At 55.0% G+C, this 56,389-nt stretch carries 52 protein-coding genes, 4 tRNA genes and 2 other RNA genes (2 of these 58 only partly in view); 30 read left to right on the top strand and 28 right to left on the bottom strand.

Annotation, left to right across the window (positions count from 1 at the left end; translation table 11 throughout):
* The 3 genes from CWM66_RS23590 to gltX all read right to left on the bottom strand — a co-directional run.
* A protein-coding gene (locus tag CWM66_RS23590) for a CS1 type fimbrial major subunit (RefSeq protein WP_007370921.1) crosses the window boundary here: on the bottom strand, positions 1-495 show its 5' portion. Its footprint begins 3 nt before the window's first position; 495 of the gene's 498 nt are visible here — the first part of the coding sequence; the start codon lies at positions 493-495; its stop codon lies off the left edge, out of view.
* Positions 496-531: 36 nt separating this feature from the next.
* Complete coding sequence (locus CWM66_RS23585) at positions 532-1,302, bottom strand: hypothetical protein (RefSeq protein ID WP_107147370.1); 771 nt, start codon at positions 1,300-1,302, stop codon at positions 532-534.
* Between the two features lie 567 nt (positions 1,303-1,869).
* Entirely contained in the window at positions 1,870-3,285 is a 1,416-nt protein-coding gene (gene gltX / locus CWM66_RS23580; protein WP_071921155.1) for a glutamate--tRNA ligase, read from the bottom strand.
* 257 nt (positions 3,286-3,542) lie between these two features.
* Between gltX and CWM66_RS23575 the strand changes: the two genes are divergently transcribed.
* The 7 genes from CWM66_RS23575 (at position 3,543) to CWM66_RS23545 (ending at position 4,991) form a co-directional block, all read left to right on the top strand.
* Positions 3,543-3,618 (top strand) — tRNA-Val (locus CWM66_RS23575).
* 41 nt (positions 3,619-3,659) lie between these two features.
* Positions 3,660-3,735 (top strand) — tRNA-Val (locus tag CWM66_RS23570).
* Positions 3,736-3,775: 40 nt separating this feature from the next.
* A tRNA-Val gene (locus tag CWM66_RS23565) sits at positions 3,776-3,851 on the top strand.
* A gap of 4 nt (positions 3,852-3,855) precedes the next feature.
* Positions 3,856-3,931 (top strand) — tRNA-Lys (locus CWM66_RS23560).
* Positions 3,932-3,962: 31 nt separating this feature from the next.
* Positions 3,963-4,087, top strand: a non-coding RNA gene (locus tag CWM66_RS23555) — RtT sRNA.
* Between the two features lie 93 nt (positions 4,088-4,180).
* Positions 4,181-4,316: non-coding RNA, RtT sRNA (locus tag CWM66_RS23550), on the top strand.
* Between the two features lie 324 nt (positions 4,317-4,640).
* Entirely contained in the window at positions 4,641-4,991 is a 351-nt protein-coding gene (locus tag CWM66_RS23545; protein WP_007370916.1) for a FlxA-like family protein, read from the top strand.
* On the opposite strand, the gene CWM66_RS23540 is transcribed toward CWM66_RS23545, so the two are convergent.
* Positions 4,982-5,911: a LysR family transcriptional regulator gene (locus tag CWM66_RS23540; RefSeq protein ID WP_007370915.1), complete on the bottom strand. Its 930-nt coding sequence runs from the start codon at positions 5,909-5,911 to the stop codon at positions 4,982-4,984. The two genes, CWM66_RS23545 and CWM66_RS23540, sit on opposite strands and share 10 nt — an antisense overlap.
* 89 nt (positions 5,912-6,000) lie before the next feature.
* Here CWM66_RS23540 and CWM66_RS23535 point away from each other — a divergent pair, with 89 nt between their 5' ends.
* On the top strand, positions 6,001-6,990 hold the full coding sequence (locus CWM66_RS23535; RefSeq protein ID WP_035888060.1) for a bile acid:sodium symporter family protein: 990 nt from the start codon (positions 6,001-6,003) through the stop codon (positions 6,988-6,990).
* Here the strand turns inward: CWM66_RS23535 and CWM66_RS23530 are convergent.
* From CWM66_RS23530 to zipA, 3 genes are all read right to left on the bottom strand, one after another.
* Positions 6,987-7,202, bottom strand: coding sequence for a DUF3820 family protein (locus CWM66_RS23530; protein WP_007370913.1), 216 nt, complete (start codon positions 7,200-7,202; stop codon positions 6,987-6,989). The two genes, CWM66_RS23535 and CWM66_RS23530, sit on opposite strands and share 4 nt — an antisense overlap.
* On the bottom strand, positions 7,203-9,221 hold the full coding sequence (gene ligA, locus CWM66_RS23525) for an NAD-dependent DNA ligase LigA (RefSeq protein WP_079517577.1): 2,019 nt from the start codon (positions 9,219-9,221) through the stop codon (positions 7,203-7,205).
* A gap of 70 nt (positions 9,222-9,291) precedes the next feature.
* Complete coding sequence (gene zipA / locus CWM66_RS23520) at positions 9,292-10,293, bottom strand: cell division protein ZipA (RefSeq protein WP_107147369.1); 1,002 nt, start codon at positions 10,291-10,293, stop codon at positions 9,292-9,294.
* Between the two features lie 227 nt (positions 10,294-10,520).
* Here zipA and cysZ point away from each other — a divergent pair, with 227 nt between their 5' ends.
* From cysZ to crr, 5 genes are all read left to right on the top strand, one after another.
* Positions 10,521-11,282 (top strand): sulfate transporter CysZ, encoded by a 762-nt coding sequence (gene cysZ, locus CWM66_RS23515; RefSeq protein WP_007370910.1) that lies wholly within the window; start codon positions 10,521-10,523, stop codon positions 11,280-11,282.
* 145 nt (positions 11,283-11,427) lie between these two features.
* On the top strand, positions 11,428-12,399 hold the full coding sequence (gene cysK / locus CWM66_RS23510; RefSeq protein ID WP_007370909.1) for a cysteine synthase A: 972 nt from the start codon (positions 11,428-11,430) through the stop codon (positions 12,397-12,399).
* A gap of 381 nt (positions 12,400-12,780) precedes the next feature.
* Positions 12,781-13,038 carry a phosphocarrier protein Hpr gene (ptsH, locus tag CWM66_RS23505; protein ID WP_007370907.1) on the top strand — a complete coding sequence of 86 codons (258 nt, stop codon included), beginning with the start codon at positions 12,781-12,783 and terminating at the stop codon, positions 13,036-13,038.
* A 50-nt stretch (positions 13,039-13,088) separates the two neighbouring features.
* Positions 13,089-14,816, top strand: coding sequence for a phosphoenolpyruvate-protein phosphotransferase PtsI (gene ptsI / locus CWM66_RS23500; protein WP_007370906.1), 1,728 nt, complete (start codon positions 13,089-13,091; stop codon positions 14,814-14,816).
* Between the two features lie 40 nt (positions 14,817-14,856).
* Positions 14,857-15,366 carry a PTS glucose transporter subunit IIA gene (gene crr, locus CWM66_RS23495; RefSeq protein ID WP_000522253.1) on the top strand — a complete coding sequence of 170 codons (510 nt, stop codon included), beginning with the start codon at positions 14,857-14,859 and terminating at the stop codon, positions 15,364-15,366.
* Between the two features lie 46 nt (positions 15,367-15,412).
* Here crr and pdxK read toward each other — a convergent pair whose 3' ends face one another.
* From pdxK to CWM66_RS23445, 10 genes are all read right to left on the bottom strand, one after another.
* The gene (gene pdxK / locus CWM66_RS23490) at positions 15,413-16,252 is read right to left on the bottom strand and encodes a pyridoxine/pyridoxal/pyridoxamine kinase (protein WP_007370905.1); all 840 of its coding nucleotides are present in this window, start codon (positions 16,250-16,252) and stop codon (positions 15,413-15,415) included.
* 18 nt (positions 16,253-16,270) lie between these two features.
* Positions 16,271-17,182, bottom strand: a complete 912-nt coding sequence (cysM, locus tag CWM66_RS23485) for a cysteine synthase CysM (protein ID WP_107147367.1) — start codon at positions 17,180-17,182, stop codon at positions 16,271-16,273.
* A 125-nt stretch (positions 17,183-17,307) separates the two neighbouring features.
* Positions 17,308-18,402 carry a sulfate/thiosulfate ABC transporter ATP-binding protein CysA gene (gene cysA / locus CWM66_RS23480; RefSeq protein WP_007370903.1) on the bottom strand — a complete coding sequence of 365 codons (1,095 nt, stop codon included), beginning with the start codon at positions 18,400-18,402 and terminating at the stop codon, positions 17,308-17,310.
* A complete protein-coding gene (cysW, locus tag CWM66_RS23475) occupies positions 18,392-19,267 on the bottom strand; it encodes a sulfate/thiosulfate ABC transporter permease CysW (RefSeq protein ID WP_007370902.1) in 876 nt (291 codons plus the stop codon). The genes cysA and cysW overlap by 11 nt, the downstream gene beginning before the upstream one ends.
* The gene (gene cysT / locus CWM66_RS23470; protein WP_007370901.1) at positions 19,267-20,100 is read right to left on the bottom strand and encodes a sulfate/thiosulfate ABC transporter permease CysT; all 834 of its coding nucleotides are present in this window, start codon (positions 20,098-20,100) and stop codon (positions 19,267-19,269) included. Before cysT ends, cysW begins: the two co-directional genes overlap by 1 nt.
* The gene (locus CWM66_RS23465; protein WP_007370900.1) at positions 20,100-21,116 is read right to left on the bottom strand and encodes a sulfate ABC transporter substrate-binding protein; all 1,017 of its coding nucleotides are present in this window, start codon (positions 21,114-21,116) and stop codon (positions 20,100-20,102) included. The genes cysT and CWM66_RS23465 overlap by 1 nt, the downstream gene beginning before the upstream one ends.
* Before the next feature lie 162 nt (positions 21,117-21,278).
* Positions 21,279-22,178 carry a Dyp-type peroxidase gene (locus CWM66_RS23460; RefSeq protein ID WP_007370899.1) on the bottom strand — a complete coding sequence of 300 codons (900 nt, stop codon included), beginning with the start codon at positions 22,176-22,178 and terminating at the stop codon, positions 21,279-21,281.
* A 92-nt stretch (positions 22,179-22,270) separates the two neighbouring features.
* Positions 22,271-22,846, bottom strand: a complete 576-nt coding sequence (locus CWM66_RS23455; RefSeq protein WP_007370898.1) for an RpoE-regulated lipoprotein — start codon at positions 22,844-22,846, stop codon at positions 22,271-22,273.
* A 60-nt stretch (positions 22,847-22,906) separates the two neighbouring features.
* The gene (locus CWM66_RS23450) at positions 22,907-23,356 is read right to left on the bottom strand and encodes a DUF2919 domain-containing protein (RefSeq protein WP_072439974.1); all 450 of its coding nucleotides are present in this window, start codon (positions 23,354-23,356) and stop codon (positions 22,907-22,909) included.
* On the bottom strand, positions 23,343-23,768 hold the full coding sequence (locus tag CWM66_RS23445) for a GNAT family acetyltransferase (protein WP_007370896.1): 426 nt from the start codon (positions 23,766-23,768) through the stop codon (positions 23,343-23,345). Before CWM66_RS23445 ends, CWM66_RS23450 begins: the two co-directional genes overlap by 14 nt.
* A 212-nt stretch (positions 23,769-23,980) precedes the next feature.
* On the opposite strand from CWM66_RS23445, the gene amiA reads away from it, so the two are divergent.
* Positions 23,981-24,856 (top strand): N-acetylmuramoyl-L-alanine amidase AmiA, encoded by an 876-nt coding sequence (gene amiA / locus CWM66_RS23440; protein WP_007370895.1) that lies wholly within the window; start codon positions 23,981-23,983, stop codon positions 24,854-24,856.
* Positions 24,856-25,755 (top strand): oxygen-dependent coproporphyrinogen oxidase, encoded by a 900-nt coding sequence (gene hemF / locus CWM66_RS23435; protein ID WP_107147373.1) that lies wholly within the window; start codon positions 24,856-24,858, stop codon positions 25,753-25,755. Before amiA ends, hemF begins: the two co-directional genes overlap by 1 nt.
* Positions 25,756-25,829: 74 nt before the next feature.
* Here hemF and maeB read toward each other — a convergent pair whose 3' ends face one another.
* A complete protein-coding gene (maeB, locus tag CWM66_RS23430) occupies positions 25,830-28,109 on the bottom strand; it encodes an NADP-dependent oxaloacetate-decarboxylating malate dehydrogenase (protein WP_007370893.1) in 2,280 nt (759 codons plus the stop codon).
* A gap of 281 nt (positions 28,110-28,390) precedes the next feature.
* Here maeB and tal point away from each other — a divergent pair, with 281 nt between their 5' ends.
* Positions 28,391-29,341, top strand: a complete 951-nt coding sequence (tal, locus tag CWM66_RS23425) for a transaldolase (RefSeq protein ID WP_007370892.1) — start codon at positions 28,391-28,393, stop codon at positions 29,339-29,341.
* A 20-nt stretch (positions 29,342-29,361) separates the two neighbouring features.
* Positions 29,362-31,356 (top strand): transketolase, encoded by a 1,995-nt coding sequence (gene tkt, locus CWM66_RS23420; RefSeq protein ID WP_007370891.1) that lies wholly within the window; start codon positions 29,362-29,364, stop codon positions 31,354-31,356.
* Positions 31,357-31,420: 64 nt separating this feature from the next.
* Here the strand turns inward: tkt and CWM66_RS23415 are convergent, their stop codons facing one another.
* The 3 genes from CWM66_RS23415 to aegA all read right to left on the bottom strand — a co-directional run bounded on the left by CWM66_RS23415 (position 31,421) and on the right by aegA (position 35,210).
* Positions 31,421-32,464: a DUF1176 domain-containing protein gene (locus CWM66_RS23415; protein WP_007370890.1), complete on the bottom strand. Its 1,044-nt coding sequence runs from the start codon at positions 32,462-32,464 to the stop codon at positions 31,421-31,423.
* A 123-nt stretch (positions 32,465-32,587) separates the two neighbouring features.
* On the bottom strand, positions 32,588-33,163 hold the full coding sequence (gene nudK / locus CWM66_RS23410) for a GDP-mannose pyrophosphatase NudK (RefSeq protein WP_007370888.1): 576 nt from the start codon (positions 33,161-33,163) through the stop codon (positions 32,588-32,590).
* Between the two features lie 67 nt (positions 33,164-33,230).
* Positions 33,231-35,210 carry a formate-dependent uric acid utilization protein AegA gene (gene aegA / locus CWM66_RS23405; RefSeq protein WP_107147366.1) on the bottom strand — a complete coding sequence of 660 codons (1,980 nt, stop codon included), beginning with the start codon at positions 35,208-35,210 and terminating at the stop codon, positions 33,231-33,233.
* A 448-nt stretch (positions 35,211-35,658) separates the two neighbouring features.
* Here aegA and acrD point away from each other — a divergent pair, with 448 nt between their 5' ends.
* The gene (gene acrD, locus CWM66_RS23400) at positions 35,659-38,772 is read left to right on the top strand and encodes a multidrug efflux RND transporter permease AcrD (protein ID WP_035888083.1); all 3,114 of its coding nucleotides are present in this window, start codon (positions 35,659-35,661) and stop codon (positions 38,770-38,772) included.
* Between the two features lie 96 nt (positions 38,773-38,868).
* On the opposite strand, the gene ypfM is transcribed toward acrD, so the two are convergent.
* Positions 38,869-38,928 carry a protein YpfM gene (gene ypfM / locus CWM66_RS23395; RefSeq protein WP_100181659.1) on the bottom strand — a complete coding sequence of 20 codons (60 nt, stop codon included), beginning with the start codon at positions 38,926-38,928 and terminating at the stop codon, positions 38,869-38,871.
* A gap of 186 nt (positions 38,929-39,114) precedes the next feature.
* Here ypfM and CWM66_RS23390 point away from each other — a divergent pair, with 186 nt between their 5' ends.
* From CWM66_RS23390 to CWM66_RS23375, 4 genes are all read left to right on the top strand, one after another.
* The gene (locus CWM66_RS23390; protein ID WP_007370885.1) at positions 39,115-39,552 is read left to right on the top strand and encodes a GNAT family N-acetyltransferase; all 438 of its coding nucleotides are present in this window, start codon (positions 39,115-39,117) and stop codon (positions 39,550-39,552) included.
* 91 nt (positions 39,553-39,643) lie between these two features.
* The gene (locus CWM66_RS23385) at positions 39,644-40,000 is read left to right on the top strand and encodes an ArsC family reductase (protein WP_007370884.1); all 357 of its coding nucleotides are present in this window, start codon (positions 39,644-39,646) and stop codon (positions 39,998-40,000) included.
* A 3-nt stretch (positions 40,001-40,003) separates the two neighbouring features.
* A complete protein-coding gene (gene dapE, locus CWM66_RS23380; RefSeq protein WP_107147364.1) occupies positions 40,004-41,131 on the top strand; it encodes a succinyl-diaminopimelate desuccinylase in 1,128 nt (375 codons plus the stop codon).
* A gap of 17 nt (positions 41,132-41,148) precedes the next feature.
* Complete coding sequence (locus CWM66_RS23375) at positions 41,149-41,349, top strand: YpfN family protein (RefSeq protein WP_007370882.1); 201 nt, start codon at positions 41,149-41,151, stop codon at positions 41,347-41,349.
* 42 nt (positions 41,350-41,391) lie between these two features.
* On the opposite strand, the gene ypfH is transcribed toward CWM66_RS23375, so the two are convergent.
* The 6 genes from ypfH to dapA all read right to left on the bottom strand — a co-directional run bounded on the left by ypfH (position 41,392) and on the right by dapA (position 47,934).
* Positions 41,392-42,084 carry an esterase gene (gene ypfH, locus CWM66_RS23370; protein WP_072439964.1) on the bottom strand — a complete coding sequence of 231 codons (693 nt, stop codon included), beginning with the start codon at positions 42,082-42,084 and terminating at the stop codon, positions 41,392-41,394.
* Positions 42,085-42,160: 76 nt separating this feature from the next.
* A complete protein-coding gene (locus tag CWM66_RS23365; protein ID WP_107147363.1) occupies positions 42,161-44,176 on the bottom strand; it encodes a tRNA(Met) cytidine acetyltransferase TmcA in 2,016 nt (671 codons plus the stop codon).
* 9 nt (positions 44,177-44,185) lie between these two features.
* Complete coding sequence (locus CWM66_RS23360) at positions 44,186-45,052, bottom strand: neutral zinc metallopeptidase (RefSeq protein WP_071921164.1); 867 nt, start codon at positions 45,050-45,052, stop codon at positions 44,186-44,188.
* A 129-nt stretch (positions 45,053-45,181) separates the two neighbouring features.
* Positions 45,182-45,895 carry a phosphoribosylaminoimidazolesuccinocarboxamide synthase gene (gene purC / locus CWM66_RS23355; protein ID WP_007370878.1) on the bottom strand — a complete coding sequence of 238 codons (714 nt, stop codon included), beginning with the start codon at positions 45,893-45,895 and terminating at the stop codon, positions 45,182-45,184.
* Between the two features lie 109 nt (positions 45,896-46,004).
* Positions 46,005-47,039: an outer membrane protein assembly factor BamC gene (gene bamC / locus CWM66_RS23350; protein ID WP_071921165.1), complete on the bottom strand. Its 1,035-nt coding sequence runs from the start codon at positions 47,037-47,039 to the stop codon at positions 46,005-46,007.
* Positions 47,040-47,055: 16 nt separating this feature from the next.
* A complete protein-coding gene (gene dapA / locus CWM66_RS23345) occupies positions 47,056-47,934 on the bottom strand; it encodes a 4-hydroxy-tetrahydrodipicolinate synthase (RefSeq protein WP_007370876.1) in 879 nt (292 codons plus the stop codon).
* 145 nt (positions 47,935-48,079) lie between these two features.
* Here dapA and CWM66_RS23340 point away from each other — a divergent pair, with 145 nt between their 5' ends.
* The 8 genes from CWM66_RS23340 to hyfF form a co-directional block, all read left to right on the top strand.
* Entirely contained in the window at positions 48,080-48,652 is a 573-nt protein-coding gene (locus tag CWM66_RS23340; RefSeq protein ID WP_007370875.1) for a glycine cleavage system transcriptional repressor, read from the top strand.
* Positions 48,652-49,122: a thioredoxin-dependent thiol peroxidase gene (bcp, locus tag CWM66_RS23335; RefSeq protein ID WP_007370874.1), complete on the top strand. Its 471-nt coding sequence runs from the start codon at positions 48,652-48,654 to the stop codon at positions 49,120-49,122. Before CWM66_RS23340 ends, bcp begins: the two co-directional genes overlap by 1 nt.
* Before the next feature lie 267 nt (positions 49,123-49,389).
* Positions 49,390-50,010 carry a 4Fe-4S dicluster domain-containing protein gene (locus CWM66_RS23330; RefSeq protein WP_074778808.1) on the top strand — a complete coding sequence of 207 codons (621 nt, stop codon included), beginning with the start codon at positions 49,390-49,392 and terminating at the stop codon, positions 50,008-50,010.
* The gene (gene hyfB / locus CWM66_RS23325; RefSeq protein WP_107147362.1) at positions 50,010-52,031 is read left to right on the top strand and encodes a hydrogenase 4 subunit B; all 2,022 of its coding nucleotides are present in this window, start codon (positions 50,010-50,012) and stop codon (positions 52,029-52,031) included. Before CWM66_RS23330 ends, hyfB begins: the two co-directional genes overlap by 1 nt.
* 13 nt (positions 52,032-52,044) lie before the next feature.
* Positions 52,045-52,992, top strand: a complete 948-nt coding sequence (locus CWM66_RS23320; RefSeq protein WP_090396346.1) for a respiratory chain complex I subunit 1 family protein — start codon at positions 52,045-52,047, stop codon at positions 52,990-52,992.
* 16 nt (positions 52,993-53,008) lie between these two features.
* Positions 53,009-54,448: a hydrogenase 4 subunit D gene (locus tag CWM66_RS23315; RefSeq protein ID WP_007370870.1), complete on the top strand. Its 1,440-nt coding sequence runs from the start codon at positions 53,009-53,011 to the stop codon at positions 54,446-54,448.
* An 11-nt stretch (positions 54,449-54,459) separates the two neighbouring features.
* Entirely contained in the window at positions 54,460-55,110 is a 651-nt protein-coding gene (gene hyfE, locus CWM66_RS23310; protein WP_043952721.1) for a hydrogenase 4 membrane subunit, read from the top strand.
* Positions 55,111-55,114: 4 nt separating this feature from the next.
* Positions 55,115-56,389: the 5' portion of a hydrogenase 4 subunit F gene (hyfF, locus tag CWM66_RS23305; protein ID WP_107147361.1), read on the top strand. It continues 309 nt past the right edge of the window; 1,275 of the gene's 1,584 nt are visible here — the first part of the coding sequence; the start codon lies at positions 55,115-55,117; its stop codon lies beyond the right edge, outside the window.

Raw genomic sequence — 56,389 nt, 5'->3', positions numbered from 1 at the left:
AGGGGTCGTACCGTCGGTATCGAAGATCATCGTGACGGCCCCAATATAATTACCACCGGCCGGACGTGACGAAAGCGTGCCCTGCTGGCTCACTTCGACGGTTGCCGTTTTTTCCGTTGCCGCTTCAGAATCGTTGTAAAGCTCGACGGCAGTGGTGGAATTCGTCGTCAGTGTTTTACCGGCAATTCTGACGTCCAGGTTAATAACATCAGTGCCATTCGCTGTAGTCAGTGCCGGCTGGCTGCTTAAATAAGCTTTAATATTGCCGCCGGTATTTTTCATTTGCAGCTGCTGAGAGAAAGGATTAAGCGACTGGCCGCCTTCATTCCAGCTCATTTTCTGCGTTTGCGCATCCCAGCCATTTACTGGCGTGATATAGAAATCATTGTCCGGAATCGTGGCTTCAACATTAAAGTCAATTGTCGGTGAAGCTGCGCTGGCACCAAATGTTGCCGCCAGCAGAGCTGCGAGTACTAATTTATTTGTCGATTTCATCTTTATCTCCATTAAATAATGTCATTAGCGACGTAGTTACGAGGAGCTCCCCGTTGAAAGATTTTTTTTCTGACTCCCTTCAGTCAGACTGTAGAGCCAGACTTTATTTTCCTCAGCCGTCCGTTCAAGTTTACTTCCCGGACGTAGCTGGACATTAACAGGTGAACCGCAGTTTTTTAGACTTCTGTCACAGCTCTTAATACCGCTGATAACAACCGAGGTATTGCCATTATTAGAAACAGAAAGTTTGTTATTACTGCTCGCCACCAGAGTATTAAATTTTGTCGCCTCTGGTTGAACAGTAACTATCGTACCAAAGCCCGTTAAAACGGTAACACCGGCATTGATTTGGTCCTGATATGCCTGCATATCCTTATTATCTAGACCAAATCCCTCAGTCTGGTCTGGCACTACCGGAATATAACGTACCCGGTAATATCTTTCTTTATCGCGCGAACCGGTAAACACCAGCCGATTTGTTTGCATACCGTTGGCCGGAATAATTAAACGCGGCGGTGATGAAATGATACCGGTGCCTTTCCCGCTGATTAGCGCATTTTCATCAAGAGGATGTTCAGTGGGTTTGCCGCTGTTTTTATCATAAATAATTTCGCTGACGCTGACCCGGACAAATGCTGTTGCATCGCCAGTATTATATATCCGCTTTGCCAGCGTATTTTTCTGCGCAGAAATATACTCATTTAACGCACCAACATTAATAGCTGGCCCCGCCAGACTGGTATTCACTAGCCCAACGTAAAGCATGGCAAATAAAGCCACACTACCGCTCATGGAAGAAATTTGCATTAGTGTCATCCAGGAAATAATCAATTACACAAAACAGAGGGTGCTTATTACTTATTAAAGTTTAATTTACCGACATACGATAGTCACATAAAAAAGGCTTAAAAAAACTTAATTAAGAGCTTAACGTTTTATTTTCAGAAAGATAAAAAACCATGAGCATAAATATTCCACTCATGGAAAATAAGACTAAAACAAAATCAACCAACCCCTAAAGTAAATAATCTTAAATCGCTTTCAGCGACACCTGCCAAAGATTAATTGAAATATGATAATTCTTAGCTCAACAGGCTTTTAAATATAATTAAAGGAGCACAATAATTTTCTATGTTATTAACGAAAACTGTTACTTGAGAATTGCAAAAATGGACCAGGATAATTCACGTTTTTATTCTGTCGGTGTGGTTACAGATTAAGAGTGCGCTATTTCAGCGTGCGCGATAGCCACAACTGATTGCCGCGTACAAGCGGATGCCTGTCGTTGCTGGCGCTATAAACGAAAAAACCCCGACGGCTGGAGAGCAGCGTCGGGGTACATTTCACGGCGGCTGGCATTAAGCCAGAACGGAATTACTGCTGGCTTTCGCGTTCAGCAATAAAGCCCAGTGCTTTATTGATTCGCGCAATGCTGCGGGCCTGGCCAATAGCGTGAACAGTAACGTCCAGCGCCGGAGACTGACCCGCGCCGGTAACGGCAACACGCAGCGGCATACCCACTTTGCCCATCCCGACTTCCAGTTCGTCGGCGGTAGCCTGAATGGCGTGGTGCACATTTTCGGCGCTCCAGTCGGTAATCGCTGCGAGTTTATCGCGCACCACTTCCAGCGGCTGGCGAGCCACCGGACGCAGGTGTTTTTTCGCGGCATCGGCATCGAATTCGTCAAACTCTTCATAGAAGTAGCGGCAGCTTGCGGCCATCTCTTTCAGCGTCTTGCAACGTTCGCCCAGCAGTTTCACCAGCTCGAACAACTGCGGGCCGGTACGCGTGTCGATTTTTTCCTGCTCAATATGCCATTGCAGGTGTGTCGCCACATACTGCGGATCCAGCGCATTAATGTAGTGGTGGTTCAGCCACAGCAGTTTATCGGTGTTGAAAGCACTTGCTGATTTGCTCACCGCGCCAAGTGAGAAAAGTTTGATCATCTCTTCGCGGGTGAAGATCTCCTGATCGCCACTCGACCAGCCCAGACGCACCAGATAGTTCAGCAGCGCTTCCGGCAGATAGCCATCATCGCGGTATTGCATCACGCTAACCGCGCCGTGGCGTTTAGAGAGTTTTTTACCGTCGTCGCCGTTGATCATGGAAACGTGCGCGTAGACCGGAACCGGCGCATTCAGCGCTTTCAGGATGTTGATCTGACGCGGCGTGTTGTTGATATGGTCTTCGCCACGAATGACATGCGTGATTTCCATATCCCAGTCATCAACGACAACGCAGAAGTTGTAGGTCGGAGAACCATCAGTACGGCGAATGATCAGATCGTCAAGTTCGAGGTTGCTGAACTCGATCGGACCACGGATCTGATCGTCAAACACCACGGAGCCATCCTGCGGGTTGGCGAAGCGCACAACGCAAGGTTCGTCAGCGGCATGATGCGAATGATCGTGGCGGCAGCGCCCGTCATAGCGTGGTTTTTCACCGTTCGCCATCTGCGTTTCGCGCAGTTGCTCCAGACGCTCTTTCGAGCAATAGCATTTATATGCAGTGCCCGCTTTGAGCATTTCATCAATCACCGCGTTGTAGCGATCAAAGCGTTTAGTCTGGAAATACGGGCCTTCATCCCATTCAAGGTTCAGCCAGTTCATGCCATCCATAATGGCTTCGATTGCTTCCGGCGTGGAGCGCTCAAGATCGGTGTCTTCAATACGCAGCACAAACTCACCGCCGTGGTTACGGGCAAACAGCCAGGAGTAGAGAGCAGTACGCGCGCCGCCAACGTGCAGATAGCCAGTGGGGCTTGGCGCGAAGCGAGTTTTGATTTTCATGAATTGGCCTTACGTTTATTAAAGATGCCGACCGTCGGCAATAGCTTAAAAAAGAGTGGGCGATATTCTATCACTGTGGGCTGATTCCTCAATGTTGTTGCCTCATTGAGCGGTGTATCGCGCTATTTTGTTTAGAAATCATGCTCTCGCGACGTATTACTCAGCGGTTTGTTTAATTTTACGACGAACGAACAATTTATTTAGAAAATGCGTTGACTCATTTTCAACTCTCCCTATAATGCGACTCCACACAGCGGGGGTGATTAGCTCAGCTGGGAGAGCACCTCCCTTACAAGGAGGGGGTCGGCGGTTCGATCCCGTCATCACCCACCACGATTTTCGTGGTTCCCGCAGTGTAGATAAGAATGAGAAGTGGGTGATTAGCTCAGCTGGGAGAGCACCTCCCTTACAAGGAGGGGGTCGGCGGTTCGATCCCGTCATCACCCACCACTTTCTCGCCAGCGAATTCTTATCAGTGAAGTACCGAAGTGGGTGATTAGCTCAGCTGGGAGAGCACCTCCCTTACAAGGAGGGGGTCGGCGGTTCGATCCCGTCATCACCCACCACTTCGGGTCGTTAGCTCAGTTGGTAGAGCAGTTGACTTTTAATCAATTGGTCGCAGGTTCGAATCCTGCACGACCCACCAATGTAAAAAAGCGCCCTAAAGGCGCTTTTTTGCTTTCTGCCGATCCTGAAGATTCGAACCTGCGGCAGGTTCGAGTCGAACGCAGTGAGACAACGGAGCCGTTTGCGGCGACGGCCCGAAGGGCGAGCGAAGCGAGTCATCCTGCACGACCCACCAATGTAAAAATGGCGCTGGCGGCGCTTTTTTGCTTTCTGCCGATCCTGAAGATTCGACAAAATTGTCGGGAACAATTTTGAACAACGCGCAGCGTTGGCCCGAAGGGCGAGTCTCAGGATGAGACGAGTATACCTGCGGCAGGTTCGGGTCGAACGTAGTGAGACAACGGAGCCGCTTGCGGCGACGGCCCGAAGGGCGAGCGAAGCGAGTCATCCTGCACGACCCACCAATGTAAAAATGGCGCTGGCGGCGCTTTTTTGCTTTCTGCAGTTCCCAAAGATTCACACTTTTACCCAATGGCGGCGAATGCCTTTTCCAGCCTGCAAAACTGCAAACCCTAAAATTTCCTTTAAAGCAGCAGTAAAAACTCACCTGACAGCAATCAAAAAACATCAAAACTGTTTTCTTTTCAATAAGTAAACCTGAGAACTTTTATTCATAATTTATCCTTAATGTCCGGATACGATGCTTACTTTGCGAACAACAGTGAACGCCGTTCAAGTCCTAACTGATTACGCCGATAACCCTATTTTAAGGCGAAAAGGAGAGCTCAATGTCCACCATTACAACATCAACTCCATCGATACAAAGTAGTAGCAAGGGTAGTAGCGCAGGCAGTTCGTCGACCAGTAATGATATATCTTCGCAAATCAGCCGTATTACTCAGCAGATTGCTAAGCTGACGGACGAATTGAAAAATATTTCCAGCGGTAGCGGCACGACAGAACAGAAAAAAAAGCAACAAGAGTTGATTCAGCAGCAAATCCAACAGTTGCAGGCACAGCTAGCTCAGCTTCAGCGCAAACAAGCGCAGGAAGCTGAACAGAAGCAAGCTCAGCAGCAGAGCAAAGCGGAAGGCGTGAATAACCCTTCTGACGAGCATTCGATTGATATTTACGTCTGAGTAAATAACGGATCGTTCTCACGGGCCCGGTTTAAACACCGGGCCTGTTCTTTTACCACTTCCCACAGCGCCTGCGCCGCCCCCGACAACGAACGGTTCTTCCGTCGCACCAGCATAATTTTCCGTTGCATCCCCGGCACCAGCCGTTTCACCGCAAGCTGGCTTCCCTGCGGCAATGGCAATGCCAGCGCCGGTAAGATGCTGATACCAATCCCCGCTTCCACCATTGGAAACAGCGTCGCCGGATGACCAATCTCCTGGACAATCGCAGTTTGCAGGGAAAAATGCTGTAACGCCGCGTCAATTAACGGTCGACTTCCTGAAGCATAATCCTGTACCACCAGACGTGCGCCATCAAGCGCGGACCAGGGAACTGCCGCAAGCTGCGCCCACGGATGGTCGTTGCGGCAGAGCAGAAAAAAGGGCTCTTCCAGGATCTCTTCACTTTGAAAATCGCTCACCGGACCGGGATCGATCACAATGCCAAAATCCACTTCCCCCTGACGAATGCTCTCCAGTACCCACTGTTGCGGCCTGTCATGCAGCACAAAATCGATCTCCGGATAGCGCTGGTTACTGCTGGCGATGCACTGCGGGATCAGGTGCGCGGAAATGGTCTGGCTGGCGGCCACACGTACGGTACCGGTTAATTGCTGGCCGACGCGCCCGGCTTCGCGTAGCGTGCTGCTAAGCTCATCTAACAAGCGCTCCAGCCGCAAAGCCAGTTGCTGGCCCGCTTCGGTCAGCACTACTTCACGGGTAGTGCGATCGAGAAGACGCACGCCGGTTTGCAACTCCAGCTCTTTCACACTGTGGCTGACGGCAGACTGGCTCAGGCCAATGATGTCCCCTGCCCGGCTAAAACTTTTGGCCTGCGCGACGGTGACAAAAACGCGTAACTGACGTAATGAGTAATTCATCTGATTAATTCATGAATGGATGCAATAAATCAATTTTATTTCTCAAAGGAGAAAAAGCACAATAGCGGCATCGACTTTCAGGAGTGCACATGAAACTTTTTCGAATTCTTGACCCTTTTACCCTCACGCTGGTGTGTACCGTTCTGCTGGCCTCTTTCTTCCCTGCGCGCGGCGGGTTTGTTCCTTTCTTTGAAGGGCTAACAACCGCCGCTATTGCGCTGCTGTTTTTTATGCATGGCGCGAAACTGTCACGCGAAGCGATCATTGCGGGCGGTAGCCACTGGCGTTTGCATCTGTGGGTGATGTGCAGCACCTTTGTGCTTTTCCCGGCACTCGGCGTGCTGTTTGTCTGGTGGTCGCCAGTAAATGTCAGCCAGGAGTTGTATACCGGCTTCCTCTATCTGTGCATTTTGCCCGCCACAGTGCAGTCGGCGATTGCCTTTACCTCACTGGCGGGCGGTAACGTTGCTGCCGCCGTGTGTTCTGCATCGGCCTCCAGCTTGTTGGGGATCTTCCTCTCGCCGTTGCTGGTCGGCTTGCTGATGAATCTGCACGGCGCCGGGGGCAGCCTCGAACAAGTGGGCAAGATCATGCTGCAATTGCTGCTGCCGTTTGTGCTTGGTCACCTGTCACGTCCGTGGACCGGCGCATTTGTGGCAAAACATAAAAAATGGATTTCAAAAACCGACCAGACTTCGATCCTGCTGGTGGTTTACTCCGCGTTCAGCGAAGCGGTGGTGAACGGTATCTGGCATAAGGTGGGCGTCGGTTCACTGCTGTTTATCGTGGCTGCAAGCCTCGTACTGCTGGCGATTGTCATCATGGTGAACATTGTGGTGGCGCGGAAGTGCGGCTTTAACAAAGCGGATGAAATTACCATTGTGTTCTGCGGTTCGAAGAAGAGTCTCGCCAACGGTATCCCGATGGCGAACATTCTCTTCCCGACTTCAGTGATTGGCATGATGGTGCTGCCGCTGATGATCTTCCACCAGATCCAGCTGATGGTTTGCGCCGTGCTGGCCCGCCGCTACAAACGTCAGGCGGAGCAGCAGCAGGCACAGGAAGCGGCAAAAGCCTAGCCGCGCTTCAGGGGCTGCACCAGATGGCTCAGCCCCTCGGTTTTGATAAGCAGGGTAATCTGCATCAACTCGCCCAGTCGCCCGGCAGGAAACTCATCTTTCCGGGCGAACCACAGCAAATACTCTTCCGGCAAATCAATCAGCCGTCGCCCTTGGTATTTACCAAAGGGCATTACGGTGTTGGCGATGTCGACGAGCTGTTCTTTTTCCATTTATTCCCCCAGCAGCCGGATCATCTCCGCTTCATCAATCACAGCGATCCCCAGTTCCTGCGCTTTTGCCAGTTTTGAACCTGCCGCTTCCCCGGCGATCACCAGATCGGTTTTTTTCGACACGCTACCGGCCACTTTGGCACCCAGTGCCGTCAGACGAGCTTTGGCCTCATCGCGAGAGAGCTGGCTAAGGCTACCGGTCAGCACCACCGTTTTACCGGCAAACGGGCTGTCGATCTCTTCAGCATTGACCACTAACGGCGCAGGCCAGTGAATACCCACTTCGCCAACCAATTGCGCGATGACTTCGCGGTTACTCTCTTCATTGAAGAAGTTGTTCACGTGCTTCGCGACCACAACGCCGACATCGGGTACTTTTTGTAGCTCATCCACCGATGCCGCCATCAGCGCATCCAGCGTACCAAAATACGCCGCCAGCCCAGCCGCCGTGGCCTCACCGACTTCGCGGATCCCCAGCGCATAAAGGAAGCGGGCAAACGTCGTCTCTTTGGCGTTTTCCAGCGCAGTAATGATGTTTTGCGCCGATTTTGGCCCCATGCGATCCAAGCCGGTCAGCTTGCCCGCCGTCAGACGGAATAGATCCGCAGGTGTCTGGACATACTCTTTCTCTACCAGTTGGTCGATGATTTTATCGCCCATGCCGTCCACGTCCATCGCGCGGCGGGAGACAAAATGTTTAAGCGCTTCTTTGCGCTGGGCGCCGCAAATTAAGCCGCCGGTACAGCGGGCGACGGCTTCGCCTTCAACACGCTCCACATCGGAACCACATACCGGGCAATGTTGCGGGAAAATCACTTCGCGCGTCTCTTCCGGGCGCTCGGCGAGCACCACGTTGACCACCTGCGGGATCACATCACCGGCGCGCCGAATCACCACTTTATCGCCAATACGCAACCCCAGCCGATCGATTTCATCAGCATTGTGCAGCGTGGCATTACTCACCAATACGCCTGCAACGTGTACCGGCTCCAGCCTTGCAACCGGCGTGATAGCCCCGGTGCGGCCAACCTGAAATTCGACGTCGCGCACGAAAGTCATCTGCTCCTGCGCCGGGAATTTGAACGCCACCGCCCAGCGCGGCGCGCGCGCGACAAAACCCAGTTGCTCCTGCAACTCCAGCGAATCAACTTTAATCACCACGCCGTCAATGTCGAAGCCCAGCGTCGGACGATCGTTTTCCACCTGACGATAGAACGCCAGCACCGCTTCCGGCGAATCACAAAGACGTATGCGCTCACTCACCGGCAAACCCCAGGCCTTGAACTGCTGCAAACGCCCCATATGGCTACGCGGTAGCTCGCCGCCTTCGAGGATGCCGACACCGTAACAGAAGAAAGTGAGCGGGCGTTTAGCCGTAATACGCGGATCAAGCTGGCGTAACGACCCCGCTGCTGCGTTGCGCGGGTTGGCGAACACTTTTGCGCCGGTACGACGCGCCTCTTCGTTGATCTTATCAAAACCCGACTGCGGCAAAAAGACTTCCCCGCGCACTTCAAGGCGGGCGGGAATATTGTCGCCGTGCAGTTTCAGTGGGATAGCGCGGATAGTGCGCACGTTGCTGGTAATGTCTTCACCGGTTGTCCCGTCGCCACGCGTTGCCGCGCGGATCAGCACGCCATTCTCATAGAGAATACTCACCGCCAGACCATCGAGTTTTAACTCGCAGCAGTAGGTCAGCGCATCGGTGCTTTTCAACCGATCCTGTACGCGTTTGTTAAAGGCAAGGAAGCTCTCCTCGTCGAACACGTTATCCAGTGACAGCATTGGCACTTCGTGGCGTACCTGGCTGAAGGCAGTCAGCGGCGCCGCGCCTACACGCTGAGTGGGCGAATCGGGCGTAATCAGCTCCGGGTGTTGCGCTTCAAGCTCGCGCAATTCACGCATCAGGCGATCGTACTCGGCGTCCGGAACTTCCGGCGCGTCCATAACGTGGTACAGATATTCATGATGGCGAAGCGTCGTTCGCAGCTCTGTTAGTTGTTGTTCAATCGATTCCATGTCGCACCATCAATGATAAAAAACCCCCGACAGGCGGGGGTTCTGGAGTGGAATATTCGTGGTCAATCCATTACGCGTTGGCGTCTTTAACCTCGCGAATACGATCCTGGTATTCACGCAATTTCTGCGGCGTCATCATCCGGCGCTGATCGTCAAGCACCACACCGCCCACTTCGTCGGCAATATGTTGCGCGGATTGCAGCATCAGTTTGAAGTTTTGCAGTTCATCACCGTAGGACGGCACCTGCATAAAGATCGTGACGCCAGGCGTGGTCAGCTCGCCCATCGTTTCAACATCAAACGTTCCCGGGTTAACCATGTTGGCCAGGCTGAAGAGCGCCGGGCCGCTGCCGTCCGGGCTGAGATGGCGATGGAAAATACTCATATCGCCAAATTTAAACCCGGCCTGCAAAATACTGTTCAGCAACACTTCGCCGTTGAGCGTGCTGCCATGATGTGCAGCGACGTTCATGATAATGACGGTTTCTTTGCGCTGCGGTTTTTCCTGCGGCGTTTCGATAACCGGTTCCGGCTCTTGCTGCGGCGCAGGTTGATGAGCCTGCGGCTGTGGCTGATGATGGGGCTGCTGCGGCGCTTGATACTGCGGTGCGTGCTGCTGCGGAGCTACTGGCTGCGCGGTTGGGCGAACAGGCTGTTGCTCAAACGCCGGTGCCTGCACTTGCGGACGCTCTGGCTGATGCGGCTGATTCCTGGATTGCGGCGCATGGTGCGGTGGCTCTTCGGGTTGAACCGGTGCAGACGGACGCGGCTGCGCCGACGCGTAAGGCGGCTGATATTGATGTTGCGGAGACTGACGCGGCGCATCCTGCTCGTTACCCGATCCTGGCGCGTGATTCACTTTGTGAACGCGAACTTCACCCACGCCTTCGTCTTCATCGACATCCTCGTCATCTAAATCGTCGTCGTCACGTCGCGACTTCATGCGTTTTAATGGGCGATCGCGGAACATTGAGGAACGTTCTTTACGGCTGGTCCAGAAACCGTGAACCAGTAAAGCGATTATGGCGATCGCGCCAACAATGATTAATATCAGACGCAAATCCTGCATCATTATATTCTCTGTTGTTCTAACACCTTGCCACCACGGCAAACATTTACTCACTAAGAGTATTTGCCGATTACGTCAAGTGCAAGTGTGCTCGTGGGTTTCACCGCATAAAGATGAACTAAATTGTGCTTTTTGCTGTTTTTTCGAACATTTCTGAACAGGTTTCGCCGCCCGGATGAATATTATAAGCTGCCGTGCGAGGATCATCAGAAAAGGAGTATAGCCAGATTATGGTTTCATCGTCCCAGGGCACTGCACGCAGTGGCCTCTTTTATTTTACTCAGGGCTGGAAACTGGTCACGCTGCCAGGTATTCGTCGCTTTGTTATTCTGCCATTGCTGGTCAATATCGTGTTGATGGGCGGCGCTTTCTGGTGGCTGTTTTCCCGTCTCGACGCCTGGATCCCTTCATTAATGAGTCATGTGCCCGACTGGCTACAATGGTTGAGCTATCTGTTATGGCCGATCGTGGTGATCTCCATTTTGCTGGTGTTTGGTTACTTTTTCTCTACACTGGCCAACTGGATTGCGGCGCCGTTTAACGGCCTGCTCGCCGAGCAGTTGGAAGCGCGTTTAACGGGCGCGACGCCGCCGGATATCGGCGTTTTTGGTGTGCTGAAAGATGTACCGCGGATTATGAAGCGCGAATGGCAAAAGCTGGCCTGGTATCTGCCGCGCGCACTTCTCCTGCTGATCCTCTACTTTATCCCCGGTATCGGGCAAACCGTTGCGCCGGTATTATGGTTCCTCTTCAGCGCGTGGATGCTGGCAATTCAGTACTGCGATTACCCGTTCGATAACCATAAAGTCCCGTTCAAGGCGATGCGCATCGCCCTGCGTGAACGCAAAATCATCAATATGCAATTTGGTGCGTTGACCAGCTTGTTCACGATGATCCCCGTACTTAACCTGGTGGTCATGCCTGTTGCTGTGTGTGGCGCGACAGCGATGTGGGTCGATTGCTATCGTGAAAAACACGCCGCCTGGCGCTGAGGAATTATTCCGTTTCTTATTCCATACTGGTAACCATTATTTCACCTCAGCATATAGATATGCGATTTCTTTACTTCCCCATCACGGGTAAGTGCGTATGCTGAGGTGGTTCCCAAATTTCATACAGTTAAGGACAGGACAGGCTATGAGTAAGATTTTTGAAGACAACTCGTTGACGATTGGTCATACGCCGCTGGTTCGACTGAACCGCATCGGTAACGGACGTATCCTGGCTAAGGTCGAATCCCGCAACCCAAGCTTCAGCGTAAAATGCCGTATCGGTGCCAATATGATTTGGGATGCCGAAAAACGCGGCGTACTGAAGCCGGGCGTCGAGCTGGTTGAACCCACCAGTGGTAACACCGGTATCGCTCTGGCGTACGTTGCTGCCGCTCGCGGCTACAAACTGACGCTGACCATGCCGGAAACCATGAGTATCGAACGCCGTAAGCTGCTGAAAGCGCTGGGCGCGAACCTGGTTCTGACCGAAGGCGCGAAAGGCATGAAAGGCGCGATTCAGAAAGCAGAAGAAATTGTCGCCAGCGATCCGGCAAAATATCTGCTGCTTCAGCAGTTCAGCAATCCGGCAAACCCGGAAATTCACGAAAAAACCACCGGCCCGGAAATCTGGGAAGATACCGATGGTCAGGTAGATGTTTTCATCTCCGGCGTCGGTACCGGCGGTACGCTGACAGGCGTAACGCGCTTTATTAAAAACACCAAAGGGAAAACCGATCTGATTACGGTCGCAGTTGAACCAACCGACTCTCCGGTTATCTCTCAGGCGCTGGCAGGCGAAGAGCTGAAGCCTGGCCCGCATAAAATTCAGGGTATCGGTGCCGGTTTTATCCCTGGCAACCTGGATCTGAAACTGATCGATAAAGTGGTTAAGATCACCAACGAAGAGGCGATCAGTACTGCGCGTCGTCTGATGGAGGAAGAAGGTATTCTGGCAGGCATCTCTTCCGGCGCAGCCGTTGCAGCAGCACTGAAGTTGCAGGAAGACGAATCCTTTACCAATAAAAATATTGTGGTTATCCTTCCGTCTTCAGGCGAGCGTTATCTGAGCACGGCTTTGTTTGCCGATCTTTTCACTGAAAAAGAATTGCAACAGTGATGCCAGATTGTAAATAAAGCGCAAAAAAGCACCCGTCGAGGTGCTTTTTTGTGGCGTATATCAAATTTTCACCCCTCCTGGCATTGCTTGAAAACTCCTGGTCTGGTATTTAACCATCACATTTATTTTGAAGCGCGAAATTAATCGAAGTGAGATTTCAGACTGCTGAATCGATTTTATGATTTGGTTCAATTCTGGCTTTCGCGGCATAATGTTTAATGACGAGCGAAACGTCAACGGCCAGAAGCGCCCACGCCGGATAGCACAGGTGAACTTCTGTACCTTTTCCCGTTGCGTCAGCGCTAACAATACAGGCTAAAGTCAAGCCTCCAGGCTAGACTTTAGTTCCACAACACTAAACCTATAAGTTGGGGAAATACAATGTTCCAGCAAGAAGTAACTATTACCGCTCCGAACGGTCTGCACACCCGCCCTGCTGCTCAGTTTGTCAAAGAAGCGAAAGGCTTCTCTTCTGAAATCACTGTGACTTCCAACGGCAAAAGCGCCAGCGCGAAAAGCCTGTTCAAACTGCAAACTCTGGGCCTGACTCAAGGTACTGTTGTGACGTTGACCGCTGAAGGCGAAGACGAGCAAAAAGCAGTAGAACATCTGGTTAAGCTGATGGCAGAGCTCGAGTAAGTTTTACTTACCGGTTCTTTTCAAGATCAGTCACAAGTAAAGGTAGGGTTATGATTTCAGGCATTTTAGCATCCCCGGGTATCGCTTTCGGCAAAGCACTGCTGCTGAAAGAAGACGAAATAGTCATCGACCGGAAGAAAGTTTCTGCCGACAAGGTTGACCAGGAAGTTGAGCGTTTTCTGAGCGGTCGTGCCAAGGCATCGGCACAGCTTGAAGCGATCAAAACGAAAGCGGGTGAAACTTTCGGTGAAGAAAAAGAAGCCATCTTCGAAGGGCACATCATGCTGCTGGAAGATGAGGAGCTGGAGCAGGAAATCATAGCCCTGATTAAAGATAAGAGCATGACTGCCGACGCTGCGGCGCATGAAGTTATCGAAGGTCAGGCTACCGCCCTGGAAGAGCTGGATGACGAATACCTGAAAGAGCGTGCGGCTGACGTGCGCGATATCGGTAAGCGTCTGCTGCGCAACATTCTGGGCATGCCGATCATTGACCTGAGCGCGATTCAGGAAGAAGTCATTCTGGTTGCAGCGGATCTGACCCCGTCAGAAACAGCCCAGTTGAACCTGAAAAAAGTGCTCGGTTTTATCACCGATATCGGTGGCCGTACTTCCCACACCTCCATCATGGCGCGCTCTCTTGAGCTGCCTGCAATTGTGGGTACCGGTAGCGTCACCACGCAGGTGAAAAATGGCGACTATCTGATCCTCGATGCGGTTAATAACAAAGTGTACGTTAACCCGAGCGACGACGAGATCGAAACCCTGCGTGCTGCGCAGGCTCAGGTTGCGGAAGAAAAAGCCGAGCTGGCGAAACTGAAAGACCTGCCGGCAATCACCCTTGATGGTCATCAGGTTGAAGTCTGTGCCAACATCGGTACTGTTCGCGATGTCGCGGGCGCAGAGCGCAATGGCGCTGAAGGTGTTGGTCTGTACCGTACCGAATTCCTGTTCATGGACCGCGACGCACTGCCGACTGAAGAAGAGCAGTTTGAAGCCTACAAAGCGGTAGCTGAAGCCTGTGGCTCTCAGGCCGTTATTGTACGTACCATGGACATTGGCGGCGATAAAGAGCTGCCGTACATGAATTTCCCGAAAGAAGAGAACCCGTTCCTCGGCTGGCGCGCCGTGCGTATCGCGATGGATCGCAAAGAGATCCTGCGCGATCAGGTTCGCGCTATTCTGCGCGCTTCTGCTTTCGGCAAACTGCGCATTATGTTCCCGATGATCATCTCTGTTGAAGAAGTGCGTGCACTGAAAAAAGAGATCGAAATCTACAAACAGGAACTCCGTCAGGAAGGTAAAGCATTTGACGAAAGCATTGAGATTGGCGTAATGGTGGAAACCCCAGCCGCTGCGACTATTGCTCGTCATCTGGCCAAAGAAGTTGATTTCTTTAGTATCGGTACCAATGATTTAACGCAGTACACCCTGGCAGTTGACCGTGGTAATGATATGATCTCGCATCTTTACCAGCCGATGTCACCGTCAGTACTCACCCTGATCAAGCAAGTTATTGATGCTTCTCATGCAGAAGGCAAATGGACTGGCATGTGCGGTGAGCTTGCTGGCGATGAACGTGCTACACTTCTGTTGCTGGGGATGGGTCTGGATGAATTCAGTATGAGTGCCATTTCTATCCCGCGCATTAAGAAGATTATCCGTAACACAAACTTCGAAGATGCGAAGGTGTTAGCAGAGCAGGCTCTTGCTCAACCGACAACGGACGAGTTAATGATGCTGGTTAACAAGTTCATTGAAGAAAAAACAATCTGCTAATCCACGAGATGCGGCCCAAATTACTGCTTAGGAGAAGATCATGGGTTTGTTCGATAAACTGAAATCTCTGGTTTCTGATGATAAAAAAGACACCGGAACCATTGAGATTGTTGCCCCACTTTCTGGCGAAATCGTCAATATTGAAGATGTGCCGGATGTGGTGTTCGCTGAAAAAATCGTTGGTGATGGCATCGCTATCAAACCGACCGGCAATAAAATGGTTGCTCCGGTTGATGGTACTATCGGCAAAATCTTTGAAACCAACCATGCCTTCTCTATCGAATCCGATAGCGGCATTGAACTGTTCGTTCACTTCGGTATCGACACCGTTGAACTGAAAGGCGAAGGCTTCAAACGCATCGCGGAAGAAGGCCAGCGCGTGAAAGTTGGCGACCCGGTAATCGAATTTGATCTGCCGCTGCTGGAAGAGAAAGCCAAGTCAACTCTGACTCCGGTTGTTATCTCCAACATGGACGAAATCAAAGAGCTGATTAAACTTTCTGGTAGCGTCACCGTGGGTGAAACCCCGGTTATCCGCATCAAAAAATAAGCTCAATGCATAAAAAAATGGCGCCTGCGGGCGCCATTTTTATTGGTTAGCACGGCGGTAAAATGAGCTCGTCGTAACCTTTCTCCAGCGTATAGCCCATTACCTGCACCACTCTGTTCCCTGCTGCGCGAACGGCCACATCCAGCTTATTTCCCTGAATAACGCCGCTGACCAGCTCGGAGCAAAACAGATCGCCAGTGCCTTTCAAATCCGTTTCGACACGTGGATAGCCACTGACGGTAACCTCATCCGCCGTCACCAGCACCACATGTATCTGACCGTCATCTTCATCCACCGGCGCACTGGTTATCGCCACCCAGTGCAGAGTCGCAGACAGCAGCCCTTTTGCCGCAGCGATAGCGCTTTGCAGATCCCGGCACGGTTTGCCGCTGAGAATTTCCAGTTCAAACACGTTCGGCGTGATCCCCTGCGCCAGCGGCAACAAATGTTCGCGGTAGGCCTGAGGAATTTCCTCTTTTACATAGATGCCGCTGTCAGTATCACCAATAACCGGATCGACCAGAATCAATAGCTGTGGGTGTTTCTCCCGTAGCGCTTTAAGCCACGTTGCCAGCAGTGCAATCTGACTGGCACTTCCCATATAGCCTGTGGTTACCGCTTTCAGCGTACGCAAAACGTCGCGCTCTTCCAACGCTTGCAGGTAACCGCTAAACCATTCATCCGGGATCACACCACCGTAAAAGGTATCGTAATGCGGCGTATTGCTGAACAGCACTGTCGGCACGGCCAGCACATTGAGATTGTGCTGGCGAATATTTGGCACCGCAATGCTGTTGCCAACGCTGCCGTACACAACCTGAGACTGCACCGCAACGATATCAGCCTGCTGCGCCCGGGTTTTATCCCGAAACAGGATCATCTCCATCCTCTCTTCCTTAACGGGTTAAATCCCCGCGCCCTGCGAATAACTCTCTTCACCAAACACGCCGGTGGAGAGGTAACGATCGCCGCGATCGCAGATGATAGCGACGATCACTGCGCCTGGCGTACTTTTCGCCACCCGCAATGCGCCCGCTACCGCGCCGCCAGAACTGACGCCGCAGAAGATCCCCTCCTGAACCGCCAGCGCGCGCATGGTATTTTCCGCCTCGCGTTGGTGGATATCCAGAACCTCATCCACCAGCGCGGCGTTAAAAATGCCCGGCATATATTCGGCAGGCCAGCGGCGAATGCCAGGAATGCTGCTCCCCTCTTCCGGTTGCAGCCCGACAATAGTGACGGGTTTATCCTGTTCACGCAGAAAACGCGACACGCCGGTGATAGTACCGGTTGTTCCCATGCTGGAGACAAAATGGGTGATCCGCCCGGCAGTCTGCTGCCAGATTTCCGGACCGGTAGTGGTGTAATGGGCGTAGGGGTTATCCGGGTTGTTGAATTGATCGAGCAGCTTGCCCTCGCCGCGAGCGGCCATTTCCAGCGCCAGATCGCGCGCGCCTTCCATTCCTTGCTCTTTGGTGACCAGAATCAGCTCAGCGCCATAAGCGCACATTGCCGCACGCCGTTCCTGACTCATGTTGTCCGGCATCAGCAATTTCATGCGATAGCCTTTCAGCGCAGCAATCATCGCCAGTGCGATCCCGGTATTGCCGCTGGTAGCTTCAATCAGCACATCCCCGGGCTTAATCTCTCCGCGCTTTTCCGCCTGTACAATCATCGACAGGGCGGCGCGATCTTTGACCGATCCTGCGGGATTATTACCTTCCAGTTTGACCCAGATTTCGCTGCCGTTATCCGGCGTCAGACGTTGCAATTTAACCAGCGGTGTATTGCCGATGGTATCTTCTAATGTATTCACGGTTCCTGCTCAATAAAAAAGCCGGGTAGCGCTACGCTTACCCGGCCTACAAAGCAGTGCTGATGCAGATATTGTAGGCCCGGTAATCAAGGAGCTACCGGGCGATAGACATGCTGCTTAACCTATCAGGCAGTTTCCGCCAGAGCAAGCTCTGTACCGGCTTCAATACGTTCATTGCCGTTATACAACCGCGCATGCTGCAAACCGACAAACAGGCGCTCGCCGCGCTGTGGCGGCTGTTCATCGCGCATCACAACGGTGAGAGGTTCAGGGTTCCAGCCGAGCGGCTGCACCACCAGTTGGGTATAGTGCCCTTTCGGGCTGGCTTCCAGCACCTGCACCGGCAGTGGAGAATCCAGGCTGGTGCGGCGGCTGATATCCACTTCCCAGGGGCGCAAAAACAGATCCACTTCGCCCTGCCAGGCGGGTGTATAACCCAGCGGCCAGCGGTGTGCGCCCACCTGGAACTGCCCGCCCGTCACCGTGCCTTTCAGGCGATTGACCTCGCCCATAAACTCCAGCACAAAGCGGGTCGCCGGTTCACGCCACACCTGATCCGGCGCATCAGCCTGTTCAATGTTCCCCTGGCTCATCACCACCACGCGGTCGGCCACTTCCGTCGCCTCTTCCTGGTCGTGGGTGACGAACACGCTGGTAAATTTTAGCTCTTCATGCAACTGACGCAGCCAGCGACGCAGCTCTTTACGCACCTGCGCATCCAGCGCGCCAAACGGTTCATCCAGCAGCAGGATCTGCGGCTCTACCGCCAACGCACGCGCCAGCGCCACACGCTGTTTCTGTCCGCCGGAAAGCTGTGCCGGATAGCGTTCGGCCAGATGAGCAAGCTGCACCATCTCCAGCAATTGCGTCACTTTGGCTTTGATTGCCGCGGCGTTCGGCCGTTCGCGACGCGGCAGCACCGTCAGCCCAAAAGCGATGTTGTCGAACACCGTCATATGGCGGAACAGCGCATAGTGCTGAAACACAAAACCAACGCGGCGATCGCGGGCATGCAGCCGGCTTACGTCCGTTCCGTGAAAACGAATACGACCGCTGGTCTGGTGCTCCAGCCCGGCGATAATGCGCAGCAGCGTGGTCTTCCCGGAGCCGGATGGCCCCAGCAGCGCCACCATTTGCCCGGAAGGGATATCCAGCGAGATATCATTCAGCACCTGGGTGCGACCAAAAGACTTCTTAATATTGGCAATCTCAATGCTCATGATTTCCCTCCTGTTGCTGGCGTTTTTCATGGTTGTTCAAACGCCACTGCAACGCACTCTTCAAAAACAGTGTCAAAATAGCCATCAGGGTCAGCAGGGCGGCGGCGGTAAAGGCACCCACCGTGTTGTAGTCCTGCTCCAGCAACTCAATTTGTAGCGGCAGTGACAGCGTTTCACCGCGAATCGAACCGGAGACCACCGAGACCGCGCCAAACTCGCCAATCGCGCGCGCATTGGTCAGCACCACGCCATACAGCAGCGCCCAGCGGATATTCGGCAGCGTTACGCGGCGAAACATCTGCCAGCCACTGGCACCCAGCAGGATCGCCGCTTCATCTTCCTGGCTCCCCTGGCTCAGCATCACCGGAACCAGCTCGCGCACAACAAACGGACAGGTAACGAAAATGGTGACCAGCGCCATGCCCGGCCAGGCAAACATAATTTGCAGGTTATGCGCATCCAGCCAGCCGCCAAGCGGGCCATTCGAACCGTAAAACAGCAGATAAATCAGACCCGCAACCACTGGCGAAACCGCAAACGGAATATCCAGTAACGTCAGTAAAAGCTGGCGACCGGGAAAGTTAAAGCGTGTCACCAGCCACGCCAGCAGCGTGCCAAACACGAGGTTAACCGGTACGGTGATCAGCGCAATCAACACCGTCAGCCAGATGGCATGCAGCATGTCGGCATTCGCCAGGTTTTCCAGCACCGGTACCAGCCCTTTGCTGAAAGCCTTCACGAAGATATATATCATCGGCACGACAAGGATAAACGCAGAGAGCAAAACCCCCGCGGTAATCAGAAATATTTTCCCCCAGTTCACCTGAGGTTTGTCATAGCGTTTCAATTCGGTTATTTCCGCCATTAGTGACCTACCACACGCTGGCCAAAACGGCTTTGCAGGGTGTTGATGGAAAACAGCAGCAGCAGCGACGCCGCGAGGATCACCGAAGCAATCGCGCTCGCCGCCGGGTAATCAAACTCCTGCAAACGAACAAAAATCATCAGCGAGGTGACTTCGGTCTTCCAGGCAATGTTACCGGCAATAAAGATCACCGCGCCAAATTCGCCGAGACTGCGAGTGAACGACAGCGCCACGCCCGCCATCAACGCCGGAGAAAGTTCCGGCAGCACGACGCGACGAAAGCTCTGCCAGCGCGTTGCGCCGAGGGTTTCCGCCGCTTCTTCGTATTCCGGCCCCAGCTCCTCCAGCACCGGCTGGATGGTGCGCACCACAAACGGGATGCTGGTAAAGGCCATGGCGACTGCGATGCCAAGCCAGGTGTAAGTCACTTTGATATCGAACTTCGCCAGCCACTCGCCATAAAACCCGTTCACGGAGAACAGCGACGCCAGCGTTAAACCGGCCACCGCAGTCGGCAGTGCAAACGGCAGGTCAATCAGCGCGTCCAGCAGCGTACGCCCCGGAAAACGGTAACGGGTGAGGATCCAGGCCATCAGCAGACCAAAAACGCCGTTAAAAGCGGATGCCACAAACGCCGACAGCAAAGTGACTTTATAAGCCGCCACCACCTGCGGGTCGGTGACCACTTGCCAGTATTGCGACCAGCTCATTTGCGCCAGTTGCATTACCAGAGCACTCAGCGGCAACAGCAATACCAGACAAACAAAAAACAGGCTGCTGCCGAGGCTTAAACCAAACCCCGGCAACACACGTTTTGCGGTTCCTGCAAACATCACTTACGCCCCGCCGCCAGTAACTTGTCCAGCTCGCCGCCGCTGGCGAAGTGGGTTTTCATCACATCAGGCCAGGAGCCAAATTTGTCTTCCACGCGGAACAGCGCGGTCTGCGGGAATTTATCCGCCAGCTTCGCCATCACTTCCGGATTATTCACGCGGTAGTAGTAATCGGTGATGATGGTTTGCGCCTGCGGGCTGTAGAGCCAGTTGAGGTACGCTTTCGCGGCCTTTTCCGTCCCGTTGGCTTTAACATTTTTATCGACCCAGGCCACCGGGAATTCCGCCAGGATGTTGACCTTCGGCACCACCACTTCAAAACCCTGCGCTTCGTACTGTTTGCGGATGTTGTTGACTTCGGATTCAAAGGAAATCAGCACATCGCCAAGACCGCGCTCAACGAAGGTGGTGGTTGCGCCGCGACCGCCGGTATCGAACACTTCGACGTTTTTCAAAAACTGCGTCATAAACTGTTCAGTTTTCGCTTTATCGCCGCCGTCCGCCTGATCCGCTGCGCCCCACGCCGCCAGATAAGTGTAACGGGCATTACCAGAGGTTTTCGGGTTCGGGAAAATCAGTTTTACGTCGGAACGCACCAGGTCGCTCCACTCGTGGATATTCTTCGGATTGCCTTTACGAACGAGAAACGCCATCGTCGAATAGAACGGTGAACTGTTGTTCGGTAAACGGCTTTGCCAGTCCGCCGGGATCAAGTTGCCTTTGTCGTGCAGGATCTGCACATCCGTTACCTGGTTATAGGTAACGACATCCGCTTTCAGCCCCTGCAAAATCGCCAGCGCCTGTTTTGACGAACCAGCATGAGATTGTTTGATCGTCAGCTTATCGCCAGCGTTATCTTTCGCCCATTGCTGTTCAAACGGTGTATTCAGCGCCGCAAAGAGCTCGCGTGACACATCATAAGAGCTGTTTAGCAGTTCCGTCGCCTGTGCCTGCGCCGCCCACAGCGTCATTGCTGCCAGCGTCAGATATCCTTTTTTCAGTAAGTTAACGGCCATTGCGCACCCTTATAAGCTGATGACTCCACAACCCTCAGTTTATTTATAACGGGTGTGAAACCAGTAACGGTTTTATATACCATTTGGTGATTTGGAATCATAAAAGAGTATAAGCAGAAAGGAGTATGGCCGGGTCTCCCCGGCCAGGAAGGAAGCCGGATATTACAGCGACAGCAGCTTATCGAGCGACGGCGCAAAATAGTAACCGCCTGTTACCGGACGGGTGAAACGCAGCATTGCATCGCGTTTGCCATCAGTATCGCCAAACATGCTCAGCAGTTGCTGTTCAATGTTGTAAAGACGCGCACAGTAAGTACAGAAGTAAAGGCCGTGCGTGCCGCTGGCGGTGCCGTACGGCAGGCTCTGGCGCACAATTTTCAGCCCTTTGCCGTCCTCTTTCAGATCGACACGGGTCAGGTGCGAGGTAACCGGACGCGCATCGCCGTCGATCTCTTCATTCGCCTCTTTGGTGCGGCCAATCATCATCTCCTGATCGGCAACGCTCATACGGTTGAGCTGCTTCAGATTGTGCTCCCAGCGCTGCACCATCACATACGTGCCGCCAGCGTCGACGCCATCCTGAATAATCGCCACTTCGCGGCGCTTCTCATCGCCCGCCGGGTTTTCCGTACCGTCGACAAAGCCGCTCAGATCGCGATCTTCCACCCAACGGAAGCCGTGTGTCTCTTCTTTCACCTCGATAGCATCGCCAAACGCTTCCAGCGCGGCCTGGGCGACAGAAAAATTCACATCATGGCGCAGGGAGAGAATATGGATCAGCACATCATGTTGCGTGGCGGGAGCCAGACCTTTGCCGTAAGAGGGGAAATCTTTCAGCTCCTCTGCGCCTTGCGGGCCGTTCAGCGCGCGCCATGCGTTGTTACCGAAGGCTACCGTCGCCCCCAACGCCGCATCGGGAAATTTTTGCTGAAAAGTTGCCAGCTTATCGACAAAAACTTTACTGCCCGCGCGCAGGGCATCTGTGTCCCCTTTGACGCTGGCTTCAATCCAAATCGCTGCACGGCAGTGTTCCGGCAAAATGCCGCTTTGCACCTGAGACATCACTCCTCCTGGAAAAAACAAGCCACACATGCGTGGCGATAAGCGCGCTATTGTACCGTCTTTTCGCCACGTCGCGGCGCGTTGCGATCAAATTATCGGCGCCATACCAGCTTGCTTAATTTCCAGTTTTTCAGGGTGTCATCAGAAGGCATTAACCCTTCAGGGCCGCTCCATTCGCCAGTAAAGACATAGCTAATGTGCTGGCTGCCCGGCGCTTTACATTCAACGCCAGTACTGTCATCGCCCGCCCCTTTCACACAGTTGCCAAACGCCTTATCAAACACGGCGCTGAACGGTGTGCCGATTTTCACGCCTTTGTCGGTGGCGATATCGCTATCCAGCACATCAATGCGGCTCACCGCGCCATTTTCGCCGTTAACAACCAGCGCCAGTTGGGTATCTTTCAGCGCCTCGAAATAGCGGACAATGCTGCCATTTTCCGTTTTCATGCCGCTACGCAGATGGTAGTCGCCGCTTAACGCATCATTAATGGCCTGCTCATCAAGCGGCGTGCTGGCAGTGATTTTGCCGACGCCGTTTTCGCTCACTTCGATCGAGGAACCAAACCAGTTCCACGGATACGCAGCCGACCAATTCACAGACGCGAGTGTTGAGCAGCCGGTCAATGCCAGCGGCAGCACACAAATAAAAGTACGCAGGGATTTCATGCACCGTTCCTTTTTTTCATTTAACGCCAGTTGGAGTCGCTGGCGGGCAAAAAGTGCCGTTCATTCATCTGAGGAATAAAAACAGGCGCGCAGACGGCGGGACGTCGCCAGCCACCAGAGAATAAAGAGGTCGATAACCAGCAGTGAAAACCCAATACCAGAGAGCGCTTCGCCGCTGAACCAGCGCGAAGGCAGCCACAGCACCAGTGCCAACTGTACCAGCAGCATTAATGGGTAGATCGCACGCCAGAGACGCGGGTGATGCTCACGGCGCGCGCTGAGAAAAAAAGCCAGCGCCGCAGGCAAGCCGGGCAATAAGCCCAGCCAGAACTGATTATGGTCGGGATAAAACAGCATCAGCAGCGCATCGCCCTGCCCGCGCGATGCACCTGCCATCACAAATAAAATCCAGGTACGCGCCTGTAACACCAGCGCGCACCAGAACAGAAAGGGAAGCCGTAGGCGTCCATGCCTGTCGTAGTCGGAAGGTGAAATATCAATACTCTTCATCTTCTATCAAACGTTTTCCTAAGTTAACCGAGTCGCTATGCTCGTAGCCCAGCCGCTCGTACATGCCGATCACCATATCGTTATCTTCACGTACCATCAGATTGATTTTCGGGCAGCCACGGGCAATCAGTTTTTTCTCCAGCCGATTAAGCAAAGCATTAGCAATGCCGCGGCCGCGAAATTCCGGGTGTACGCCGAGATAGTATGCCGAGCCACGATGGCCGTCATAACCGCCCATTACCGTGCCCACCACTTCACCACTCACTTCCGCCACCAGAAACAGACTGACATCGTGATTCACTTTTCGTTCGATATCCATTTCCGGATCATTCCATGGTCGCAGCAGATCACAGCGCTCCCACAAGGTGATCACTTCTTCGAAGTCGTCCTGGCGAAAAACGCGTATCTCCATGGTATTCCCCGTCTTTTCAACTGTGTAAATGGTGATTATGGCCCGAAGCAGCGCCTTAGCCAATATCCAGACTCTTTACCGTAGAAATTTGGCATAATGGCACTCTGTCACGTATTGAAATGAAAAGTAAAACAATCGCTCTTGTGGATTGTCGTCGCGACCAGGACGATACGATATAACACCAGGGACCACGGATAAAAACATTCAGACGTATGAGCACCTTTAAACCATTAAAAACACTCACCTCGCGTCGCCAGATGCTGAAAGCGGGTCTGGCCGCCCTGACATTGTCGGGTATGTCTCGTGCTATCGCTAAGGACGAGACGCCACTGAAAACCACCACCGGCCACAGCAAGCCAAAGGCGAAAAAGGCCGGAGCACGGCGCATCGTCATGCTCGATCCCGGTCACGGCGGCATTGATACCGGCGCGATTGGCCATAACGGCTCGAAAGAGAAACATGTGGTGCTGGCGATCGCCAAAAATGTCCGCGCTCAGCTACGGGCGCAGGGTATTGACGCGCGTCTGACACGCACCGGCGATACTTTTATCCCGCTCTACGATCGGGTCGAGATCGCCCACCAGCACGGCGCAGACCTGTTTATGTCGATTCATGCCGATGGCTTTACCAACCCGAGTGCCGCCGGTGCGTCGGTGTTTGCGCTCTCCAACCGTGGTGCCAGTAGCGCGATGGCGAAATACCTGTCGGATAAAGAGAACGCCGCGGATGAAGTCGCCGGGAAAAAAACTACCGATAAAGACCATCTGCTGCAGCAGGTGCTGTTCGATCTGGTGCAAACGGACACCATCAAAAACAGCCTGACGCTCGGCTCGCATATTCTCAAGCAGATCAAACCGGTCCACCGTCTGCACAGCCGCAATACCGAGCAGGCCGCGTTTGTGGTACTAAAATCCCCGTCGATCCCCTCGGTACTGGTGGAAACCTCCTTTATCACTAATCCGGCGGAGGAGAAGCTGCTCGGCACCACGGCGTTTCGCCAGAAGATTGCCACCGCCATTGCCGACGGTATTCTGAGCTACTTTAGCTGGTTCGATAACCACAAAGCCCATGTGAAGAGACGCGGATGATGACCCCAGAGATAGCGCCAGTAAAAAACGCCCTGCTTGCCCTGCAGGATAAGATCTGCCGCCAGCTTAGCGACATCGACGGCGCGACGTTTGTTGAAGACGCCTGGCAGCGCGCGGAAGGCGGCGGCGGACGCAGCCGCGTGCTGCGTGACGGCGGCGTATTTGAACAGGCCGGGGTCAATTTTTCCCACGTCCACGGCGATGCGATGCCCGCATCCGCCACAGCGCACCGTCCTGAGCTGGCGGGTCGCAGCTTCGAAGCGATGGGCGTTTCGCTGGTTGTGCACCCGCGTAATCCCTATGTTCCCACCAGCCATGCTAATGTGCGTTTCTTTATTGCGCAAAAACCCGGCGCCGATCCGGTGTGGTGGTTTGGCGGCGGTTTCGATTTAACGCCCTACTACGGTTTTGAAGAAGATGCGATCCACTGGCACCGCACCGCCCGCGATATCTGTCTGCCGTTTGGTGAGGAGATCTATCCGCGCTACAAAAAGTGGTGCGATAACTATTTCTATCTCAAGCACCGCAATGAGCAGCGCGGCATCGGCGGGCTCTTTTTTGACGATTTGAACACGCCGGATTTTGACCACTGTTTTGCGTTTATGCAGGCCGTCGGCAACGGTTATCTCGACGCGTATTTGCCCATCGTCGCGCGCCGTAAAGCGCTGCCTTACGGCGAGCGCGAGCGCGATTTCCAGCTCTATCGCCGTGGCCGCTACGTAGAGTTCAATCTGGTGTGGGATCGCGGAACGCTGTTCGGCTTGCAAACCGGCGGGCGTACCGAGTCGATTTTAATGTCGATGCCACCGCTAGTGCGCTGGGAGTATAACTATCAACCCGCCGAAGGCAGCCCGGAAGCGGCCCTCAGCGAGTTTATTCAGGTTAAAGATTGGGTGTGATTGCGGGTTTTACAGGCCGGATAAGCGCTTACGCGCCATCCGGCCAATAATGCCTGAACAGGCCTGCAACACATTTACAGCGGCTGGGTCTGCGCTTCCACCACCGCCAGCGCCACCATGTTGACGATACGCCGTACTGAGGCGATTGGCGTCAGCACATGCACCGGTTTGGCAACGCCCATCAGCACCGGCCCGACTGTCACCCCTTCTGAACTGGAGACGCGCAGCAGGTTGTAGCTGATTCGCGCGGCTTCAACGTTCGGCATAATCAGGATATTCGCCGCCCCTTTCAGCGGGCTGTCCGGCATCCGCTCATGGCGGATACTCTCATCGAGCGCCGCATCACCATGCATTTCGCCATCGATCATCAGATCCGGCGCGCGTTGACGCACCAGTGTCAACGTATCGCGCATTTTCACCGCAGCGGGCGCACTGGATGAGCCAAACTGCGAGTGCGACAGCAGCGCCACACGCGGTTCGATACCAAAGCGCCGCACGGTTTCCGCTGCCAGCAAGGTGATCTCCGCCAGTTGTTCGGCGCTCGGATCTTCATTGACATAGGTATCAGCAATAAACGTGTTACCGCTGGGCAGCAGCAGCGCATTCATCGCCCCGGCCGCATGCACATTATCGCGATAGCCGAATATCTCCTGCACTACACTGAAGTGCTCATGGTAATCGCCGATGGTGCCGCAAATCATCGCGTCGGCTTCGCCACGATGTACCATGATCGCGCCGATCACCGTGGTGTTGGCGATCACGGCACGCTGCGCCTGCTCTTGCGTAATTCCCCGGCGCTTCATAATGCTGAAGTATTCCGTCCAGTACTCTTTAAAGCGCGGATCCGACTCGTTGTTGACGATCTCAAAATCGACGCCCGGACGAATTTGCAGGCCGAGCTTCTGAATGCGCATCTCAATTACGCCCGGTCGCCCGACGAGGATCGGTTTCGCCAGCCCCAGCGTAACCAGCTCCTGCGTTGCATGCAGCACGCGCGGCTCTTCGCCTTCGGTCAGCACCACGCGTTTCGGCGCATTGCGGGCCTGAGAGAAAACCGGCTTCATAAACAGGTTGGTTTTGTAGACGAACTCGGTGAGCTTATCGACGTAGGCATCGAAATCAGCAATCGGCCGTGTCGCCACGCCGGAAGTCATCGCCGCTTTCGCTACTGCGGGCGCGATTTTAACAATCAGCCGTGGGTCGAAAGGTTTCGGGATCAGATAATCCGGGCCAAAGCTCAAATCCTGATCGCCATATGCCGAAGCCACCACCTCGCTCTGCTCCGCATGCGCCAGCTCAGCGATAGCGTTGACCGCCGCCAGCTTCATCTCTTCGTTGATCGCCGTAGCGCCCACATCCAGCGCGCCGCGGAAGATAAACGGGAAACAGAGCACGTTGTTTACCTGATTCGGGTAATCGGAGCGGCCGGTACAGATAATCGCATCCGGGCGCACCGCTTTCGCCAGATCCGGCAGGATCTCCGGCTCCGGGTTCGCCAGCGCTAGGATCAGCGGCTGCCGTGCCATGCCTTTTACCATCTCCGGCGTCAGTACTTTTGGCCCGGAGCAGCCAAGGAAGATATCCGCGCCCGCGACCACATCCGCCAGCGTTCGTCTACCGTCATCGTCAACGGCGTAGGCCGCTTTGGTCTCGGCCATATTCGGCTCGCGGCCTTTATAAATAACGCCTTTTGAATCGCAGACCACAATATTGTGTTTCTGCATTCCCAGCGCCACCAGCAGGTTCATACAGGCAATGGCCGCCGCCCCCGCCCCCGACACCACCATGCGCACGTCAGAGAGGTTCTTCGACACGACGCGCAGGCCGTTAAGAATGGCGGCAGTGCTGATAATCGCCGTGCCGTGCTGATCGTCATGAAAAACAGGAATGTTCATGCGCTCGCGCAGTTTGGCTTCAATATAGAAGCACTCCGGCGCTTTGATATCTTCAAGGTTGATACCGCCGAACGTCGGTTCCAGCGCGGCAACCACGTCGATCAGTTTGTCCGGATTTTGCTCATCCACTTCAATATCGAATACGTCGATACCGGCGAATTTCTTGAACAATACGCCTTTGCCTTCCATCACCGGCTTACCGGCCAATGCGCCGATATTGCCAAGCCCCAGCACCGCAGTGCCGTTAGAGACCACCGCCACGAGGTTGCCGCGCGCGGTATATTTGTAGGCCGCCAGCGGATCTTTTTCGATTTCAAGGCAGGGCGCAGCAACGCCCGGAGAGTACGCCAGCGCCAGATCGCGCTGCGTGGCCAGCGGTTTTGTCGGGGAGACCTGAATCTTTCCCGGTCGCGGGAATTCATGGAAGTCGAGGGCACTTTGTTTTAGTTGGTCGTCCATTTGAGGTTCCTTTCGCGTTTTGCTTTCAGAGTGATACCGCGTGATGTCTATCCCAATACGGCGCTTAGTATGGCCGCTGTTGCGATGGCAAACTTTGAACATAGCCAAACTCTCACCATACATAAGCAAAATTGTTATCAATTTATCGCATCTTTGTTACATCCCAGAAAAAGCAGGCCGGGACGCTTCTGCTATGCTTTTTTGTTATGCATCTCTCATTCTTATCAAAGTGCGAACGGAAGCACTCCAATAACACATTGCTTTTAAAGGAGTTATTTTTCATGAATTACTTAGACGGCCTGAAACAATTCACCACCGTTGTGGCAGACAGCGGCGATATCGAATCGATCCGCCACTATCAGCCGGAAGATGCCACGACTAACCCTTCTTTACTGCTGAAAGCAGCCGCGCTGGAGCATTTCTCCCATCTGATTGATGACGCGATTGCCTATGGCAAAAAGCGCGGCAAAACGCAGGAGCAACAAGTAGCGGAAGCCAGCGACAAACTGGCGGTCAATTTTGGTGCGGAAATTCTGAAAAGCATTCCAGGGCGCGTTTCAACCGAGGTGGATGCGCGCCTCTCTTACGATAAAGCGAAAAGCATTGCCAAAGCGCACCGCCTGGTTGAACTGTATGAGGAACAGGGTATTCCGAAATCCCGCATTCTGATCAAACTGGCCTCCACCTGGGAAGGTATTCGCGCGGCAGAGGAGCTGGAAAAAGAGGGTATCAACTGTAACCTGACGCTGTTGTTCTCCTTCGCCCAGGCGCGCGCCTGCGCCGAAGCCGGGGTGTTTCTCATCTCGCCATTCGTTGGCCGTATTTACGACTGGTACAACGACCGTAAACCACTCGATCCCTACGTGGTGGATGAAGATCCTGGCGTGAAATCGGTGCGCAATATTTACGATTACTTCAAACAACATCGCTACGAAACCATCGTCATGGGCGCCAGCTTCCGCCGCACGGAACAGATCCTGGCGCTGGCCGGTTGCGATCGCCTGACTATCTCTCCGGCGTTGCTGAAAGAGTTGCAGGGACAAGAAGGGGTCGTGGAACGCAAGCTGGTTCCTTCCCGCCAAACCTTCCACCGCCCGGAACCGCTTACGGAAGCGGAGTTCCGCTGGGAGCATAACCAGGATCCGATGGCCGTCGACAAACTGGCCGACGGTATCCGCCAGTTCGCCGTCGATCAGCGCAAACTGGAAGATCTGCTGGCCGCCAAACTTTAACTTTTGCCAAGGAGTGAACGATGTCCCGTAGAGAGCTTGCTAACGCCATTCGCGCCCTGAGTATGGACGCGGTGCAAAAAGCCAATTCCGGCCACCCTGGCGCGCCGATGGGGATGGCGGATATCGCCGAAGTGCTGTGGAATGATTTTCTTAAACATAACCCGGCCGATCCCACCTGGTATGACCGTGACCGTTTTATCCTGTCCAACGGTCACGCTTCAATGCTGCTGTACAGCCTGCTGCACTTAAGCGGGTATGATTTGCCGCTCGAAGAGCTGAAAAATTTCCGCCAGTTACACTCGAAAACGCCAGGTCACCCGGAAATTGGTTACACGCCGGGCGTGGAAACCACCACCGGTCCTCTGGGCCAGGGGTTGGCGAACGCGGTCGGGCTGGCGATTGCCGAACGTACGCTGGCCGCGCAGTTTAACCGCCCCGGTCACGATATCGTCGATCATTACACCTATGTCTTTATGGGCGACGGCTGCCTGATGGAAGGCATCTCCCATGAAGTCTGTTCGCTGGCGGGAACACTGGGGCTGGGCAAGCTGATTGGTTTCTACGACCACAACGGTATCTCGATTGATGGCGAAACCGAAGGCTGGTTTACCGACGACACCGCCAAACGCTTCGAGGCGTATCACTGGCATGTGATTGGCGATATTGACGGTCACTCTCCGGAAGCGGTGAAAAAGGCCATCGAGGAAGCGCAAAGCGTGAAGGATAAGCCGTCGCTGATTATCTGCCGCACGGTGATTGGTTTTGGCTCGCCGAATAAAGCCGGTAAAGAGGAGTCGCACGGCGCAGCGCTGGGTGAAGAAGAAGTAGCACTGACCCGGCAAAAACTGGGCTGGAAATACCCGGCGTTCGAAATTCCCAAAGAGATCTATCAGGCGTGGGATGCCCGTGAACGCGGGGCGAAGCAGCAGCAATCATGGAATGAGAAACTGGCGGCCTGGGAGAAAGCGTACCCGGAGCTGGCTGCCGAGTTTAAACGCCGCATGAGCGGTGGTCTGCCGGAATCGTGGGAGAAAACGACCAGCGAATGGATCAATAATTTGCAGGCGAATCCGGCGAAAATCGCCACCCGTAAAGCCTCGCAGAACACGCTGAATACGTATGGTCCGGTACTGCCGGAGCTGCTTGGCGGCTCGGCCGATCTGGCGCCCAGCAACCTCACCATCTGGTCGGGCTCTAAATCGCTAAAAGAAGATCTTGCCGGTAACTACATTCACTATGGCGTGCGCGAATTCGGCATGACCGCCATTGCTAACGGCATTGCCCACCACGGCGGCTTTGTGCCTTACACCGCCACCTTCCTGATGTTTGTCGAATATGCGCGTAACGCAGCGCGCATGGCTGCGCTGATGAAGGCGCGGCAGATTATGGTCTACACCCATGACTCTATCGGTCTGGGAGAAGATGGCCCGACGCACCAGGCCGTTGAACAGCTTGCCAGCCTGCGTTTAACGCCGAACTTCAGCACCTGGCGACCGTGCGATCAGGTTGAAGCTGCGGTTGGCTGGAAGCTGGCCATCGAGCGCCATAACGGCCCGACAGCGCTGATTCTGTCGCGGCAAAATCTGACGCAAATGGAGAGAACGCCGGAGCAGGTGCAGGCCATCAGCCGCGGCGGCTACATTCTGAAAGAGAGCGCCGGGAAACCAGATCTGATCCTGATTGCCACCGGTTCGGAGATGGAAATCACCGTCAAAGCCGCTGAGCAACTGAGCGCCGAAGGCGTGAATGTGCGCGTGGTTTCCCTGCCTTCAACGGATATCTTTGATGCCCAGGATGAAGCGTGGCGCGAAGCGGTTCTGCCGTCGGATGTCAGCGCACGCGTCGCGGTAGAAGCGGGGATCGCCGACTACTGGTACAAATATGTCGGCCTGAAAGGAGCGATTGTCGGGATGACCGGCTACGGTGAATCCGCGCCAGCGGAAAAACTGTTCCCGTACTTTGGCTTTACCGTCGAAAACGTGGTGGCGAAAGCCAAAGCGGTACTGAAAAAATAAACCTGCGGCGCGCCAGCTTGTCACGGCTGGCGCACCCCTTTCTTTCACACCCGTCGGGCGCGCTCTAGCGCGTCACCCACAGCGTGGGCCACGCATCAGGGCCATGCCAGCCATCGCAGGCCGGTTCCTGAGCGTAACGTACCAGGCGAAAACGCTGGCCATCAAAACGCCAGCGGCTCGACACGCCACAATCCTGCAAACCACGGCCTTTCGACAATGTGTTCAGCTCGCCGCTTTTCTCGTCAAACACCGCGTTCATCAGCTCCATCTCATCGTTACCATTATCCGGCGTAAACGGCAGATGCAGGCGAACGGGTTGTGAGGCGAACGGTTTCTGCCGCGACACCAGCCACGCCAGATCGACAATGTTATACGCACCGGCTTCACAGTCGATCATCAGCAACGCTTTGTCATCGGTGAGCGCCGAGACGCGAACCTGGCGGCGCATCGGATCCAGCGAACACTGGCTGTTGTTCATGCGCCAGTTGCCGTAATCCAGCAAATCATTCAGTTCCGCATGGGTCAGCGGCGTCGGGGTCACGCTCGCCTGAGCCACCTCTTTCAATGCGGGCGCAGGCGGGACGCTAAGCGGCGGGCCATCGCCCTTTTTAATCCACGCCGTTTCGCTGCCGACGCGTTTTTGCAGCGAATCAATGAACAGCAGCGAGGCTTTCAGCCCCACCAGCGAAATCATCCCTTTGCTGCCCTGCAAGGTAATGGCCTGCCCTTCCTGAATGGTTTGCAGAAAACGGGCGATGGTTTCGCTGTCACTGGTTATCAGATGCCAGGGTGTGATTTGCCAGCGCGCTCCGGCCAGCGTTAACGGTTGTTCGTCAAGCTGCAGGCGGCCAGCGATGGGCGGCTCTTTGGCCGCAGGCAGATCAAGCCCGCCCAGATCGATACGCAGCGTCGCATCGGTTCGCGCACCGGCGCTACGCTCTAATGTCATGACCAGGCCATTGTGTTCGCCGGTGTTACGCGCAACGCAGAAATTCTGGTTATTGCAGGTCACCTGCCAGTCGGAAAAAGATTGTTGTGCAGGCGCAGCCCACAGCAACGGCGCAGAGAAAAGCCCGAACAGCAGAGTGAAAACGCCGCGATAACGCATGAATGGTACAACCCCGGAAGAAGAGACGCAGAACCTGCGTATCTTCTATCTCCGGCTTCGCTTGCTCAATCGGATTTATCGGATAGCTTCATCTGAAACTGCCCGCTATTAACCCTTTAAAATTCAGTCCATTAACCCGGATAATTTCAGGTACTGCAATAAAATCACCGCCTTGCCATCGCGAATCTCGCCGCTGGCGACCATTTCCAGTGCCTGGCTGAACGGAAATTCCAGCACTTCAATATCTTCATCTTCCACGCCGCCGCCATTATTGACCCGCTGCGCATCGCCATATTCAGCAATAAAAAAGTGTACCAGCTCAGTCACGCCGCCCGGCGACATATAGAGTTCGAAGACTTTACGCACCTCGCCGACCTGGTAACCGGTCTCTTCAATCGCCTCTTTGCGGATACAGACTTCCGGTTCATCGTCATCCAGCAAACCGGCGCAGCTCTCAATCAGACGGCCATCCTCATTGCCGTTTACCCAGGTCGCCACCCGGAACTGGCGGATCAGCAGGACGCTCTTTTTATCGCGGTTATACAGCAGGATCGTTGCGCCGTTGCCCCGGTCATAAACTTCGCGTTTATGGCGGATGACTTCGCCGTTGCTACGGGTCAGTTCATAGGTGATATTGCGCAGAACAAAGTAGTTCTCAGAAAGGATTTTATCTTTGATGACATTAATTTTCAGTGACATACAGGCTCCAGGGCACTAACACTTAGCGTTATAGTATGCCGAAGAGCCTGTTTTGTCGCGCCGGGTGTTAATGCTTATCCGGCGTTTTTACCCCTAACCAGTCCAGCATGCCTTGTGCAGCATGACGCCCTTCCGCCATGGCCGTCACCACCAAATCGGCACCTCGTACCGCATCGCCACCGGCGAAAATTTTCGGATTGCTGGTCTGGTAACGGTACGGGCTGTTAACGCTGGCGGAAATGCGTCCCCACTCATCCATGCGCACCCCCTGACGCTCCAGCCACGGCATGGAATGTGGGTTAAAGCCAAACGCCATGATCACCGCATCAGCAGGCATGACAAACTCGCTGCCCGCAATCGGCACCGGGCGACGACGCCCTTTGGCATCCGGTTCGCCCAGTTGCGTCCGCAGCAGACGGATGCCGCAAACCTTGCCGCTTTCATCCAGCTCCACGTTCACGGGTTGCACATTAAATTCGAATTCCGCCCCTTCATCGCGGGCGTTTTTCACCTCTTTTTTCGAACCGGGCATATTGGCTTCGTCGCGCCGATACGCGCAGGTCACTTTGCTCGCCCCGTGGCGCAACGCCGTGCGCACGCAGTCCATCGCCGTATCGCCACCGCCCAGCACCACCACATTCAGGCCTTCGGTATTGATAAACGGCTCTTGCGCAATTTCCGGCAGCCCCATCAGTTGTTTCGTATTGGCGATCAAAAACGGCAGCGCATCATACACGCCAGGTGCATCGTCGTTCGGCAAATTGGCCTGCATTGAACGGTACGTACCCACGCCGATAAACACCGCGTCGTAATCACTCAGCAGCGTATCCAGCGCGATATCCTTGCCGATCTCGCAGTTCAGCTCGAAACGGATGCCCATCGCGCTGAAGATTTCCCGGCGGCGCGCCAGCAGCGATTTATCCAGCTTGAAGGAGGGAATACCAAAAGTCAGCAGACCGCCGATTTCGGGGTGACGGTCAAAGACGGTCGCGCTGACGCCATGACGCGCCAGCACATCCGCGCAGGCCAGCCCGGCAGGACCGGCACCGATAATAGCGATGCGTTTATCCACTGCCTGCACCTGCCCTAAATCTGGTCGCCAGCCCTGCGCCAGCGCCCGATCGGAAATGTAACGCTCGATATTGCCGATGGTCACCGCGCCGTACTCATCGCGCACCGTGCAGGCGCCTTCACATAAACGATCCTGCGGGCAGACGCGCCCGGTGATCTCCGGCAGGCAGTTAGTTTGATGGGAAAGCTCAACGGCGGAGGCAATATCGCCCTCTTTCACCCGCGCAACCCACTGCGGAATATGGTTGTGCAGCGGACAGGTCCATTCGCAGATGCTGTGTTCACCGCAGCTCAGACAACGTTGCGCTTCACGCTGCGCCTGGTCAGCGCGAAACGGCAGATAGATTTCATCAAAACCGCACTTGCGTGCCGCCAGTGGCAGTTTATCCGGCTCTCCGCGCGCGGGCGTTTTACGCATCTGCAGCACCTTGCGATCGTCAAACGCAGAAGTCTGCGCCGCAACACTGTGCCACGGCTGAGCTTCATGGCCTGCAGTACGCAGACGACGTGTTTTTGCCAGATTCGCCAGCACGTCGCTATTAACCAGTTGCAGCGCGTCTGCCGGACAATTTTGCACGCAGGCCGGACCTTCAGCGCGACCCGCGCAGAGATCGCATTTGTGCGCTGTCGCTTTTACCTGGCCTTCGCCAACGGGGGTAACAAGCACTTGCATGGTGCCGAATGGACAGGCGACAACGCAGGATTTGCAGCCAATACATTTCTGCTGGTTAACCTGTACGGAATCATCAACGCGGCTAATGGCGCCGTTCGGGCAACTGCGGGCACAGGGCGCAGCTTCACAATGATGACAGGTCACCGCGCTGCGCTGCTGTTGATTTTTAATAACTGTAATTCGCGGATGAAATTGTTCGGGGCTTAATACATGTAGCTCATTGTTATGCGCCATCACGCAGGCAACTTCACAGGCACGACATCCTATACATTGTTGGCTGTTCGCCATAATAAAACGATTCATGGCAACCTTCTTTTTATTTAATTTGTTTAACCCTGGTTTTAATCAGGCATTTTATTTACCGGGAGTCTCAGAGACAGGCAATGTTCAATTGCCCAGGAAGGTTATCTATTTGTCACGAACTTGTAGCAGATCAATTTCCAGACGCATTTTGGAACAAATGCGTCTGATTGGCAGGGTTAAAAAGGGCTCCGTGCGGCGCGACCATCAGGCGGGTGTTTTTTGCTGCCAATAGCGCAAATAATCAATAACTGTAAAAAAACGTCTTTAGACTGACGAAATGACGGAAGAAAATTTGGGTTAAAATAGGTTCTGCATAGATACGCCTTAAACAGGCATGATAATTTACATTTTCTCCTTTTTTTCTCCACGATTGGTTTCTGCATTGCCGCTACATTGATGCAAGCAATGTGACTATAACGATACGCAGCGATATGAGGTTTTCTTTCTGATGGCGAATTTTTTTATTGATCGCCCCATTTTTGCGTGGGTGCTGGCGATCCTGATCTGTCTTACGGGGACACTTGCCATTATCTCTTTACCCGTCGAGCAATATCCTGATTTAGCACCACCGAACGTTCGTATTACTGCTAACTACCCTGGCGCTTCAGCGCAAACTCTGGAAAATACTGTCACCCAGGTTATCGAGCAGAATATGACTGGCCTCGATAATCTGATGTATATGTCATCGCAAAGTAGCGCAACCGGCCAGGCGACGGTGACGCTGAACTTTAGCGCCGGAACCAACCCGGATGAAGCCGTGCAACAGGTGCAAAACCAGTTGCAGTCCGCGCTGCGTAAGCTGCCGCAGGCGGTACAGAATCAGGGCGTAACGGTGCGTAAAACCGGTGATACCAACATCCTGACCATCGCCTTCGTATCCACCGACGGCTCGATGGATAAACAGGATATCGCCGATTATGTCGCCAGTAATATTCAGGACCCTATCAGCCGCGTCAACGGCGTCGGCGATATCGACGCGTACGGTTCGCAATATTCGATGCGCATCTGGCTCGACCCGGCAAAACTCAACAGCTACCAGCTCACCGCATCCGACGTTACCAAAGCCATTTCGTCGCAGAACGCGCAGATCGCTGTCGGCCAGCTTGGCGGTACGCCTTCCGTTGACCGCCAGGCGCTTAACGCCACCATCAATGCGCAGTCGCTATTACAAACGCCGGAACAGTTTCGCAATATCACGCTGCGCGTCAACCAGGATGGTTCCGAAGTGCGGCTGGGCGATGTCGCAACGGTGGAACTGGGCGCAGAAAAATATGATTACTTAAGCCGCTTTAATGGTAAAGCCGCCTCCGGTCTGGGGGTGAAGCTGGCCTCCGGCGCCAACGAAATGGAGACCGCCGAGCAGGTGATCAACCGGCTTAACGAGCTGGAGCCCTTTTTTCCGCATGGTCTGGAATATAAAGTCGCTTATGAAACCACGTCGTTTGTAAAAGCCTCCATTATCGACGTGGTGAAAACCCTGCTGGAAGCGATCTTACTGGTATTCCTGGTGATGTATCTGTTCCTGCAAAACTTCCGTGCCACCCTGATCCCCACCATTGCCGTACCGGTCGTGCTGCTCGGCACGTTCGCGGTGCTTTATTCCTTCGGTTACAGCATCAACACACTGACCATGTTCGCCATGGTGCTGGCCATCGGTCTGTTGGTGGACGATGCGATTGTGGTGGTCGAGAACGTCGAACGCATCATGACCGAAGAGGGGCTTTCGCCCAGGGAAGCGACGCGCAAATCGATGGGGCAGATCCAGGGCGCGCTGGTCGGGATTGCGATGGTGCTGTCGGCGGTATTTGTGCCGATGGCTTTCTTTGGCGGCACCACGGGCGCTATCTACCGTCAGTTCTCCATCACCATTGTGTCGGCGATGGTACTGTCGGTGCTGGTGGCGATGATCCTCACCCCGGCGCTGTGCTCGACGCTGCTGAAGCCGCTGCACAAGGGCGAGTTGCACGGGCAGAAAGGGTTCTTCGGCGCATTTAACCGTATTTTCGACCGCAATGCGCATCGCTATGAAACCGTGGTTGGGAAAATCCTCCACCGCAGCCTGCGCTGGATTGTTCTCTACGTGCTGCTGATTGGCGGCATGGTGCTGCTCTTCCTGCGCCTGCCCACTTCGTTTCTGCCGCTGGAAGACCGCGGGATGTTCACCACTTCCGTGCAATTACCGAGCGGCGCAACGCAGCAACAGACGCTGAAAGTGGTGCAAAAAGTCGAAGATTACTTTTTCACTCATGAAAAAGAGAATGTCGAATCGGTCTTCTCTACCGTCGGTTCCGGTCCAGGGGGGAACGGGCAAAACGTTGCGCGCCTGTTTGTCCGCCTGAAAGACTGGGATGCGCGCAACCCGACAACCGGCAGCGCCGCCGCCATTATTGAACGCGCTACCAAAGCCTTTAACCGCATTAATGAAGCCCGCGTCTTTGCCAGCAGCCCGCCAGCCATCAGCGGGATGGGCAGTTCCGCCGGTTTTGATATGGAGTTGCAGGATCACGCCGGAGCGGGCCACGATGCGCTGATGGCGGCACGTGACCGGCTGCTGGAGATGGCAGCGAAAGATCCGGCGCTGACCCGTGTTCGCCATAACGGCCTCGACGACAGCGCACAGTTGCAAATTGATATCGATCAGCGCAAAGCGCAGGCGCTGGGCGTGTCGATTGATGATATCAACGACACGCTGCAAACAGCCTGGGGTTCCAGCTACGTTAATGACTTTATGGATCGCGGTCGCGTGAAGAAAGTCTACGTACAGGCCGCCGCGAAGTACCGTATGTTACCGGACGATATCAACCTCTGGTACGTGCGCAACAGCAGCGGAACGATGGTACCCTTCTCAGCCTTTGCCACTTCGCGCTGGGAAACCGGTTCGCCGCGCCTCGAACGTTACAACGGCTATGCTGCGCTGGAGATTATCGGGGAGTCCGCTCCCGGCGTCAGTACCGGTACGGCAATGGATGTGATGGAGAAGCTGGTCAAACAGTTGCCGACCGGTTTTGGGCTGGAGTGGACGGCGATGTCCTATCAGGAACGGCTCTCCGGCGCGCAGGCGCCTGCGCTGTATGCCGTGTCGCTGCTGGTGGTGTTCCTGTGTCTGGCGGCACTGTATGAGAGCTGGTCGGTGCCGTTCTCGGTAATGCTGGTCGTGCCGCTCGGCGTGATCGGTGCGCTGCTCGCAACCTGGCTGCGCGGGCTGGAAAACGATGTTTATTTCCAGGTCGGTCTGCTGACGGTTATCGGCCTGTCGGCGAAGAACGCCATTCTGATTGTTGAATTTGCCAACGACATGAATGCGAAAGGTGAAGATCTGCTGGTTTCAACGCTGCATGCCTGCCGCCAGCGTCTGCGCCCTATTTTGATGACCTCGCTGGCCTTTGTCTTCGGCGTACTGCCGATGGCGACCAGCACCGGGGCGGGTTCCGGCAGCCAGCATGCGGTTGGCACGGGCGTTATCGGCGGGATGCTCTCCGCCACCATCCTGGCCATCTTCTTCGTCCCGCTGTTCTTTGTGCTGGTACGTCGCCGCTTCCCGCTGAAAGAGCGCGCGCAATAAAGCCAGCAAAAAGGCGACTCCGTGGAGTCGCCTTTTTTTATGTGATTGGTCACATTTTATTTTTAAGCCGTCACTGCTTAACTATTCGTCAGGAAATTATTTACGAAGCATGCCTTCGATAAAATCTTTCCAGTTCCCCAGTTCATGTTCAATCATAACAACCTCTCTTATTATCGCCGCCATTCTACTAAACGCCCCGATGACTGTGAAGGTATTTTAACTGATTGCTTCACTCATCATTAGCAGGGTATTTTTAATGGAGCTGTGTTAACTATGCGCCGGCAATTCGGTTTTTACTGTGAGTGATAGCAATATTCCACAGGCTCTATAAGGATAAATAAAATGGCGATCACATTGTACGATAAATCCGCAATTGAACATGTTGACTGGCAGGAAGTGACAGCGCTGCTCGCCGCCGGTGGGCTCAACCAGCGCGACCCGGCATTAGTCGAGCAGGCATGGCGTAACAGCACCTTCTGCTGGTTCGGTTACCATGAGGGGAAACTGGTCGCCACGGCGCGCGCCATCAGCGATCTGACATGGGCCAGCTATGCGGCGGATATTGTTGTTGCGCCTGAAATGCAGGGCCGCGGTTATGGTAAGCAGTTGATGATCAATATTGTTAAAACGTTATTACCCTTCGGCAAAACATTTATATATTCAGTTCCGGAAAAGACAGGATTTTATCAACAATATGGTTTCCGTTTTTTAACCACTGGAATGGTATGCGCAACATCTGAAAGTTTATTCAAACTGGAACAAAGCGGTTACATTCGTTAAAACCGTATTAGCAGAAGAATGATATTTTAATTACATTCCGTTATTCTAATTTCTTGTGCAAATATCCAAAAATGAGACAAAAGGATTCACCATGATCACAATGTACGGCATTAAAAATTGCGACACCATCAAAAAAGCGCGCCGCTGGCTGGAAGCGAACCAGATGGACTATCGCTTTCACGATTACCGCGCTGACGGCCTTGATGCCCAATTACTGCGTACATTTATTGATGAACTTGGCTGGGAAGCCCTGCTGAATACCCGCGGCACCACCTGGCGTAAGCTGGATGAAAGCCTGCGTGCCACTATTACCAACGCCGATGCCGCCGCCGCGCTGATGCTTGAAATGCCATCAATCATCAAACGCCCATTGCTCTGCGCGCCCGGTAAGCCTATGCTGCTGGGTTTCAATGAATCCAGTTATGAGAAGTTTATCAACGAGGTGTAGTTTATGTCGTGCCCGGTTATTGAGCTGACACAGCAGCTTATTCGTCGCCCTTCTCTGAGTCCAAATGATGAAGGTTGCCAGGCGTTAATGATTGAACGTCTGCGTGCCATCGGTTTTACCATCGAGCCGATGAACTTTGGCGACACGCTCAACTTCTGGGCATGGCGCGGCCAGGGGGAGACGCTGGCGTTCGCCGGGCATACCGATGTGGTGCCTGCCGGCGATGCCGATCGCTGGATCAACCCGCCGTTTGAACCGACCATTCGTGATGGCATGCTATTTGGCCGCGGCGCGGCAGACATGAAAGGTTCGCTGGCCGCGATGGTAGTCGCCGCCGAACGTTTTGTCGCACAGCACCCGCAACATAAAGGACGCCTTGCCTTTCTGATCACGTCTGATGAAGAAGCCAGCGCTGCCAACGGTACGGTAAAAGTGGTCGAGGCGCTGATGGCGCGCAACGAACGTCTTGATTATTGCCTGGTTGGCGAACCCTCCAGTTCGGAAGTGGTTGGCGACGTGGTGAAAAACGGTCGTCGCGGCTCCCTGACCTGCAACCTGACAATTCACGGTGTGCAGGGCCATGTGGCTTACCCGCATCTTGCCGATAACCCGGTACACCGCGCTGCGCCAATGCTCAACGAGCTGGTGGCAATTGAGTGGGATCGCGGCAACGAATACTTCCCGCCGACCAGCATGCAGATTGCCAATATCAAAGCAGGCACCGGCAGCAATAACGTCATTCCTGGCGATCTGTTTGTGCAGTTTAACTTCCGTTTCAGCACTGAACTGACCGACGAGATGATTAAAGCGCAGGTACAGGCGCTGCTGGAAAAACATCAGCTGCGCTACACCGTAGACTGGTGGCTTTCCGGGCAGCCTTTCCTGACCGGGCGCGGCAAGCTGGTCGATGCGGTGGTGAACGCTATCGAGCACTATAATGAGATCAGACCGCAACTGTTAACCACAGGCGGCACGTCCGATGGGCGCTTTATCGCGCGTATGGGCGCGCAGGTCGTTGAACTGGGGCCAGTGAACGCGACCATTCATAAAATCAACGAGTGTGTGAATGCGGCGGATTTACAGCTGCTTGCCCGCATGTATCAACGCATTATGGAACAACTCATTTCCTGACGGGTCTGGAGGATTGCATGGACTGGCTTGCTAAATATTGGTGGATTCTGGTGCTGGTGTTTTTACTTGGCGTACTGCTGAACGTGATCAAAGATCTTAACCGCGTCGATCACAAAAAATTCCTCGCCAATAAACCCGATCTGCCGCCGCATCGTGATTTCAACGACAAATGGGATGACGATGATGACTGGCCGAACAAGGACCAGCCGAAAAAGTAACCCCGCTAACGCATTCACCCCCAGCCGGGGGTGAATTCGCTTTTACAGCAATTCAATAATATCGTCATCGTTCGGCTTACCGCCGCTTAACGCTTCGTCAAAGTAGTGTTTCGGCACGGTGTAACGCAGATGATTTAACGCCAGTTCGATACTGCGATCGTCAATCGCATGGCCTAAATCATCGACGATATCCAGCGTCACATCACCGCCAAGATGCAGCAGTGCTTCCTGTGCGCTTACCGCCCATGCCAGATCGATCACCCGATCTTCGCCACCGTGAATGAGATGGATCGTCTGGGCGCTGACGGCATTTTCCGGCAGACTGGCGTAACGACCGTTAAAAGCAATCACGCGTGATGCCAGATCCGGCTGCGCCTTCATCCCTTCCAGCGCCATAATTGCGCCCTGCGAGAAACCGATAAGCGCCGTCGCCAAAGGGCTGACACCGCTCTGCTGCTGCCAGTAACGCACAATGTCGATAAACCGCGGCATCACCGCATCCACACGCTGCTGGCGATTCTCTTCCGTCACACCTTCAACGGAGAACCATTGGCGTCCCGCGCCTGCGGCTTCAATGCCGCCAATGCTGACAATCAGTGCATCGGGAAAGTGCGGAACAAACCAGCTACCAATTTCGCCCATGGAGACCGGATTATCGCCAACACCATGGAACAACAGCAGGAGCTGTTTAGCCGGGGCGAGTGGGCTTTGCACAACAAAATGGTCATGTTTCATGATGGTCTCCTTAATCGTTGAGTGCAGTTTACGCCCGGCAGTAATAATGACCATGTCATTTAACTGAATGAGATAGTTAAAAAAACTGCATTTTCTGCACCCGTTCTTTCAGGGTAAGCGTGCGCTGCGCATCGAGCTGTTGCAGCGCCTGCGCGGCTTCACTCCGCTGCTGCGTCAGCAACGCTTTGCGCCCGTGAAGCGAAAGGCGCAGGCACACGGTCTGCTCGCTCTCACCGTCTGAAAGCTGCCCGCGCAGCGCCACCAACGGTAACGCACTGTGTTGCAGCAGGCGGGATAACGCGCCGATGGCCGCAGAGAGTGGACGATGAGCAAAAGCAAACCCGGCCAGCTCCTGCCAGTCCTCTTCATTAAGGGTAGACGCCTGCACGGCGGGTAAGGACAACTTTTCCTCACGCCAGGGCGCAAGCCAGGGAAGATCGCGCGCCAGGCGCTGCTGTTCACGTTCCGCCAGCGCCTGGCCTGACGTCGTCAGGGGCAATATGGCCATCGCCGTATAACAGCCGCTACTGGCTTCCCGGTGGCTACCCAGACGCACCAGCACAAACCCGCAACGCTGCCAGAAATGCCACAGCGCAGGCGTGAAGCCAAAACTGACCGACAGATAATCGCAACCGTCGGCCTGCGCCTGCGCACGGGCAATCAGCGCCCGGCCAATGCCTTCACGCTGGCAACCGGGATGCACGGCGATACGGCTGACGCGCAGCCCACGCAGCGTGGCGGCAAGCGGATTTCCGCCATGCGCCGCCAGCGATTGCGCCACCAGGTTGCCGCGTGGGCGACGAAAACCAGCCCACACCGCCTGGCTCAGCGCAGGGCTTAATCCGCCCTCCTCCACCAGCCAGAGTGCAGCAACCACGCTCTGCGCCTTTTGCGCCAGCCAGAAATGCTGCCCTGGCGCATCCATCATGCGTCGCAGATCGAGCGGCGAAGTGCGGTAGTGGGCGCTCGCCAGCAGACGGTATAACGCCGCAGACCGCGAGGGCATTCGCTGCCAGGCATCTTGCGCCAGCGGCAGGATTGTCGCCTCGCCAGCAGGCACCTCGCCAATCTGCGCATCATCAAACAGCAGCAGGTTTTCAATCACCTGCTCCAGCGGACAACCTGATGCCCAGCGCAGCGGCGTATTCAGTGCCTCAAATTGCAGATGGGGAAACCCGGCGCAGAATTTCAGCAGAAACCCCTGCCCGGTGCCTTCATAACCCTGAACCGTGGTGGTGAGCAGAACATGCCGAAAGGCCGAGACAAGCGTATGCAGCAAAGGGCCGGGGATGGCAGCCGCTTCATCCACCACCAGCCAGCCAGGCTGGCTGCCGCTGTGCGCAATCCGCTGCGCCAGCACATCCGGCGCCATAAAGGAAAAATGTTCTCCGGCGTAAGCCGCCAGCACATCCGTGGCAGCACGCGCAGGTGCGGTTACCGTGGCGGGAACCGACAATCGCGCAATATGCATACCCGCCAGAGCCGATTTCCCTCTTCCGCGCGGCGCAGTAACGACCATTACGCCGGGCGGCATCGTCTGTAATCGTGCAAGGATCCGCGCCTGCTCCTGCGCTGGCGCCCCGGTTGCGGGATGCCAGTCGGCACGCGGAATTTCAGCGGGGAAAGTGAGTGGTTGACCTTCACGCCAGATCAGCGCCTGGCTGTCAGTCAGTACGGTTCGACAAAAATGCCCGACAAAAACCGGCACCGGAATGGGCTCAATGGTATCGCTCCAGCGTGCACTGTCAGCATCCGGCTGTTGCGGCCATACGCTGAAGGGCGGCGTAAGCAACACCAGCCAGCTACCGGCGGTTAATGTCCCGGCGAGCGCAGCAAACGCGGCGACATCAAAACCCGTGCGGGCGTCAAACACCGCATGATGAAACTCGCGCCCCAGCAGCGTCGTCAGTGCCCGCGGCGCGCAGTGCAGCGGCCAGGATGCGGTTTCGCCCACCCACAGCCAGTCTCCGGGAAGATTTTCGCGCAACGTGCAGGCCTGCGCTTCACACCAGCCGGGCGAGCCGCTGACCACCAGCAAGCGGCGGATGCCCTGCCGCGTCATCTGTGCGCTCAGTTCAGCAAACGGTGACATAGCAGAAGGTCAGAGACGCCCGCTGAAGGTGTCGCACTGCGCCGGATCGCCGTTGTCCATACCGCGTTTAAACCAGCTGTAACGCTGCGCGGAAGTACCATGGGTGAAGGTCTCCGGGAATACTGCGCCCTGGCTGCGCTGCTGCAACCGATCGTCGCCTATCGCCTGCGCGGCATTCAGCGCCTCTTCCAGATCGCCCGCTTCCAGCACGCCTTGCTGCTGCATGCTGTGGCCCCAGACGCCCGCATAGCAATCGGCCTGAAGCTCCATGCGTACTGAGAGTTCATTGGCCTCTTTTTGCGTCGCATTCTGTTGCAGGCGACGAACTTTGGCTTCTGTTCCCAGCACCTTCTGTACGTGATGCCCCACTTCATGGGCAATAACGTAGCCCTGGGCAAAATCGCCGCCCGCGCCAAGTTTATTTTTCATCTCGTCATAAAAGGAGAGATCAATGTAGACCTTGCTGTCCGCCGGGCAGTAGAACGGCCCCATGATCGATTGCCCTGTGCCGCAGCCAGTGTTGGTATGGTTGCGATACATAACCAGCTTAGGTTGTGGATAGGTTCGCCCCATCTTTTGGAAAATTTCGCCCCAGGTATCTTCCGTCGAAGCGAAAATCACGCTGGTGAAGCGGGCAGATTCATCTTCCTGCGGGCTGATACTCCGTTGCTGCTGCGGAGCGGTATTGATCGGCTGCCCGGTGAGCAAACCTGTCAGATCAACGCCGTAATAGCTGGCCACCATCACCACAAACAGCAGGATCAACCCGCCTTTACCGCCTGGCAGGCGAAACCCCGGACCGCGCATTGACGGCCCGCCCGACTCATTGCGCCGGTCCTCTACGTTGCTACTTTCTCGACGCCCTTGCCAGCGCATAACTTACTCCCTATCCCAATGATGGACACTGTATATATGATCGTAGGCGCTCAGGGAAGGATTAGCACGGGAAAAAAGATGCGAAATCCAGAGGATGCAAGCATCCTCTGGCGGTAATGCGGGGTGGGTTTAGTCTAATTTCACGCCCAGACGATGGGCAACGGCTTCATAAGCCTCGATCAGGCCGCCGAGGCTCTGGCGGAAACGATCTTTGTCCATTTTATCCAGTGTTTCTTTATCCCACAGGCGGCTACCATCCGGTGAAAACTCATCGCCAAGTACCACTTCACCTTTGAACAGGCCGAACTCCAGTTTGAAGTCGACAAGGATCAGGCCAGCATCATCGAACAGTTTTTTCAGCACGTCGTTAGCTTTGTAGGTCAGCTCTTTCATACGCGCGAGGTTTTCTTTGTTCACCCAACCGAAGGTTTCGCAGTAGGATTCGTTGACCATCGGATCGTGCATTGCGTCGTTTTTCAGGAACATATCGAACAGCGGCGGGTTCAGCTCGATGCCTTCTTCAATGCCCAGACGCTTAACCAGCGAGCCAGCCGCGCGGTTACGGATCACACATTCAACCGGCACCATATCCAGCTTTTTCACCAGGCATTCGGTATCGGAGAGCAGTGCTTCCATCTGGGTCGGGATGCCAGCTTCCTGCAGTTTGCTCATAATGAAATGGTTGAACTTGTTGTTCACCATGCCTTTACGATCGAACTGTTCAATGCGCGCGCCATCCCCTGCTGACGTATCGTTACGGAATTCGAGCACCAACAGATCCGGGTTTTCGGTACTGTATACGGTCTTCGCTTTGCCGCGATACAACTCAGCTTGCTTTTGCATCTTTCTTACTCCAGGTGTGATGATTTAGAGACGATTTCGCTATTTTACGCCGACGCACACGTTTGCGTCACCAAAATTAAAAAAGGCCGGAGTTTTCCGGCCTTAGGGATTAATGGTTGAACGCTGACTGGAATGCCGCGACCAACGCATCGTTTTGCGACTGCGTCAGAGTATGACCTTTCGGATCGATAAACTGGAGGCTGCTGCGGTTATCCAGATCGCCGACCTGCAGCTTGTAGTCACCGGCGGAGAGGCCCGGATCACGCGCGCCCAGATCCCGCCAACCGCTGTCAGACAGTGGCTTGTAGGTAACGGAAATGCTGCCGGTAGAACGGGTGCTGTCGGTCACTTTCATGCCCACTTTTTCCAGCACACCCGGCAGGCGCTGCCATACGATATTGAACGGACCACGCACCACCAGCATTGGCAGACCGGTATCATCCGCGCTGCTCTGGACATCCAGCGAGGTTACGCTGCGTTTTTCAGCAGCGTTCTGCGCGTCGGTCGCGGATTTATCCAGACCGCCGGAGATAACGTTCAGCATTTCGGTGCTGTAGCGCTGCAACGATGCCGCGTCAGCCACCGGTTTGCCCGCCTGCTCCAGGTTCAGCAGCTTAACCACCACTGCCTGCTGATAGCCCTGCGGTTTCACCGAGATTTGATAACGGCCGCGATACTGCTGATCTTCATCGAGACGGTTCCAGTCAACCCAACCGGTGGTCAGGCTCTGCGAGGCATCGTCACGTTTGTCGATGCTGTAGTTTTGCGCCTGAATGATGCTGACGACCTGCGGCCACAGCGTGCTGTTGCGGCCGTTTTCTACCATCAGCGTTGCGGTATCGCCCGTAAACTGGGTACGTGCGCCACTCACCAGCGCCAGCGGCTGTGCTGGCGGGCGGATATCCAGCGCTTTGCCGACTGCGCCGCTGCCGTTCGTGACAGGGATGTTGTAATCACCGTTTTGCAGCGGAAGGATCATTCCTGCCGGCGCATGAAGTTCAGCAAGCGGTGTGGCATCCAGATAGGATTCGTCACCGCTAACCTGACGCTTGTAACGTGAATCGGAACTACAGGCGGCGAGCAACATCACAAGTGAAACACCCGCTACCTTCGCCAGGCGCGACTTCTGTACTGAGTAAGCCATCAAATCTCCCTAAACTTTACAGCAGACCGGCATGCTTAAGCGCTGCACGGACAACCTCACGACCACTATTGGTGATCGGCGTCATCGGCAAACGTAGCGTATCGGTTGCTACAAGCCCCAACTCCTTACATGCCCATTTGACCGGGATCGGATTGGGTTCGACAAATAGTTTGTTGTGTAACGGCATCAGACGCTGGTTAATCACGCGCGCTTCGGCGAAATGCCCCTGGGTAGCCAGTTTGCACATTTCTGCCATATCTCGCGCCGCGACGTTAGCGGTCACGGAAATAACGCCGTCGCCGCCGAGCTGCATAAAGTCCAGCGCGCTGGCATCATCACCGCTCACCAGAATAAAGTCATCTGAAACCAGCTCTTTGATCTGATGAACACGCGTTAAGTTCCCGGTTGCTTCTTTAATACCGACAATATTTTTAATTTCCGCCAGGCGACCCACGGTTTCCGGCAGCATATCGCAGCCGGTACGCGACGGCACATTATACAGAATTTGCGGCAGGTCAGTATGTTCGGCGATGGCTTTAAAATGCTGGAACAGACCTTCCTGAGTAGGACGGTTGTAGTACGGCGTGACGGTCAGACAGCCGACAATACCGCTGTTATTAAAGCGTTTCGTCAGGCTGATGGCTTCTGCGGTGGCGTTTGCGCCCGTCCCGGCAATAACAGGGATGCGCCCTTCGGCCAGTTCCACGGTCATCATCACCACATCGGCATGTTCTTCGTGGCTTAGCGTGGCGGATTCACCGGTAGTCCCTACCGATACGATCGCCGAGGTTCCGTTGGCGACATGATAATCAATCAGTTTCTTCAGGCTTGAGCGGCAGACTTTACCTTGCGAATCCATCGGCGTGACAAGCGCGACAATACTTCCCGTGAACATGGGCCATCCTCTGTGCTAACAAGATTCTCAATGGTACGTGCGGTGCTGTAAGAAAAGCAAGAGACCTGAGGCTCAGTGGCGGTTGTATGCCGGTTTTTTTTATGCTTTCCTTATGATTACCTCACGTTTGACAGGAAGCACAGGTTTGACAACCTCATCACAACATTTTTTGGTTATCACTGCGCTGGGGGCCGACCGGCCTGGCATTGTGAACACGATCACACGCCACGTCAGTAGCTGCGGTTGTAATATTGAAGACAGTCGACTGGCGATGCTGGGGGAAGAGTTCACTTTTATTATGCTGCTTTCCGGGTCGTGGAATGCCATTACGTTAATTGAATCCACCCTGCCGCTGAAAGGCGCAGAGCTGGATTTGCTGATCGTCATGAAGCGCACCGACGCCCGTCCACGCCCTGATATGCCCGCCACCGTTTGGGTGCAGGTTGAGGTTCCTGATTCACCGCATTTGATTGAGCGCTTTACGGCGCTGTTTGACGCACACAAGATGAATATTGCCGAGCTGGTTTCGCGCACGCAGCCTGGAAATAAAGATGAAGTCCCGCAGTTATTTATCCAGATCACCGCTCACAGCCCGGCCTCACAAGACGCATCAAATATTGAGCAGGCGTTCAAAGCCCTATGTACAGAACTGCACGCGCAAGGCAGTATAAACATCGTTAACTATTCTCAGCATGATGAACAGGATGGAGTTAAGTAATGAATCCACTGAAAGCCGGTGATATTGCACCGAAATTTAGCTTGCCCGATCAAGACGGAGAACAAGTAAATTTGACCGACTTCCAGGGACAGCGTGTTCTGGTCTACTTCTACCCGAAGGCGATGACACCAGGCTGTACTGTCCAGGCCTGCGGCCTGCGCGATAACATGGACGAGTTGAAGAAAGCAGGCGTAGAAGTGCTGGGTATCAGCACGGATAAGCCTGAAAAACTGTCCCGTTTTGCCGAAAAAGAGCTGCTCAATTTTACGCTGCTGTCTGATGAAGACCATCAGGTATGCGAGCAGTTTGGCGTCTGGGGTGAAAAATCCTTTATGGGTAAAACCTACGACGGCATCCACCGTATCAGCTTCCTCGTGGATGCAGACGGCAAAATTGAACATGTGTTTGATGATTTCAAAACCAGCAACCACCACGACATCGTGCTGAACTGGCTGAAAGAAAACGCCTGATTGCGCCTCCTTTTCCGAGGGCGAATCTCCCAGATTCGCCCTTCTCGTTTCTCTCTTCGTGTCTTATTTGAAGTCGATCACATTTCTTTCCCGCATCTCGACACTAGTGCCGACAGGTTATTTTTCGCTCAGCGCTGACCATCACTTTTGTCCGTCCCTGGCCGCTCAAGAACACACAAATCACTGAAATACAAAGCTTTAACATTCTGGCATACCTTGTGCTAAGGCAGGTTCAACGAATTTTGCCTTCATTAACAAGGAGCCGTCATGAACCGCTTTGTGATTGCCGATCCCGAGTGGTGTATAGGATGCAACACCTGCCTTGCCGCGTGTTCGGATGCCCATAAACTTCAGGGATTACAACAGCATCCGAGGCTCACGCTGGTGCGAACGCAGACGAAAACCGCACCCGTGCTCTGCCGCCACTGCGACGACGCGCCCTGTAAACAGGTGTGCCCGGTCAACGCCATCTCCTTCCAGGATGAGGCGGTTTATCTCAATGAAACCCTGTGTATCGGCTGCAAGCTGTGCGGTCTGGTCTGCCCATTCGGCGCGATCACGCCATCCGGCAGCCGTCCACTGAATATTCCCGCGCGTTACGAACATCATCTGCCGGAAGAGCAACTGCGCGATGTGCCCGCCAGTCCGAACACCGACCACCCTTTTTTGCGCTGGAATGCAGGTGTGCAAACCATCGCAGTGAAATGCGATCTCTGCCACTTCCTGCCGGAAGGGCCATCCTGCGTACGGGCCTGCCCGACCAACGCCCTGCATCTGGTGACGGATTCCGCCATGCATAAACAGTTAAAAACCCGCAGAGAGCTGGCCGCCCTGAGTTCTACAGAGATCACTTTCGCGGCCGTTTCCCCTTCATCGGAGCAACGCTAATGGATGCCCTGCAATTATTGATGTGGTCAATCGTGCTGTACGTTGCCGGTGGCGTGGCCTCGCTGTTGCTCTCCCGTCAGCAAATTCTGGCCATCAACGTCGCCGGCATCTCGGCAATGCTCGGCGGATTATTAGGTATTGCCAGCGCACTGGTCGCACTTGGCGGCGGCGAAACACTCGCCTGGCAGGCTGCCGGGCCGTTTGATTTCGCCCACTTTATGGTGCGGCTGGATAGCCTGAGCGCCTTTATGCTGCTGGTGATTTCCCTGCTGGTCACGCTATGTGGGCTTTATTCGCTGGCCTATGTCCGCGAATACCTCGGCAAAGGGCCGGGTGCGATGGGGTTCTTTATGAATCTGTTTATCGCCTCGATGGTCGGGCTGGTGGTGATGGATAACGCCTTCTGGTTCATTGTGCTGTTCGAAATGATGTCGCTGGCCTCGTGGTTTTTGGTTATCACCGACCAGGATGACGAATCGATCCGCGCCGGGATGCTCTACTTCTTTATTGCCCACGCCGGTTCTGTGCTGATCATGATCGCCTTCTTCCTGATGTGGCGGCAAAGCGGCAGCCTGGATTTCGCCAGCTTCCGCACCCTGTCGCTGTCACCGGGCACCGCTTCGGCGGTCTTCCTGCTCGCCTTCTTCGGCTTTGGCGCCAAAGCCGGGATGTTGCCGCTGCACAGTTGGTTGCCGCGCGCCCACCCGGCTGCACCGTCCCACACCTCGGCGTTGATGTCCGGCGTGATGGTGAAAATCGGTATCTTCGGCATCATCAAAGTCGGCATCGACCTGCTCGGTCATAGCGGCATTCCGCTGTGGTGGGGCGTGGTGGTGCTGGCTTTTGGCGCAGTCTCTTCAGTGCTCGGCGTGCTGTATGCGCTGGCCGAGCACGACATCAAACGCCTGCTGGCGTGGCACACGGTGGAAAACATCGGCATCATTTTGATGGGCGTCGGCGTCGGCATGGCGGGGATTGCGCTGCACCAGCCGGTGATTGCCGCTGTCGGCCTGCTGGGCGCGCTGTTCCACCTGCTCAATCATGCGTTGTTTAAAGGGCTGCTGTTTCTCGGTGCCGGGGCGATTATCTACCGTTTGCACAGCCGCGATATGGAAAAAATGGGTGCGCTGGCGAAACGGATGCCGTGGACAGCGGGCGCATTTCTGGTGGGCTGTCTCGCCATTTCCGCAATGCCGCCGCTCAACGGTTTTATCAGCGAGTGGTACACCTACCAGTCGCTCTTCTCCCTGACGCGCATCGACGCCATCATTCCACGCCTCGCCGGTCCCGTCGCGATAGTGATGCTGGCGATCACCGGGGCGCTGGCCGCGATGTGCTTCGTCAAAGTCTACGGTATTAGTTTCTGCGGTAACCCGCGCAGTGAAAAAGCCGATCAGGCACGGGAAGTGCCATGGCCAATGATTGCCGCCATGCTGGCACTGGCGCTGCTCTGTATTGTGTGCGGCGTCGGTGCCAGCGTCGTCGCGCCGCACCTGTTGCAGGTTGCGCTTTCACTTACCGCCAGCACGTCTCTTGCCGTCACTCAGGGCGCAACGCTGGTTCCCGGCGACGCGCAACAGGCCATGCTGACGCCCTCCACCCTGTTCCTGCTGCTGATTGCTCTGCCGCTGCTGCCCGGCGTGTTCTGGTACATCAACCGCCAGACGCGCGGCAACTGGCGACGCAGCGGCGATGCCTGGGCCTGCGGTTACGCATGGGAGAAAGGCATGGCACCTTCAGCGGGCAGCTTTACCCAGCCGCTACGGGTGATGTTCGGCCCGCTGTATCGCCTGCGTAAACAGCTCGATCCCACCACACCTCTGCAACAAAGCCTGGGAGGCATTACGCAGATAGCCAGCCGTACCGAACCCTTCTGGGACGACAAAATTATCCGTCCGCTGGTCAGCACGACTCAGCGTATTGCCCGTCTGGTGCAGTACCTGCAAAGCGGGGATTTCCGTCTCTATTGCCTGTATGTGATTGCCGCGCTGGTGATCCTGCTGCTGACGATTGCGCTGTGAGGAGGGAATGACGATGTTAGAACAGACTTCTGCGTGGTCACTGGGGTTGTTTGCGCTGTGCCAGGCTGCCTTGTTGCTGGCGCTGACGCCGCTATTTACCGGTATTTCGCGCCAGATCCGCGCCCGCATGCACTCAAGGCGAGGGCCTGGGATCTGGCAGGATTACCGCGACCTGCAAAAACTTTTGAAACGCCAGGCAGTGGCGCCCGCCTCTTCCGGGCTGATGTTCCGCGTGATGCCGTGGGTGCTGCTCAGCAGTATGTTGCTGGTAGCGATGACATTACCGCTGTTTATCCGCACCTCGCCCTTCGCTGGCGCAGGCGATCTGATCACCCTGATTTATCTCTTTGCGCTGTTCCGCTTTTTCTTTGCCCTTTCCGGCCTTGATACCGGCAGCCCCTTCTCCGGCCTCGGTGCCAGCCGCGAACTGACGCTGGGCATTCTGGTGGAGCCGATGTTGATCCTTTCGCTGTTGGTGCTGGCGCTGCTGGCCGGTTCCACCAATATCAGCGCCATCAGCAACACGCTGGCGTCAGGCTGGATCTCACCGGTCGCCACTCTGCTGGCGCTACTCGCCTGCGGGTTCGCCTGCTTTATTGAGATGGGCAAAATCCCCTTCGACGTCGCAGAAGCCGAACAGGAGTTGCAGGAAGGGCCGCTGACCGAATACTCCGGCGCGGGTCTGGCGCTGGTGAAATGGGGCATCGGGCTGAAGCAGGTAGTAATGGCCGCGCTGTTTCTGGCGCTGTTTTTCCCCTTCGGCAATGCCGCCAGCCTGAGCATCGGCGCGATGGCGCTGTCGCTGATTATCACGCTTATCAAATTGCTGGTGGTGTTCGTTCTGGCGTCGCTGGTGGAGAACTCGCTGGCGCGCGGACGCTTTTTGCTGACGCATCACCTTACCTGGCTCGGCTTCAGTCTGGCTGCGCTGTCGTATGTTCTCTGGTTAACCGGTCTGTAAGGAGCACAGGAAAACGATGGAAACTCTTGCTTTGACGACGCTGCTGCTGCCCTTTATCGGCGCGCTGATCGTCTCACTGTCTCCCCGGCGAACCGCCCCGCAGCTTGCCACGCTGTTTGCCCTGCTGGCGACGGCGGCGACGCTGTCGCTGGCGCTCAGTTTCTACAGTGCCGGACGCGAAGCGGTGGATATTCCGCTGCTGGCGGCAGGACAGATAGCGCTGTTTGGCCTCACGGTCGATCGCATCAGCACGCTGATCCTGTTTGTGGTGGTGTTTCTCGGCCTGCTGGTGGCGCTCTATTCGACCGGCTATCTGACGCGCGGCAACCGCGAACATCCGCACGATGGCAGCAACCGCTACTACGCATTTTTACTGATTTTTATCGGCGCGATGTCCGGGCTGGTGCTCTCTTCAACGCTGCTGGGTCAACTGCTGTTTTTCGAAATTACCGGCGGCTGTTCCTGGGCGCTGATCAGCTATTACCAGAGCGAAAAATCACAGCGCGCGGCCATGAAAGCGCTGCTGATTACCCATGTTGGTTCGCTGGGATTATATCTGGCCGCCGCCACGCTGTTCCTCAACACCGGCACCTTTGCCCTGAGCGCCATCAGCCAGTTGCAGGGCGCGCCAACCTTGCTGGTGTATGGCGGCATTCTGTTTGCCGCCTGGGGGAAATCAGCCCAGTTGCCGTTACAAGCCTGGCTGCCGGATGCGATGGAAGCACCAACCCCGGTGAGCGCTTACTTACACGCCGCGTCAATGGTGAAAGTCGGCGTCTATATTTTCGCCCGCGCCATCGCCGAAGGCGGCCAGATACCCCATGTCATCGGCTGGGTCGGTGTGGCGATGGCAACGATAACGATGGTCTACGGCTTTTTGATGTACCTGCCGCAAAAAGATATGAAGCGGCTGCTGGCATGGTCGACCATTTCGCAACTGGCGTGGATCTTCCTCGCGCTGTCGCTCTCCACCTTCGGTTCGCCGCTGGCCTTCAAAGCGGGGATTGTTTACATCTTCAACCACGCTTTCGCCAAGAGCCTGTTCTTCCTCGTCGCCGGTGCGCTGAGCTACAGCTGCGGCACTCGCCTGTTGCCGCGCTTGCGTGGGGTGATGCGCACGCTGCCGCTGGCGGGTATCGGCTTTTGCGTTGCCGCACTCGCCATTACTGGTGTTCCGCCGTTTAACGGCTTCTTCAGCAAATTTCCCCTCTTTGCCGCCGGGTTCGCGCTGTCGAATAGCTACCCGATCCTGCTGCCGGTGATGGTGCTGGCGCTGGTGGAATCGGTCGCCAGCTTCGGCTGGTTTATCTACTGGTTTGGCCGCGTCGTACCGGGCGAAGCGAGTGAAGAGGTGGCGCAGGCCGCACCGTTGCCGTGGGCAATGAAACTGGTGCTGGTCATTCTGATTGTGATGTCGCTGTGCTCAAGCGTGATTGCTGCGGCGTGGCTTGGATAAGGGAGTCGATGATGACGGGAACTTTGCTTGTTAACAATCTGGCGGGGCTGATGATGTTCACCTCGCTGCTGGTCACCTGCGCCAGACGCTACTCCGTCTCCTGCTGGTTGTATGCCCTGCAATCACTGGTGCTGGTCTCCATCTTTTTCACGCTGTCGCAGTTGCTGGATGCGGAACAACTGCTGATGTGGTCGTTCAGCGCCTTCTTCACCAAGGTGCTGCTGGTGCCGCTGATTATGGGCTATGCGTTTCGCAAGATGGCGCCGGATGGCGCAGGGGAACGGCTGTTTGGCCCGGCAACGCTGGTGCTGATGGCCGCAGCCATTGTGCTGCTGTGCTGGTTTGTCGTCCGTCCGGTGCAACTGCCGATGGTCGCCCAGCTTAAACCAGCGCTCGCTGTCGCCCTCGGTCACTTCCTGCTGGGTCTGCTGTGCATCATCAGCCAGCGCAATATTTTGCGCCAGGTATTCGGTTACTGCCTGATGGAAAACGGCTCGCATCTGGTGCTGGCGTTGCTCGCCTGGCGCGCGCCGGAACTGGTTGAGATCGGTATAGCGACGGATGCCATTTTCGCCGTGATTGTGATGGCGCTGCTGGCAAGGAAAATCTGGCGCACCCACGGCACGCTGGATGTTAACAACCTTACGGCGCTGAAGGGGTAATACCATGAGTCATGCATTGATGTTCACGCTGTTGCTATTGACGCCGCTGGTTGTCTCTGCGCTCTGTTTTGCCTGCCGGTTGAGCGGGAATGCGGCGCGGACGCTGGTCACGGTGGTGCACTCACTGGGCATTACGCTGTTACTGATTGTCGCATTGTGGACGGTGGCAGAAGCCGTGCAGGAAGGGGAAATTTTCGGCGCGCACCGCTGGCTGCACATTGATAGTTTGAGCGGTCTATTTTTGTCACTGCTGGGGATTATCGGTTTTCTCACCGGGCTGTATTCGATTGGCTATATGCGTCATGAAGTCGATCACGGCGAAATCAGCGTATCCACGCTCTGTTACTACTACGGTTTCTTTCATCTGTTCCTGTTCACCATGTTACTGGTTGTGACCAGCAACAACCTGATTGTGATGTGGGCAGCAATTGAGGCCACCACCCTCAGCTCGGCGTTTCTGGTGGGTATTTACGGTCAGCGCTCCTCGCTGGAAGCAGCGTGGAAATACATCATCATCTGTACCGTTGGCGTGGCATTTGGCCTGTTCGGCACCGTGCTGGTGTATGCCAATGCCGCCAGCTTTATGGCCGAGCCGGATCACGCCATTTTCTGGACGGAAGTGCTGAAAGAGAGCAGCAAACTCGACCCGACATTAATGGTGCTGGCTTTTGTCTTTGTGTTGATCGGTTTTGGGACCAAAACCGGCCTTTTCCCGATGCACGCCTGGCTACCGGATGCACACAGTGAAGCCCCCAGCCCGGTGAGCGCCCTGCTCTCGGCGGTGCTGCTCAACTGCGCGCTGCTGGTGCTGATTCGTTACTACATCATTATTTGTCACGCCATTGGTGACAGCTTCCCCAATACGCTACTTCTGGTGTTCGGCATGCTGTCGGTTGGCGTTGCCGCCTTCTTCATCCTGGTACAGCAAGATATGAAACGCCTGCTGGCCTACTCCAGCGTAGAAAATATGGGGCTGGTGGCGGTGGCGCTCGGTATCGGCGGACCACTCGGCATCTTCGCCGCGCTGCTGCATACCCTCAATCACAGCCTCGCCAAAACGCTGCTGTTCTGCGGCTCCGGCAATGTGCTGCTGAAATACGGCACCCGCAATCTGGATGTGGTGTGCGGCATGTTGAAAGTGATGCCGCTGACCGCCGTGCTGCTCGGCGGCGGTGCACTGGCGCTCGGCGGTATGCCGCCATTCAACATCTTCCTCAGTGAATTTATGACCGTCACCGCCGGGCTGGCGGCTGAGCACCTGGTGGTAACGCTGGTGCTG

It is taken from the genome of Kosakonia sp. H7A (genome assembly GCF_003028445.1).
GTDB lineage: Bacteria > Pseudomonadota > Gammaproteobacteria > Enterobacterales > Enterobacteriaceae > Kosakonia > Kosakonia radicincitans.
Note: the sequence above shows the minus strand (reverse complement) of the source record. Positions and strands in the feature narration are given on the sequence as shown.

What these genes read in the sequence shown, in the direction of transcription:
- CWM66_RS23585 (WP_107147370.1), bottom strand. Translation starts at nt 1,302, where the DNA reads ATGCAAATTTCTTCCATGAGCGGTAGTGTGGCTTTATTTGCCATGCTT.
- gltX (WP_071921155.1), bottom strand. Translation starts at nt 3,285, where the DNA reads ATGAAAATCAAAACTCGCTTCGCGCCAAGCCCCACTGGCTATCTGCAC.
- CWM66_RS23545 (WP_007370916.1), top strand. Translation starts at nt 4,641, where the DNA reads ATGTCCACCATTACAACATCAACTCCATCGATACAAAGTAGTAGCAAG.
- CWM66_RS23540 (WP_007370915.1), bottom strand. Translation starts at nt 5,911, where the DNA reads ATGAATTACTCATTACGTCAGTTACGCGTTTTTGTCACCGTCGCGCAG.
- CWM66_RS23535 (WP_035888060.1), top strand. Translation starts at nt 6,001, where the DNA reads ATGAAACTTTTTCGAATTCTTGACCCTTTTACCCTCACGCTGGTGTGT.
- CWM66_RS23530 (WP_007370913.1), bottom strand. Translation starts at nt 7,202, where the DNA reads ATGGAAAAAGAACAGCTCGTCGACATCGCCAACACCGTAATGCCCTTT.
- ligA (WP_079517577.1), bottom strand. Translation starts at nt 9,221, where the DNA reads ATGGAATCGATTGAACAACAACTAACAGAGCTGCGAACGACGCTTCGC.
- zipA (WP_107147369.1), bottom strand. Translation starts at nt 10,293, where the DNA reads ATGATGCAGGATTTGCGTCTGATATTAATCATTGTTGGCGCGATCGCC.
- cysZ (WP_007370910.1), top strand. Translation starts at nt 10,521, where the DNA reads ATGGTTTCATCGTCCCAGGGCACTGCACGCAGTGGCCTCTTTTATTTT.
- cysK (WP_007370909.1), top strand. Translation starts at nt 11,428, where the DNA reads ATGAGTAAGATTTTTGAAGACAACTCGTTGACGATTGGTCATACGCCG.
- ptsH (WP_007370907.1), top strand. Translation starts at nt 12,781, where the DNA reads ATGTTCCAGCAAGAAGTAACTATTACCGCTCCGAACGGTCTGCACACC.
- ptsI (WP_007370906.1), top strand. Translation starts at nt 13,089, where the DNA reads ATGATTTCAGGCATTTTAGCATCCCCGGGTATCGCTTTCGGCAAAGCA.
- crr (WP_000522253.1), top strand. Translation starts at nt 14,857, where the DNA reads ATGGGTTTGTTCGATAAACTGAAATCTCTGGTTTCTGATGATAAAAAA.
- pdxK (WP_007370905.1), bottom strand. Translation starts at nt 16,252, where the DNA reads ATGGAGATGATCCTGTTTCGGGATAAAACCCGGGCGCAGCAGGCTGAT.
- cysA (WP_007370903.1), bottom strand. Translation starts at nt 18,402, where the DNA reads ATGAGCATTGAGATTGCCAATATTAAGAAGTCTTTTGGTCGCACCCAG.
- cysW (WP_007370902.1), bottom strand. Translation starts at nt 19,267, where the DNA reads ATGGCGGAAATAACCGAATTGAAACGCTATGACAAACCTCAGGTGAAC.
- cysT (WP_007370901.1), bottom strand. Translation starts at nt 20,100, where the DNA reads ATGTTTGCAGGAACCGCAAAACGTGTGTTGCCGGGGTTTGGTTTAAGC.
- CWM66_RS23465 (WP_007370900.1), bottom strand. Translation starts at nt 21,116, where the DNA reads ATGGCCGTTAACTTACTGAAAAAAGGATATCTGACGCTGGCAGCAATG.
- CWM66_RS23460 (WP_007370899.1), bottom strand. Translation starts at nt 22,178, where the DNA reads ATGTCTCAGGTGCAAAGCGGCATTTTGCCGGAACACTGCCGTGCAGCG.
- CWM66_RS23455 (WP_007370898.1), bottom strand. Translation starts at nt 22,846, where the DNA reads ATGAAATCCCTGCGTACTTTTATTTGTGTGCTGCCGCTGGCATTGACC.
- CWM66_RS23450 (WP_072439974.1), bottom strand. Translation starts at nt 23,356, where the DNA reads ATGAAGAGTATTGATATTTCACCTTCCGACTACGACAGGCATGGACGC.
- CWM66_RS23445 (WP_007370896.1), bottom strand. Translation starts at nt 23,768, where the DNA reads ATGGAGATACGCGTTTTTCGCCAGGACGACTTCGAAGAAGTGATCACC.
- amiA (WP_007370895.1), top strand. Translation starts at nt 23,981, where the DNA reads ATGAGCACCTTTAAACCATTAAAAACACTCACCTCGCGTCGCCAGATG.
- hemF (WP_107147373.1), top strand. Translation starts at nt 24,856, where the DNA reads ATGACCCCAGAGATAGCGCCAGTAAAAAACGCCCTGCTTGCCCTGCAG.
- maeB (WP_007370893.1), bottom strand. Translation starts at nt 28,109, where the DNA reads ATGGACGACCAACTAAAACAAAGTGCCCTCGACTTCCATGAATTCCCG.
- tal (WP_007370892.1), top strand. Translation starts at nt 28,391, where the DNA reads ATGAATTACTTAGACGGCCTGAAACAATTCACCACCGTTGTGGCAGAC.
- tkt (WP_007370891.1), top strand. Translation starts at nt 29,362, where the DNA reads ATGTCCCGTAGAGAGCTTGCTAACGCCATTCGCGCCCTGAGTATGGAC.
- CWM66_RS23415 (WP_007370890.1), bottom strand. Translation starts at nt 32,464, where the DNA reads ATGCGTTATCGCGGCGTTTTCACTCTGCTGTTCGGGCTTTTCTCTGCG.
- nudK (WP_007370888.1), bottom strand. Translation starts at nt 33,163, where the DNA reads ATGTCACTGAAAATTAATGTCATCAAAGATAAAATCCTTTCTGAGAAC.
- aegA (WP_107147366.1), bottom strand. Translation starts at nt 35,210, where the DNA reads ATGAATCGTTTTATTATGGCGAACAGCCAACAATGTATAGGATGTCGT.
- acrD (WP_035888083.1), top strand. Translation starts at nt 35,659, where the DNA reads ATGGCGAATTTTTTTATTGATCGCCCCATTTTTGCGTGGGTGCTGGCG.
- CWM66_RS23390 (WP_007370885.1), top strand. Translation starts at nt 39,115, where the DNA reads ATGGCGATCACATTGTACGATAAATCCGCAATTGAACATGTTGACTGG.
- CWM66_RS23385 (WP_007370884.1), top strand. Translation starts at nt 39,644, where the DNA reads ATGATCACAATGTACGGCATTAAAAATTGCGACACCATCAAAAAAGCG.
- dapE (WP_107147364.1), top strand. Translation starts at nt 40,004, where the DNA reads ATGTCGTGCCCGGTTATTGAGCTGACACAGCAGCTTATTCGTCGCCCT.
- CWM66_RS23375 (WP_007370882.1), top strand. Translation starts at nt 41,149, where the DNA reads ATGGACTGGCTTGCTAAATATTGGTGGATTCTGGTGCTGGTGTTTTTA.
- ypfH (WP_072439964.1), bottom strand. Translation starts at nt 42,084, where the DNA reads ATGAAACATGACCATTTTGTTGTGCAAAGCCCACTCGCCCCGGCTAAA.
- CWM66_RS23365 (WP_107147363.1), bottom strand. Translation starts at nt 44,176, where the DNA reads ATGTCACCGTTTGCTGAACTGAGCGCACAGATGACGCGGCAGGGCATC.
- CWM66_RS23360 (WP_071921164.1), bottom strand. Translation starts at nt 45,052, where the DNA reads ATGCGCTGGCAAGGGCGTCGAGAAAGTAGCAACGTAGAGGACCGGCGC.
- purC (WP_007370878.1), bottom strand. Translation starts at nt 45,895, where the DNA reads ATGCAAAAGCAAGCTGAGTTGTATCGCGGCAAAGCGAAGACCGTATAC.
- bamC (WP_071921165.1), bottom strand. Translation starts at nt 47,039, where the DNA reads ATGGCTTACTCAGTACAGAAGTCGCGCCTGGCGAAGGTAGCGGGTGTT.
- dapA (WP_007370876.1), bottom strand. Translation starts at nt 47,934, where the DNA reads ATGTTCACGGGAAGTATTGTCGCGCTTGTCACGCCGATGGATTCGCAA.
- bcp (WP_007370874.1), top strand. Translation starts at nt 48,652, where the DNA reads ATGAATCCACTGAAAGCCGGTGATATTGCACCGAAATTTAGCTTGCCC.
- CWM66_RS23330 (WP_074778808.1), top strand. Translation starts at nt 49,390, where the DNA reads ATGAACCGCTTTGTGATTGCCGATCCCGAGTGGTGTATAGGATGCAAC.
- hyfB (WP_107147362.1), top strand. Translation starts at nt 50,010, where the DNA reads ATGGATGCCCTGCAATTATTGATGTGGTCAATCGTGCTGTACGTTGCC.
- CWM66_RS23320 (WP_090396346.1), top strand. Translation starts at nt 52,045, where the DNA reads ATGTTAGAACAGACTTCTGCGTGGTCACTGGGGTTGTTTGCGCTGTGC.
- CWM66_RS23315 (WP_007370870.1), top strand. Translation starts at nt 53,009, where the DNA reads ATGGAAACTCTTGCTTTGACGACGCTGCTGCTGCCCTTTATCGGCGCG.
- hyfE (WP_043952721.1), top strand. Translation starts at nt 54,460, where the DNA reads ATGACGGGAACTTTGCTTGTTAACAATCTGGCGGGGCTGATGATGTTC.